The 57,671-nt window shown below is 36.0% G+C and carries 53 protein-coding genes, 3 tRNA genes, 1 pseudogene and 1 other annotated feature (1 of these 58 running past the window's edge); of the genes and pseudogenes, 32 read left to right on the top strand and 25 right to left on the bottom strand.

Annotated features, from left to right (window positions below; translation table 11 throughout):
• The 3 genes in view from B4D49_RS07395 to B4D49_RS07385 are tightly spaced (each overlapping or abutting the next) and all read left to right on the top strand, a layout consistent with a single transcriptional unit that may run on beyond the window.
• On the top strand, positions 1-79 hold the 3' end of the coding sequence (locus B4D49_RS07395; protein ID WP_132869467.1) for a PadR family transcriptional regulator. It extends 248 nt beyond the left edge of the window; the window shows 79 of its 327 coding nt (coding positions 249-327); its start codon lies beyond the left edge, outside the window; the stop codon is at positions 77-79.
• Positions 66-650: a DUF1700 domain-containing protein gene (locus B4D49_RS07390; RefSeq protein WP_132869466.1), complete on the top strand. Its 585-nt coding sequence runs from the start codon at positions 66-68 to the stop codon at positions 648-650. Before B4D49_RS07395 ends, B4D49_RS07390 begins: the two co-directional genes overlap by 14 nt.
• Positions 647-1,552: a DUF4097 family beta strand repeat-containing protein gene (locus B4D49_RS07385; RefSeq protein ID WP_286783656.1), complete on the top strand. Its 906-nt coding sequence runs from the start codon at positions 647-649 to the stop codon at positions 1,550-1,552. The genes B4D49_RS07390 and B4D49_RS07385 overlap by 4 nt, the downstream gene beginning before the upstream one ends.
• A gap of 35 nt (positions 1,553-1,587) precedes the next feature.
• Here B4D49_RS07385 and B4D49_RS07380 read toward each other — a convergent pair whose 3' ends face one another.
• Complete coding sequence (locus tag B4D49_RS07380; protein WP_074965511.1) at positions 1,588-1,941, bottom strand: DUF1304 domain-containing protein; 354 nt, start codon at positions 1,939-1,941, stop codon at positions 1,588-1,590.
• A 151-nt stretch (positions 1,942-2,092) separates the two neighbouring features.
• A complete protein-coding gene (locus B4D49_RS07375) occupies positions 2,093-4,807 on the bottom strand; it encodes a YhgE/Pip domain-containing protein (protein ID WP_286783655.1) in 2,715 nt (904 codons plus the stop codon).
• A gap of 131 nt (positions 4,808-4,938) precedes the next feature.
• Between B4D49_RS07375 and B4D49_RS07370 the strand changes: the two genes are divergently transcribed.
• Positions 4,939-5,475 (top strand): TetR/AcrR family transcriptional regulator, encoded by a 537-nt coding sequence (locus B4D49_RS07370; protein WP_199544944.1) that lies wholly within the window; start codon positions 4,939-4,941, stop codon positions 5,473-5,475.
• 98 nt (positions 5,476-5,573) lie between these two features.
• On the opposite strand, the gene rpsD is transcribed toward B4D49_RS07370, so the two are convergent.
• From rpsD to mnmA, 8 genes are all read right to left on the bottom strand, one after another.
• Entirely contained in the window at positions 5,574-6,185 is a 612-nt protein-coding gene (rpsD, locus tag B4D49_RS07365; protein WP_014295480.1) for a 30S ribosomal protein S4, read from the bottom strand.
• A gap of 256 nt (positions 6,186-6,441) precedes the next feature.
• Complete coding sequence (locus tag B4D49_RS07360) at positions 6,442-6,714, bottom strand: Veg family protein (protein ID WP_004233634.1); 273 nt, start codon at positions 6,712-6,714, stop codon at positions 6,442-6,444.
• A 24-nt stretch (positions 6,715-6,738) separates the two neighbouring features.
• Complete coding sequence (dnaB, locus tag B4D49_RS07355; RefSeq protein WP_074482289.1) at positions 6,739-8,100, bottom strand: replicative DNA helicase; 1,362 nt, start codon at positions 8,098-8,100, stop codon at positions 6,739-6,741.
• Positions 8,101-8,134: 34 nt separating this feature from the next.
• The gene (rplI, locus tag B4D49_RS07350) at positions 8,135-8,587 is read right to left on the bottom strand and encodes a 50S ribosomal protein L9 (protein WP_199544873.1); all 453 of its coding nucleotides are present in this window, start codon (positions 8,585-8,587) and stop codon (positions 8,135-8,137) included.
• Positions 8,584-10,563, bottom strand: a complete 1,980-nt coding sequence (locus B4D49_RS07345; protein ID WP_199544874.1) for a DHH family phosphoesterase — start codon at positions 10,561-10,563, stop codon at positions 8,584-8,586. The genes rplI and B4D49_RS07345 overlap by 4 nt, the downstream gene beginning before the upstream one ends.
• Positions 10,564-10,672: 109 nt before the next feature.
• A complete protein-coding gene (mnmG, locus tag B4D49_RS07340; RefSeq protein WP_132868805.1) occupies positions 10,673-12,577 on the bottom strand; it encodes a tRNA uridine-5-carboxymethylaminomethyl(34) synthesis enzyme MnmG in 1,905 nt (634 codons plus the stop codon).
• 220 nt (positions 12,578-12,797) lie between these two features.
• Entirely contained in the window at positions 12,798-13,436 is a 639-nt protein-coding gene (locus tag B4D49_RS07335) for an RpiB/LacA/LacB family sugar-phosphate isomerase (RefSeq protein WP_286783654.1), read from the bottom strand.
• A 64-nt stretch (positions 13,437-13,500) separates the two neighbouring features.
• Positions 13,501-14,622, bottom strand: coding sequence for a tRNA 2-thiouridine(34) synthase MnmA (mnmA, locus tag B4D49_RS07330; protein ID WP_286783653.1), 1,122 nt, complete (start codon positions 14,620-14,622; stop codon positions 13,501-13,503).
• Positions 14,623-14,879: 257 nt separating this feature from the next.
• Between mnmA and sdaAB the strand changes: the two genes are divergently transcribed.
• From sdaAB to B4D49_RS07315, 3 genes are all read left to right on the top strand, one after another.
• Positions 14,880-15,551, top strand: coding sequence for an L-serine ammonia-lyase, iron-sulfur-dependent subunit beta (gene sdaAB, locus B4D49_RS07325; protein WP_286783652.1), 672 nt, complete (start codon positions 14,880-14,882; stop codon positions 15,549-15,551).
• Between the two features lie 11 nt (positions 15,552-15,562).
• The gene (gene sdaAA, locus B4D49_RS07320) at positions 15,563-16,435 is read left to right on the top strand and encodes an L-serine ammonia-lyase, iron-sulfur-dependent, subunit alpha (protein WP_199544876.1); all 873 of its coding nucleotides are present in this window, start codon (positions 15,563-15,565) and stop codon (positions 16,433-16,435) included.
• A 90-nt stretch (positions 16,436-16,525) separates the two neighbouring features.
• The gene (locus B4D49_RS07315) at positions 16,526-17,161 is read left to right on the top strand and encodes an HAD hydrolase-like protein (RefSeq protein ID WP_132868809.1); all 636 of its coding nucleotides are present in this window, start codon (positions 16,526-16,528) and stop codon (positions 17,159-17,161) included.
• Between the two features lie 28 nt (positions 17,162-17,189).
• Here B4D49_RS07315 and B4D49_RS07310 read toward each other — a convergent pair whose 3' ends face one another.
• The 9 genes from B4D49_RS07310 to yfmF form a co-directional block, all read right to left on the bottom strand.
• The gene (locus B4D49_RS07310; RefSeq protein ID WP_132868810.1) at positions 17,190-17,864 is read right to left on the bottom strand and encodes a transglycosylase SLT domain-containing protein; all 675 of its coding nucleotides are present in this window, start codon (positions 17,862-17,864) and stop codon (positions 17,190-17,192) included.
• 215 nt (positions 17,865-18,079) lie between these two features.
• The gene (locus B4D49_RS07305; RefSeq protein ID WP_199544882.1) at positions 18,080-18,676 is read right to left on the bottom strand and encodes a LysM peptidoglycan-binding domain-containing protein; all 597 of its coding nucleotides are present in this window, start codon (positions 18,674-18,676) and stop codon (positions 18,080-18,082) included.
• Positions 18,677-18,814: 138 nt separating this feature from the next.
• A complete protein-coding gene (locus tag B4D49_RS07300; RefSeq protein ID WP_286783651.1) occupies positions 18,815-19,612 on the bottom strand; it encodes an energy-coupling factor transporter transmembrane component T family protein in 798 nt (265 codons plus the stop codon).
• Positions 19,605-20,447 (bottom strand): energy-coupling factor ABC transporter ATP-binding protein, encoded by an 843-nt coding sequence (locus tag B4D49_RS07295; protein ID WP_132868988.1) that lies wholly within the window; start codon positions 20,445-20,447, stop codon positions 19,605-19,607. Before B4D49_RS07295 ends, B4D49_RS07300 begins: the two co-directional genes overlap by 8 nt.
• On the bottom strand, positions 20,423-21,265 hold the full coding sequence (locus tag B4D49_RS07290; protein ID WP_132868989.1) for an energy-coupling factor ABC transporter ATP-binding protein: 843 nt from the start codon (positions 21,263-21,265) through the stop codon (positions 20,423-20,425). The genes B4D49_RS07295 and B4D49_RS07290 overlap by 25 nt, the downstream gene beginning before the upstream one ends.
• Positions 21,262-21,816, bottom strand: a complete 555-nt coding sequence (pgsA, locus tag B4D49_RS07285; RefSeq protein ID WP_286783650.1) for a CDP-diacylglycerol--glycerol-3-phosphate 3-phosphatidyltransferase — start codon at positions 21,814-21,816, stop codon at positions 21,262-21,264. The genes B4D49_RS07290 and pgsA overlap by 4 nt, the downstream gene beginning before the upstream one ends.
• 9 nt (positions 21,817-21,825) lie before the next feature.
• Positions 21,826-22,779 carry a helix-turn-helix domain-containing protein gene (locus tag B4D49_RS07280; RefSeq protein ID WP_199544888.1) on the bottom strand — a complete coding sequence of 318 codons (954 nt, stop codon included), beginning with the start codon at positions 22,777-22,779 and terminating at the stop codon, positions 21,826-21,828.
• 65 nt (positions 22,780-22,844) lie between these two features.
• Entirely contained in the window at positions 22,845-24,134 is a 1,290-nt protein-coding gene (gene yfmH, locus B4D49_RS07275) for an EF-P 5-aminopentanol modification-associated protein YfmH (RefSeq protein WP_286783649.1), read from the bottom strand.
• Complete coding sequence (gene yfmF, locus B4D49_RS07270; RefSeq protein ID WP_286783648.1) at positions 24,135-25,379, bottom strand: EF-P 5-aminopentanol modification-associated protein YfmF; 1,245 nt, start codon at positions 25,377-25,379, stop codon at positions 24,135-24,137.
• An 87-nt stretch (positions 25,380-25,466) separates the two neighbouring features.
• Between yfmF and yaaA the strand changes: the two genes are divergently transcribed.
• Together yaaA and recF are read left to right on the top strand one after the other, a co-directional pair.
• Positions 25,467-25,850, top strand: coding sequence for a S4 domain-containing protein YaaA (gene yaaA / locus B4D49_RS07265; RefSeq protein WP_286783647.1), 384 nt, complete (start codon positions 25,467-25,469; stop codon positions 25,848-25,850).
• Positions 25,851-25,852: 2 nt separating this feature from the next.
• Entirely contained in the window at positions 25,853-26,947 is a 1,095-nt protein-coding gene (gene recF, locus B4D49_RS07260; protein ID WP_286783646.1) for a DNA replication/repair protein RecF, read from the top strand.
• Positions 26,948-27,011: 64 nt separating this feature from the next.
• Here recF and B4D49_RS07255 read toward each other — a convergent pair whose 3' ends face one another.
• The 3 genes from B4D49_RS07255 to trpS form a co-directional block, all read right to left on the bottom strand.
• Complete coding sequence (locus B4D49_RS07255; RefSeq protein ID WP_286783645.1) at positions 27,012-27,878, bottom strand: GRP family sugar transporter; 867 nt, start codon at positions 27,876-27,878, stop codon at positions 27,012-27,014.
• 244 nt (positions 27,879-28,122) lie between these two features.
• The gene (gene guaB, locus B4D49_RS07250; protein ID WP_074482270.1) at positions 28,123-29,604 is read right to left on the bottom strand and encodes an IMP dehydrogenase; all 1,482 of its coding nucleotides are present in this window, start codon (positions 29,602-29,604) and stop codon (positions 28,123-28,125) included.
• 226 nt (positions 29,605-29,830) lie between these two features.
• Positions 29,831-30,853 (bottom strand): tryptophan--tRNA ligase, encoded by a 1,023-nt coding sequence (gene trpS, locus B4D49_RS07245; RefSeq protein ID WP_074482269.1) that lies wholly within the window; start codon positions 30,851-30,853, stop codon positions 29,831-29,833.
• 54 nt (positions 30,854-30,907) lie between these two features.
• Positions 30,908-31,116: a binding site (T-box leader), on the bottom strand.
• A 197-nt stretch (positions 31,117-31,313) separates the two neighbouring features.
• On the opposite strand from trpS, the gene B4D49_RS07240 reads away from it, so the two are divergent.
• From B4D49_RS07240 to B4D49_RS07230, 3 genes are all read left to right on the top strand, one after another.
• The gene (locus tag B4D49_RS07240) at positions 31,314-32,186 is read left to right on the top strand and encodes a YitT family protein (RefSeq protein ID WP_074482268.1); all 873 of its coding nucleotides are present in this window, start codon (positions 31,314-31,316) and stop codon (positions 32,184-32,186) included.
• 93 nt (positions 32,187-32,279) lie between these two features.
• Complete coding sequence (locus tag B4D49_RS07235; protein ID WP_132869559.1) at positions 32,280-33,902, top strand: ATP-binding cassette domain-containing protein; 1,623 nt, start codon at positions 32,280-32,282, stop codon at positions 33,900-33,902.
• A gap of 95 nt (positions 33,903-33,997) precedes the next feature.
• Positions 33,998-36,589, top strand: a complete 2,592-nt coding sequence (locus tag B4D49_RS07230) for a YfhO family protein (protein WP_286783644.1) — start codon at positions 33,998-34,000, stop codon at positions 36,587-36,589.
• Positions 36,590-36,826: 237 nt separating this feature from the next.
• Here B4D49_RS07230 and B4D49_RS07225 read toward each other — a convergent pair.
• Positions 36,827-36,900, bottom strand: a tRNA-Asn gene (locus tag B4D49_RS07225).
• Between the two features lie 31 nt (positions 36,901-36,931).
• A tRNA-Glu gene (locus B4D49_RS07220) sits at positions 36,932-37,003 on the bottom strand.
• Positions 37,004-37,333: 330 nt separating this feature from the next.
• On the opposite strand from B4D49_RS07220, the gene B4D49_RS07215 reads away from it, so the two are divergent.
• Positions 37,334-37,407: transfer RNA gene (locus B4D49_RS07215), tRNA-Arg, on the top strand.
• A gap of 83 nt (positions 37,408-37,490) precedes the next feature.
• Here B4D49_RS07215 and rlmH read toward each other — a convergent pair.
• Positions 37,491-37,970: a 23S rRNA (pseudouridine(1915)-N(3))-methyltransferase RlmH gene (rlmH, locus tag B4D49_RS07210; protein WP_132870041.1), complete on the bottom strand. Its 480-nt coding sequence runs from the start codon at positions 37,968-37,970 to the stop codon at positions 37,491-37,493.
• Positions 37,971-38,223: 253 nt separating this feature from the next.
• Here rlmH and B4D49_RS07205 point away from each other — a divergent pair, with 253 nt between their 5' ends.
• The 19 genes and pseudogenes from B4D49_RS07205 (at position 38,224) to ftsH (ending at position 57,510) form a co-directional block, all read left to right on the top strand.
• Entirely contained in the window at positions 38,224-39,438 is a 1,215-nt protein-coding gene (locus B4D49_RS07205; RefSeq protein WP_286783658.1) for a S1C family serine protease, read from the top strand.
• A gap of 58 nt (positions 39,439-39,496) precedes the next feature.
• Complete coding sequence (locus B4D49_RS07200) at positions 39,497-40,279, top strand: ParB/RepB/Spo0J family partition protein (protein ID WP_199544916.1); 783 nt, start codon at positions 39,497-39,499, stop codon at positions 40,277-40,279.
• Positions 40,280-40,482: 203 nt separating this feature from the next.
• On the top strand, positions 40,483-41,838 hold the full coding sequence (dnaA, locus tag B4D49_RS07195) for a chromosomal replication initiator protein DnaA (protein WP_132869995.1): 1,356 nt from the start codon (positions 40,483-40,485) through the stop codon (positions 41,836-41,838).
• Between the two features lie 157 nt (positions 41,839-41,995).
• Entirely contained in the window at positions 41,996-43,132 is a 1,137-nt protein-coding gene (gene dnaN, locus B4D49_RS07190) for a DNA polymerase III subunit beta (protein WP_199544919.1), read from the top strand.
• A gap of 130 nt (positions 43,133-43,262) precedes the next feature.
• Entirely contained in the window at positions 43,263-44,147 is an 885-nt protein-coding gene (locus tag B4D49_RS07185) for a diacylglycerol/lipid kinase family protein (RefSeq protein ID WP_286783643.1), read from the top strand.
• A 10-nt stretch (positions 44,148-44,157) separates the two neighbouring features.
• Positions 44,158-44,349 (top strand): DUF951 domain-containing protein, encoded by a 192-nt coding sequence (locus B4D49_RS07180; RefSeq protein ID WP_132869920.1) that lies wholly within the window; start codon positions 44,158-44,160, stop codon positions 44,347-44,349.
• 175 nt (positions 44,350-44,524) lie between these two features.
• Positions 44,525-45,298, top strand: coding sequence for a CPBP family intramembrane glutamic endopeptidase (locus tag B4D49_RS07175; protein ID WP_286783642.1), 774 nt, complete (start codon positions 44,525-44,527; stop codon positions 45,296-45,298).
• A gap of 16 nt (positions 45,299-45,314) precedes the next feature.
• The gene (locus tag B4D49_RS07170; RefSeq protein WP_286783641.1) at positions 45,315-45,647 is read left to right on the top strand and encodes a helix-turn-helix domain-containing protein; all 333 of its coding nucleotides are present in this window, start codon (positions 45,315-45,317) and stop codon (positions 45,645-45,647) included.
• Positions 45,648-45,753: 106 nt separating this feature from the next.
• Positions 45,754-46,869, top strand: a complete 1,116-nt coding sequence (gene ychF, locus B4D49_RS07165) for a redox-regulated ATPase YchF (RefSeq protein ID WP_024344481.1) — start codon at positions 45,754-45,756, stop codon at positions 46,867-46,869.
• Between the two features lie 78 nt (positions 46,870-46,947).
• Positions 46,948-47,517 carry an aminoacyl-tRNA hydrolase gene (gene pth / locus B4D49_RS07160; protein ID WP_132869490.1) on the top strand — a complete coding sequence of 190 codons (570 nt, stop codon included), beginning with the start codon at positions 46,948-46,950 and terminating at the stop codon, positions 47,515-47,517.
• Positions 47,518-47,521: 4 nt separating this feature from the next.
• Positions 47,522-51,019 carry a transcription-repair coupling factor gene (gene mfd / locus B4D49_RS07155; protein WP_286783640.1) on the top strand — a complete coding sequence of 1,166 codons (3,498 nt, stop codon included), beginning with the start codon at positions 47,522-47,524 and terminating at the stop codon, positions 51,017-51,019.
• 98 nt (positions 51,020-51,117) lie between these two features.
• Positions 51,118-51,294: pseudogene (locus tag B4D49_RS07150) on the top strand (helix-turn-helix transcriptional regulator); the annotation flags it as partial.
• A 326-nt stretch (positions 51,295-51,620) separates the two neighbouring features.
• Positions 51,621-51,893: an RNA-binding S4 domain-containing protein gene (locus B4D49_RS07145; RefSeq protein ID WP_006531199.1), complete on the top strand. Its 273-nt coding sequence runs from the start codon at positions 51,621-51,623 to the stop codon at positions 51,891-51,893.
• A complete protein-coding gene (locus tag B4D49_RS07140; RefSeq protein ID WP_074482257.1) occupies positions 51,880-52,251 on the top strand; it encodes an FtsB family cell division protein in 372 nt (123 codons plus the stop codon). The genes B4D49_RS07145 and B4D49_RS07140 overlap by 14 nt, the downstream gene beginning before the upstream one ends.
• A gap of 1 nt (position 52,252) precedes the next feature.
• A complete protein-coding gene (locus tag B4D49_RS07135; protein ID WP_199544922.1) occupies positions 52,253-52,375 on the top strand; it encodes an SP_0009 family protein in 123 nt (40 codons plus the stop codon).
• Positions 52,376-52,387: 12 nt separating this feature from the next.
• A complete protein-coding gene (locus B4D49_RS07130; protein ID WP_286783638.1) occupies positions 52,388-53,674 on the top strand; it encodes a serine hydrolase in 1,287 nt (428 codons plus the stop codon).
• A 10-nt stretch (positions 53,675-53,684) separates the two neighbouring features.
• The gene (tilS, locus tag B4D49_RS07125) at positions 53,685-54,950 is read left to right on the top strand and encodes a tRNA lysidine(34) synthetase TilS (protein WP_286783637.1); all 1,266 of its coding nucleotides are present in this window, start codon (positions 53,685-53,687) and stop codon (positions 54,948-54,950) included.
• A gap of 4 nt (positions 54,951-54,954) precedes the next feature.
• The gene (gene hpt / locus B4D49_RS07120; protein ID WP_074482435.1) at positions 54,955-55,497 is read left to right on the top strand and encodes a hypoxanthine phosphoribosyltransferase; all 543 of its coding nucleotides are present in this window, start codon (positions 54,955-54,957) and stop codon (positions 55,495-55,497) included.
• Between the two features lie 21 nt (positions 55,498-55,518).
• Entirely contained in the window at positions 55,519-57,510 is a 1,992-nt protein-coding gene (gene ftsH, locus B4D49_RS07115; RefSeq protein WP_286783636.1) for an ATP-dependent zinc metalloprotease FtsH, read from the top strand.
• Positions 57,511-57,671: the final 161 nt, after the last annotated feature.

Here is a 57,671-nt window from a genome sequence, read left to right as displayed (position 1 = left end):
TCTAAAAGACGAATGGCAATTATACACCACTAAAATTGAGGAGATTGTCGAAGGGAGATTAGAGGATGACGAGAAGTGACTACTTGGCAAAACTAGATAAATACCTAAAAAAATTGCCAAAAGATGACTATCAAGAAGCCATGGACTACTTCAGAGAATATTTCGATGAAGCTGGTCCCGAAAATGAAGAAGCAGTTATTGCTGAACTAGGATCACCTAAAGATGCAGCGCACGACATTATTAGCCGATTACTCGATGAGAAGATTGTTGAAGATGAAAAATCACCTAAAAACAAGGCTATCATTATCTGGATTGCTATCCTTGCTATTCTAGCTAGCCCAGTTGCCCTACCACTTATTTTGGCGCTACTTATGGTTATTATTACCATTTTGGCGTTCGGAATTGCCATTATAGCCATGGTACTAGCTCTAGGAGTTGCCCTTTTAACATCTGGTGTTTACATGCTGATTGACAGTTGGTCTTATCTTAGTATCGCGCCATCAACAACAGCCTTGGGATTAGGATTGGGACTTTTATCACTCGGCTTAGCACTACTAGCTCTTTTAGCTGCTGGTGCTGTTGGGAAATTCGCAGTAAAAAGTATCGGCAAATTAATTCAAAAAGCGGCAAGTAAAAGGAGAAAATCATGAAAAAGTGGACAAAAATTGTTTTAGGTATCGGGATTGGAGCTAGTTTAGCAGGAGCTGGGCTAGCTGGAATTGGTCTGGCTACTGGAGGTTTAACAAAACTCAACCAAAAATACGAAGTTAAATCACACATCAAGCAAAGCAAAGTAACTCTTGACCAATTTAATAAAATTGATATTAATGCCTCAACCTTTGATGTTGTGGTTTCAAAAGTCGATATTGATAAACCTTTTATCTCATATTCAGACACAAAAAAACTCCCAGTCTCTTATCAGGTTACAAGCGATGGGACGCTTACCGTTAAACAAACTGGTGGCTGGCAAGATCACTCAACATCATTTAATTTCTTTAGCTTAAAAGACCTCATCAACCTTGCTAAAACCGGTACGATTACCAATAAGCACACCATTATTATTTCTATCCCTAAAAATATGGATATTCACTCCATAAAAACCAATTTAAAAACCGGTGATTTGCAATTCAGTGATGTGACTGCCGATTACGCCAACATCGAACTCAGTGCAGGGGTTTTAGATATTACCAACTGTAACTTTAATTCTGGTAAATTGACTATCGCTGTCGGAGAGGGAAATTTCCAAAACTGCAATCTAAACAAGTTCAGCCTAACAACAAGCACAGGTGATATTGATTTTGAAAATGGCAAAATCATTGACTCAAACATTGACATTTCACTCGGTGATTTTTCTGCAAATGGTATTAATTTGGAAGGTCTCAATACATTATCTAGCTCAACTGGAGACGTCGACATTACCCTTGCCAATAAAGAACTTACAGTTCAAGCTAGCAACAATATCGGAGATAGCGATATCTCTAGCTCCCTAATTCCTTCAACCAAAAACATCCTAAAAGTTGACGGTAATACCGGTGACATTACTATTAATTAAACTAAAAAGGTGCCGACACGGCACCTTTTTATATCTTAAAATAAAAATGTTAACAAAGCTAAAATAGCTAAACCACCTTGTTTAATAATAATTTTTCGATCAGCAGTCACACTACCATAAAGAGCTGCCAGAACAACATTCAAAAGGAAAATGACCACAACAGTTGCATTTCCTGTAAAGATACCGTAAAGCAAAAAGACAGCAATCAAACCATTATAAATTCCTTGGTTTTTAAATAGATTGGTTACAGATTCACGTTGCAGCTCTTCTTCTGACATGTTAAAGACACGCGCTGTTGCTTTAGACTGTGTCGCAAATGTCTCTAAATACATAATGTAAAAATGTTCCAAAGCTACTAAAGCAGCTAAAATCAGTGTAATAATTGACATATTTTCTCCTCTTTCTCATAATCTACAGATTTTACACACCTGTAAACTCATCGTAAACGTTTCTAAATTAATCGACTTTTGTTAAGTATACTAAAGCTTAAGACATTCTTCAAATGATTTGCCTACAAAAAAACAGAGGATAGGAAATCTATCACTCTGCATCTTGTTTTCTATAAATGATGACACCCAATACCATGAAAGCGATAAGGAATCCAGTTAAAACACCAACTTCTTTACCGATTGAGCATGTCATAGAAATGGTTTGACGTAAACCACTAACGATATATGACATTGGCATGTATGGATGTACGACTTGGAAGAATTTCGGACTAAGTTCGATTGGATATGAACCACCCGCAGAACCAACTTGTAATAACAACATGATCAATGATGCGAATGAACCATAACGATTATCCCATCCAACCAAAGCTGTTACAAGAGCCATCAATGTCCAACCACTCAAGATAATAAAGAGAAGGGTTTGCCAACCATAGTTAGCTTCAAATCCGAGGAATTGAATAGCACCGTATAGAATCAATGAACCTGCTGTTGAAATCAAACCATTAATGAATAGTTTTTGTTTTGCCCATTCAAAACGGTTCTTAACAGGACGTCCAGATAATGAATCTGCAAAGATAACATTTGTTGAAAGAGCGACAACCATAAGTGATACAGCAATCATATAAGGCGCCATACCGATACCATTTGTTTTCACGCTATCTTTATCTTTAGCAGTTGTAGTTACTGGCTCAGAAACTAGTTTTGCGTTTTTACTATCTACAGAAACCAATGATAATTGATGACTTGCATCAGATAATGAGCTTGTCAAGGTTGTCAATCCATCTGTCAAACTTGTCAATCCATTTGTCAATGTACCACTACCTGCAGCCAATTGACTTGAACCAGAAGCCAATTCTTGTGCCCCTGATTGCAATTTCTTAGCACCACTATTTAGCTTATCATTGTTTGCAGCTAACTTGTTAGCACCTGATGCAGCTTCACTTGCACCGCTTCTTAACTCATCACTTTTAGAATCGAGTTGATTAGCGCCATCTGTTGCTTTTTTAACACCGCCAGCTACTGCCTTACCACCGCTCACTAATTCTTCATTTTTCGCAGCTAAAGCTGAAGTTGCAAATTGAACTTGAGCAAGACCATTACTTAATTCAGGACTATTTAAAACAAGTTGATTGCTACCTGAGCTCAATTGAGAGGCTGCGGATAGTAACGCTTCATTATTACCAGTTATTTGGTTAGCTCCTGTAGTTAATTGTCCAACAGCTGATGTATAGCTAGAAATACCTGAAGCCAAAGCTGGAATACCTTGATCTGATGTCAAACCTGCTTTAAATTGCGTTAAACCATCTACTAATTGTTGACTTCCTGCACTAGCAGTTGAAGCATTAGCTTTTAAGGTAGCTACTTTATCAAGAAGAGCTGATAAATTCGTTAATTGTGCTGATAAATCTTGAAGTGAGGCAAGCTTTGTTTGAATACCTGAAATTTGACTTGTTAAATTATTTGCAGTTGTTGCACCATTATTAGTGATAGCAGCATCAATTTCAGCTTGTTGTTCTGGGCTAAGACCTTGGTAAGCAGACGTTGACTGTACTGCTGCCAAGTCTGAACTATTAATAGATGAAATCACTGAACTCATCGCAGACAAATCTTGTCCAAGTTGATTTAGATTATTAAGATTTTCTTGTAATCGTGAAGTGTCTGGCAAGCTTGTATTATTTAGTTCATTTTGAGTGGCTTGTAAGCCGTTATTTAGGCTAGTCGCACCTGCAATCAATTGTTCTAGATTATTACTACTTTCTGTTTGTAATTGATTAATACCATCAGTTAAATCTTTAGATTTGACATTTAATTGAGTCAAACCTGCTGAAAGCTGACTTACGCCGTTAGTATATGAAATTACTGCTGTTTCAAAGGCAGATTGACCTGCTGAGATTTTTGAAACACCATTAGCATACGCATTAAACCCTTGCGTTAATTGAGGCATTCCATTAGCGACTTGACCTTCAACAGTGGTATACTCTGACACACCTGCTGATAATTTATTAGCACCAGCTAGTAACTCTGGTAAACCAGCTGATAATTGTCCGACACCATTGGTATATGCTGAAACACCTCCAGAGAGTTTGTCAAGACCAGGTGCTAGTTTTCCAGCACCAGCTGTATATTCACCGAGACCATTAACAAGTGTTGTTGAACCATCAGCAAGTTGTTGGCTTCCTGAGGCAGCTTTATTCAAGTTATCAGTAATAGTTTGGCTACCTGATTCAAGTTTTTGGCTACCATCTACTAATTGATTACCACCATCACTAGCCTTTTTCAAACCATCTTGCAAGTCTGTCATGCTCTTGAAGACAGCTTTTGTATAAGTCTTCGTGATATTTTCTGAGACAGTATCCTTGAGCTTAGTCATTGCTGATTCACTCATTTTTGAAGCGACAACACTACGACCTGCTGTTGTTTGGTATTTAATGTTTAATTTCTCAGGATTATCTGTTAGCAAGCTTGATGCTTTTTCTGATAAATCTTCTGGTAAAGTGATAACCATATAATAGTCACCATCTTTTAACCCTTTATCAGCTTTTTTCTGACTAACAAAATGATAATCAAGAGCTTTATTTTTAGACATGCTGTCTACCATGTCATCGCCGATTTTTAAAGTTTTATCATTTAGCGTTGCTGACTTATCCTCATTGACAACTGCCACTGGCAAATTCTCTACATTCCCATAAGGATCCCACATAGAGCCTAAGAATGACAAGTTATAAAGAGCTGGAACAAGCGCAACCCCAATCATTGTCACCCAAAGTTTGGGACTTTTAATAAGTGCTTTTAATTCTTCTAACATATTTTCTCCTAATTTAGACACACTGTTCAAAAATTATGATAAAATATATTATACAAGGATATGAAATAATTTCAAGTCGAAAGGAGGAGTTTTTGGACACTCTGTCTAAAGCTGTTCAAAAGATTATCATTATGGCACATGACAACCGTAAAGCAAACACTAAAAAAGCTATTCAAGAAGCTATGGTTAGCCTTTTGAAATCAGAGAGTTTCGATGATATCACAACCATAAAATTAGCCAAAGAAGCCGGTATTAGCCGCTCTAGCTTCTACACACACTATAAAGATAAATTCGAGCTAATCGATTCTTGCCAACAAACTCTCTTCAATCAAGTCGAGTATATCTTCGAAAAGCATGAAGGAAATAAAGCACAAGCCTTTTTAGAAATCTTCGAATTTCTAAAACGTGAACAACTATTATCAGCTTTAATTTCAGCTAACGGAACTCGTGAATTTCAGGCCTTCATTGTCAATAAGGTACGCATCTTCATTAATACTGATTTACAAGACAGATTTGGCCGCGATGAGCTAACTCCAACTGAGAGAGAATACAGTAGTATTTATTTCGCTTACGCCTTTTTCGGACTTTGCCAATCATGGATTGCAAAAGGAAAAAAAGAATCACCTCGACAAATGACTAACCTTATCTTAAAGCTATTACCTTTGTAAAAACTCCTCTCACTATGATCACCTATCGGTGATCTTTTTTGAAAAAGAAAAAAACCACGGTAAAAGCCGTGGTTTTAAATACTTCAATAAACTGAGAATTAAAGCATTTTGTTGTAGTATTCAACGATAAGTGCTTCGTTGATTTCTGGGTTGATTTCGTCGCGTTCTGGAAGACGAGTCAATGAACCTTCAAGTTTTTCAGCGTCGAATGATACGAATGCTGGACGTCCAAGAGTAGCTTCAACAGCTTCAAGGATAGCAGGTACTTTAGCTGATTTTTCACGAACTGAGATAACTTGACCTGGAGTTACGCGGTATGAAGGGATATCAACACGTTTACCGTCAACAAGGATGTGACCGTGGTTAACGAATTGACGAGCTTGACGACGAGTAGTTGCAAGACCTAAACGGTAAACAACGTTGTCAAGACGACGTTCCAAAAGAACCATAAAGTTGAAACCAAGAGTTCCACCTTTAATCTTAGTAGCTTGTACGAACAAGTTACGGAATTGTTTTTCACCTACACCGTAAGTGAAACGAAGTTTTTGTTTTTCAGCCAATTGCAAACCGTATTCAGAAAGTTTACTACGGTTGTTAGGACCGTGTTGACCAGGCACGTAGTTACGACGTGCCAATTCTTTACCTGTACCTGTAAGAGACAAGCCAAGGCGACGTGATTGTTTCCATGATGGACCTGTATAACGTGACATTTAAAATGTCCTCCTATAAAATAAAAATTTTGTAGGAAATAACAATTTAGAGAATCCTGATTCGTGCAGTTGACTTTCATCTAAACAGCCAAGATTACTTTTCCGACTTCTAGGAGCTTTTCTATAGAAAGAAAAACTGTAGAAGAGCCAACTGTTGACGAGCTTCATACTCTCCTGCTATTATTTCACACAAAGCATAGTTTAACATAAAAAAAAGGCTCTGTAAAGCCTTTTGTATGTTAATTCTTAGATAAAATTAATCAAAATAACGAATCAATGTTTTTTCAGTTAAAATATCTGAATAAGTGTATGATTCTACATAAGAATTATTAATGGCACCAGGTACATCAGAATTTTCGTTGTATTCAACGATAAACAATGATGGGTATACTTCTGTCAAACGGCCAATTTTGTTTTTTTCACGTTTACGACCATTTTCAAGCGTCAATTCAACTAATTGACCTTCGTGGGCTTTAATATCTTCTTTGATTTTCTTCATTTTAGCAACGTCTGCAAATGCATCACTCATCTTTTATCTTACTCCTTATCTTTATTAACGCTCTTCGAATTGCGCAATACTAGAAAATTTATTATATTCTTTTTGGAAAATTAATTTCACGGTTCCACGCGCACCAGAACGGTTTTTCTCCAAGATAACTTCAATCGTATTATCTTCAACGGCATCTTCGTTATCTTCACCTTCACGGCGATAATAATCATCACGATATAAGAAAGCTACAATATCGGCATCTTGCTCGATAGAACCAGATTCACGAATATCTGACAAAACTGGTCGTTTATCTTGACGCTGTTCAACACCACGAGACAACTGACTCAAGGCAATAACAGGAACCTTCAATTCCTTAGCCAAAATCTTCAATTGACGTGAAATATCAGAAACCTCTTGTTGACGGTTTTCAGGACGTGTCCCTGTAATCAACTGAAGGTAGTCAATAACAATCAGACCAAGACCGCCTTCAACTTCTTGCGATAGCTTACGTGCACGCGCGCGAATCTCAGTAATTTTAATCCCTGGTGTATCATCAATATAAATTGGTGCGTCCGCCAAGGCTCCTTGAGCAATGGTGATATTATTCCATTCCTGATCTGTTAACTGACCTGTTCTAAGATTATGGGAATCAACCATTCCCTCTGCAGCTAACATACGGTCAACCAAGCTTTCAGCTCCCATTTCCAGAGAAAAGATGGCTACTGGTCTATTTTGCTTAGTTCCAACATTCTGCGCAATATTTAAAGCAAAAGCTGTTTTCCCGACGGCTGGACGCGCCGCTAGAATGACTAACTGATCAGGGTGTAAACCTGTTGTAATCTTATCCAAATCACGAAAACCTGTCGGCAAACCAGTAACATCACTCGTTTGACGTGAACGAATTTCTAAGTTTTCATAGTTAACCTTCAAGACGTCTGAAATCTTGCGAAAACCACTACGATTGCTGTGTTCATTAATCTCAATAAGAGCTTTTTCTGCTCCAGCAATCACGTCTTCTGAATCTGTAGCTCCTTCATAAGCCAGGTTTACAGTTTCTGTCAACCTAGAGATAATATTACGCAGCATTGCCTTCTCAGCAACAATCTTAGCATAATACTCTGCATTGGCACTTGTTGGCACACTGTTGACCAATTCAACAATATATGACAAGCCACCAATATTTTGCAAATCACCTTGGTCATCAAGAATTGTTCTCACTGTTGTAGCATCGATAGCCTCATTACGATCACTCAAAGTAATCATTGCTTTAAAAATAACTCGGTGAGAGTATTTATAAAAATCATCTGGGCTAACAAATTCACGAACAGTGATGAGTTTATCTGGCGAGATAAAAATAGAACCTAAGACAGATTGCTCTGCTAATAAATCCTGTGGCTGAACTCTCAATTCTGGCTCTTCTGCCAATCTTTTCACCTCCCCTAGTAAGCTCAAATCTTAATTATGCTTCTTTAATGTTTAATTTAATTTCAGCAGTTACTTCTTTATGTAATTTCACAGGTACTTCAACAGAGCCAATTGCGCGAATCGGGTGATCTAAAGCAATTGAACGTTTGTTGATTTTTAAACCGAATTGTTTCGACAATTCTTCTACAATTTTTTTAGCTGTAATTGAACCAAATGTACGTCCATCAGGACCAACTTTTTCAGTGAATTTAACAACAGTTTCTTCTTTTTCAAGTTCAGCTTTAAGAGCTTTAGCTTCAGCTAACACTTCAGCTTGTGCTTTTTCTTCTGATTTTTGTTTACCTTTTAATTCACCAATGGCTTGGTTAGTAGCTTCTTTAGCAAGATTTTTCTTAATCAAGAAGTTTTGAGCATAACCTGTTGGAACTTCTTTGATTTCACCTTTTTTACCTTTTCCTTTGACATCTGCTAGAAAAATTACTTTCATCTCTCTGCCTCCATATTTTCTCTTAAATCATTTTCAATCACATCAAGTAAAACACCCTCGGCTTGGCTCACTGACATATTTTCTAACTGACAAGCAGCTAGAGTAAAGTGACCACCGCCACCAAGTTCTTCCATCATGCGCTGAACATTAATCTTACTACGGCTACGTGCTGAAACAGCAACTTTATTAGGAGCCACTTGCACCAAAACAAATGTCGCCTCGATACCTGCTAAAGATAACATGGTATCAGCTGCTTTACTAGCAACTACTTTACTATAATTAACACCATCACGACCACTGGCAACGATGATGTTATCATAAATTTTTCGGCCTCTAAGAATTAATTCATTAACCAATCGATATTCCTCAAAATCAGTTTGAGAAATGTTTTGAATTTCGATACTATCACTACCATGTGCTCGTAGATAGCTTGCAACATCAAACGTTCTGCTCGTTACACTTGCTGAGAAGTTCTTCGTATCAAGCATAATACCAGCCATTAAGACGCTCGCTTGAATTTTACTTAGATGCTTCCTAGCATTCTGGAATTGAATTAGCTCTGTAACCAACTCACTTGCGCTACTTGCTCCGCTTTCAATGAAAGTCAAGATAGCATTTTCTGGGAAATTATCATCACGACGATGATGATCCACGACAATCACATCTGTAAATTTATTGTAAAGCTTTTGCGATAAGGTTAAGTCAATCTTAGAATGATCAACCATAATCAACAATGAGCGTTCTGTCAGCATTGACAAGGCTTGCTTGATAGTAATTAATTTAGTTTTTGCATCGTCTTGCAGTCTTTGTACAGCACGCGTAATATCTGGACTCATTTCGTCTGGATTATAGACAACATAAGACTCTTCGTTAATATTACTTGCAAAGAATTGCATCCCTACAGCTGATCCAAGAGCATCCATATCAATATTGCGGTGACCAACAACAAACACACGGTCAACACCTTTAATGTGATCTGAAATAGCTGTCATCATGGCACGTGTACGTGTACGTGTACGCTTAACAGTAGATACTGAACCACCACCAAAATACAACGGCTTCTTATGCTCATCATTTTCACAAATAACAACCTGATCTCCACCACGTACAAGCGCAGTATTTAAATTCTGCAAGGCTACTTGTCCAATTTGTTGATGGTTATCATCTCCGTAAGAAACACCCATACTAAGTGTTAACGGTAAGTTGTGCTCTTCTTTAGCCTGTTTTCGAAAAGCTTCTAAAACATCAAATTTATCATCAATCAAACTACTCAAAACAGCATAATCTGTGAAGAAGTAGAATCGGTCCATATTGACACGACGATAAAAAATATTTTTTGACTTCGTGAAATTCGAAATAAAGTTTGCAATAAAGCTATTGATTTGTGAAATCTCAGCATCTGATAAATCATCTGTCACATCATCGTAATTATCGATGGAAATAATTCCAATAACTGGACGCAAAAGGGCTGCATCTCCCAACTGACGATTCCCCATAGATGTATCAAAGAAATAGAAAATCCCCGTTGAAGAATCGATGTAAGATGAGTACTTATTGCCATTTAACTCAAATGTCTGAGTGGCGTCCCCTTCTCGCTTAGCCCCAATAATTCTACGAATGACGTCATCCTCAAACTCTCCTTCTTCACTAGTGAAAATGAGCTCTGCATATGGATTAAACCACTCTACCTCGTTTGTTTCTTGATCAAACTGAACAACACCAACTGGCATTTGTTCTAGAAGATGTTTTAGACCAACTTCCGTTTGGTTGTTTAATAATTCAATTTGTTCAAGTTCCGATAACTCATAATTTTCTTTCTGATAGTAGAGCAAAGCTACAAGTAAAGAAAGCGCCAAAAAGATTGCAGCTAAGATAGCTGACTCCGTCTGAAAAAGTCTGACACAAATAGCCAAGATGCCAAATAAAATAAGGCCAATCATGACTAAGTGGATAGTTGCAAATCGAAATCTTTTCATTGGTTAACCTCTTAGCTTACAATTATACCATAAAACAGCCTTAATTTATAGTAGGAAAGCAGAAAAGCAACCCCAGTTAATAAGGGTTGCTTTCTTGTTTTAATGATACTTAATCTTCTTGGTTACGATGGTGTTTTTGTTTACCTTCCAAGTAAACCATCAAGATAGAAATATCAGCTGGGTTAACCCCTGAAATACGGCTTGCTTGTCCGATAGTTTCAGGATTAATTTTCTTGAATTTTTGACGAGCTTCTGTCGCAATAGAATCGATATCATCCCAGTCAATATTAGCAGGGATGCGTTTTTCTTCCATGCGTTTCATCTTGGCTACTTGATCTAGAGCTTTATTGATGTAACCTTCGTATTTAATTTCTGTTTCCAAAAGTTCAATTACTTTGCTATCAAGTTTTTCTTCAGCTGGACCAACAAAACTTGTCGCAATTTCATAATTGATTTCAGGACGACGCATGAATTCTTTTGCTGTCAATGCATCTGTCAACGGTTTGAAACCTAGTGCTTCAATACGTGCGTTAGTTTCCTTAACAGGTTTAATTTTAAGAGTTGACAATCTTGTCAACTCGTTGTCAAATTGACGTTTACGGTTCAAGAAACGTTCATAACGTTCTTCATCAACCAAACCAACACGGTGACCAATTTCAGTCAAACGCATATCTGCATTATCATGACGCAAAATCAATCGATATTCAGCACGACTTGTTAGCAAACGGTAAGGTTCCAAAGTTCCTTTTGTTACCAAATCATCAATCATAACACCGATATAAGCATCACTACGTTTAAGAATCATTTCTGGCTTACCTTGAACCTTCAACGCAGCATTGATACCAGCAACAATCCCTTGACCTGCAGCTTCTTCGTAACCTGATGTACCATTGGTTTGACCAGCTGTAAAGAGACCTGAAATTTTCTTAGTTTCAAGCGTTGCGCGCAATTGGTGTGGCAAAACGATATCGTACTCAATCGCATATCCTGTACGCATCATTTCGGCATTTTCAAGTCCTTTGATAGAATGAACTAATTCTTTTTGAACATCTTCAGGAAGACTTGTTGACAAACCTTGAATGTAAACTTCTTCAGTTTCACGCCCTTCTGGTTCCAAGAAGAGTTGGTGACGTTCCTTGTCTGCAAAACGAACAATTTTATCTTCAATAGATGGACAATAACGAGGACCTACCCCTTTAACAATACCTGAGAACATTGGAGCACGATAAAGGTTTTTGTTAATAATATCGTGACTAGTTTGGTTAGTATAGGTCAACCAGCAAGGAATTTGGTCTTTGAGGTAATCTTCATCATTAGACATGAATGAGAAATGATTTGGTTTTTCATCACCTGGTTGAATTTCTGTTTCATCATAATTAATAGAACTTGCTTTGACACGTGGAGGTGTCCCTGTTTTGAAACGTCCAATTTCAAGTCCAAGTTCTTTCAAATTATCTGCAAGTCCAATTGAAGCTAGGCTGTTATTTGGACCAGATGAATATTTGAGTTCACCCAAAATAATTTCACCGCGAAGAGCTGTACCAGTTGTGATAACGACAGCTTTAGCTGAAAATTTTTGATTAGTAGCTGTGCGAACACCAACAACTTTTCCATCTTCAACTAAAACTTCTTCAATCATTGACTGACGTAATGTCAAATTATCTTGCTGTTCAACAGTATGCTTCATTGTACGAGAGTAAAGCGCCTTATCAGCTTGTGCACGAAGAGCACGTACAGCAGGACCTTTACCAGTATTAAGCATTTTCATTTGGATGTAAGTCTTGTCAATGTTCTTACCCATTTCTCCACCAAGAGCATCGATTTCACGAACGACGATACCTTTGGCAGAACCTCCAATAGCAGGGTTACATGGCATAAAGGATAACATTTCCAAATTGATTGTTGCGAGCATTGTTTTACAACCCATACGAGCTGCAGCCAAACTAGCTTCTACACCAGCATGCCCAGCACCAACAACAATTACATCATAATTTTCAGCAAATTCATGTGTCATGATTCAATTACAATATCAAGTAAACCTTTGCCAATCTTTTTATCAAATTAAAGTAATCAAAAGATTAGCTAAGCTACTCAAAGCATTCCTTTCCAAATATAAAATACGATTAGTAAAACAAAAAACGGTCAAAACCCTCGAAAATTGTGCGGCAAAAACGCACAATTCTCATGAGCTTTGACCATCATGATTATTGTTATGATTATTGTATCAAATTAAGTTAAAATGTCAATTTAATTGCCGATAATTTTTCGAGCAATAGTTGATTTTTCCCATTAGTCATAAGATAGTTATAAAAACTTTCTCGGCATAAGATTTTTCGAAGAAGGTTTTGATCGAGTTGATCTAGGATATCACTAAAAGAGCGTTTGGTGATAGTCGCTAACTTAACCAAGTTGTCAGCATCTTGCCGTTTACGTTCAGCGTCTTCTTTTGGATATCCACAACCGAACTCATCTTCAAATAACTTATCTAGAGTGTACTGTAAATTTAGCTCACCTGACCACCCAAAATTTAAGCCTAATAGCAAAGAAACAACATTGCCATTATTAATACGACCAAAAAGATAAGCATCTTGTGGTGTTTGAATAAAGCCACAACGCAAGCCAGGTAAACTATTACAAGCAAGCATCATCCCTTGACCAGATGAACAACCAGTCACCACAAAATCTAGACTTTGTGTTTCAATCAACAAGCTTACCATAACAGCCACTTCAACATATGAAAAGTTTGCTGTTTCATTTGGGAACATTCCAAAGTTAACAACTTCGTGTAGTCCCTTTACAGCTTTCTGCACTGATTGAAATAAGAGGTCATTTATATCTGACCTTGTACTCGCTTGAATAACTCCCACTCTCATAAGATAATCTCCTAGCATCATTCCCAAAAGTAAATCTGTCAACTTATCTTTACACCTTTGTCAACTAGATATATTGACAAGCGACTCCATTTTTATAAGCCATATCAATGATTCCACCACCTAGGCATTCTTCGCCATCATAGAAAACAACAGCTTGACCTGGTGTAATGGCACGTTGTGGTTCATCAAAGACAACTTCTGCTTTGTCACCTTTAACATGTACTGTAACTTTAGAGTCTGGTTGACGGTAACGGAATTTTGCTGTAACTTCTATTGTAAATTCTTCAGGCATATCACGTGTAAAGTGAATACTTGAAGCGTCAAGGCTAGTTGACATTAATGATTCATGGTAGAATCCTTGACCAACGTAAAGAATGTTTTTTGAAAGGTCTTTTCCGACAACAAACCATGGTTGATTATCGCCACCTTGTTGTCCACCAATACCAAGACCTCCACGTTGACCGATTGTATAATACATCAATCCAGCGTGTTCACCCATATCACGACCATCAATAGTCATCATACGACCTTTTTGCGCTGGTAAATATTGACTAAGGAATTCTTTAAAGTTCTTTTCACCAATAAAGCAAATTCCTGTTGAATCTTTTTTCTTAGCTGTAGCAAGACCTGCACGTTCTGCAATTTTACGTACTTCTGGTTTTTCCAAATGACCAAGTGGGAACATTACTTTTTGCAATTGTTCTTGTGACAATTGGCTCAAGAAATAAGTTTGGTCTTTGTTATTGTCTGCTCCGCGAAGCATGTGAACTGTACCATCTTCATCACGAGAAACTTGTGCGTAGTGTCCAGTCGCCACGTAATCAGCACCAAGTGTCATAGCGTAATCAAGGAAAGCTTTAAATTTGATTTCTTTGTTACACATAACATCTGGATTTGGTGTACGTCCTGCACGATATTCCGCTAGGAAATATTCGAAAACGCGATCCCAATATTCCTTTTCAAAGTTAACAGAGTAGTAAGGAATACCAACTTGGTCAGCTACAGCTGCTACATCTTTATAATCTTCTGTTGCTGTACACACACCGAATTCATCTGTGTCATCCCAGTTTTTCATGAAAACACCGATAACATCGTAACCTTGTTCTTTCAAAAGAAGAGCTGTTACAGACGAATCAACGCCTCCACTCATACCGACAACAACACGTGTTTTTGAATTATCTGTCATGATAATCCTCCCATCAAGATATTTTTCGAACATAGGCTTGAAGGGCCTAGTTTTTCAAAAATCGATTTGAAGGTCGATTTTGAATGCGTGAAACCACGCGAAGTCTATTATAACATGAAATCTCTATTATGTAAGTCTTTTATGCTTTCCTTTTACATTTTTTTCTCATTTTTAATCAAGTTAAGCGGTTTATTATCGTTTACCCAAGTCATATCCTTTGTTATAATAAGTAAGCATAGATTCTTAAAGGAGCAGATATGAAAAACCTTAAATTCCAATCCGTATTTGACATTATCGGACCTGTTATGATTGGCCCATCAAGCAGCCACACTGCTGGAGCTGTTCGTATTGGAAAAATTGTTAACTCTATTTTCGGAGAAATCCCTGATTCCGTAACATTTCACTTATATAATTCATTTGCTAAAACTTACCGTGGACACGGAACTGATAAAGCACTCGTTGCTGGTATCCTAGGAATGGATACCGATAACCCAGATATTAAAAATTCATTAGAAATTGCTCACCAAAAAGGCGTTCGTATTTATTGGGATATCCTAAAAGATAGCAATGCCCCTCACCCAAACACTGCTAAAATCACCGTAGAAAAAGGGGATAAAACAATGAGCATCACTGGTGTCTCAATTGGTGGTGGAAATATCGAAGTGACTGAGCTTAATGGATTTTCTGTCTCTTTAAAAATGAATACGCCAACCTTAATTATCGTTCACCAAGATATCCCTGGTATGATTGCCAAAGTAACAGATATTCTTTCTGAACACAACATCAATATCGCTCAAATGAACGTTACTCGTGAACGTGCTGGTGAAAAAGCAATCATGATTATTGAAGTTGACTCACGTGATTGTCATAAGGCTGTTGAACAAATCCAACATATCCCGCACTTACACAATGTGAATTTCTTTGATTAGAAAGGAAAAGAATGTTTTATTCTATTAAAGAATTAGTTGAACAAGCCGATAAAGACTTTAACGGTAATATTGCTGAACTAATGATTACCACAGAAACAGAATTAAGTGGGCGTAGCCGTGAAGAAATCATTCACATCATGAAAAAAAACCTTCAAGTCATGAAAAATTCTGTTACTGATGGACTCACTCCTAGTAAATCAATTAGCGGTTTAACCGGAGGAGATGCTGTCAAAATGGACAACTATCTAAAATCTGGCAAAACCTTATCTGATACAACTGTGCTAACAGCCGTACGAAATGCTATAGCTGTCAACGAATTAAATGCTAAAATGGGACTGGTTTGTGCCACACCGACAGCAGGCTCTGCTGGATGCCTACCTGCCGTTTTAACAACAGCTATTGATAAATTAAACCTTTCTGAAGAAGAGCAACTTGACTTCTTGTTCACTGCGGGTGCTTTTGGACTTGTTATTGGAAATAACGCATCGATTTCTGGTGCTGAAGGTGGTTGTCAAGCCGAAGTCGGCTCTGCTTCTGCAATGAGTGCAGCAGCTCTTGTAAAGGCCGCTGGAGGGTCTGCTTATCAAGCTAGCCAAGCTATCGCCTTTGTTATAAAAAACATGCTAGGTCTTATCTGTGACCCTGTTGCAGGGCTTGTTGAAGTTCCTTGCGTTAAACGTAACGCCCTTGGATCTAGTTTTGCGTTGGTCGCTGCTGATATGGCACTTGCTGGCATTGAATCACAAATTCCAGTTGATGAAGTAGTCGATGCGATGTACCAAGTTGGATCTAGTCTTCCAACGGCGTTCCGAGAAACCGCTGAAGGTGGCTTAGCAGCCACACCAACTGGACGCCGCTTACAAGCTAAAATATTTGGTGAATAATCCACCTAGTATTGAAATACTAAGCGCTAATTTTCTTGCTAATTGACGATTTTGTCAATCAACGTTGACAAAATTTACAGGAGAGTAAATATGAAATCAATCTTATTCGACCTTGATGGAACACTAGTAAATTCTAGCCCCGGTATTAAAGCAGCTTTTAATTATGCTTTTGAAAAGTTACACCTACCTTTACAAACAGATAAACAACTGTCAACATTTATCGGACCTCCATTAGAAGTAACTTTTGGGCAATATTTTGACCAAGCAGACGATGTCAATCACGCTATTAAAACCTTTAGAGACTATTATGGGGAAAAAGGTGTCCATCAAGTCTCTCTTTATAACGGTATCTCAGAAGCACTACAAGAGTTAAACAATCTAAATTACTCACTATTTGTTACCACAAGTAAACACCAACCAATGGCTAATCTCATGTTGTCAGAACTTGGTATCATTTCACATTTTAAAAAAGTCTATGGTTCTACTCCTCAACATTTCCATAAAGCTGATGTGATTAATGCCTGTCTCACAGAACAAGGTATTCAAGCACATGAAGCGGTTATCATTGGTGACACAAAATTTGATATGATTGGTGGTCAAAAAACAGGTGTCAGAAGACTCGGAGTAACATGGGGATTTGGCAGCCTAGAAAGCTTACAAGAACATGGCGCTGAAAGTATTTGCCATCACCCACATGACATTAAAAAAGCACTATCATCTTTATAAGATGATTAGTGCTTTTTCTTTTATTAAATTAGTATCCCCAAGCTGAAAGTCCTTGTGAATTATAAACATTAATAGCAGTTGTAATTTGATCTTGAACAGTAGCTGTAGAACCCCAACCTGGCATCGTTTGGAACAAACCTGACGCTCCTGATGGATTGGCAACATTTGGATCACCATTAGATTCACGAGCAATGATTGCTTCCCAAGTTGACTGAGGAACACCCGTAGCAGCAGCCATTTGTGCTGCTGCAGCTGAACCAATAGCGCCTGCTGTATTTCCGTTTGCAGCAACTACTGTAGATGCTGATGATTGAGTGGTTGAAGATGGTACTGTAGAGCTTGTAGCTACAACAGTCGTAGCATCAGTAACTGGTGCAGATTCAGAACTTGCTACTTCAGATTCCGATGTCTCCTCTACAGATGATGATTCAACTTCTTCACTTTCTTCTACAGAACTGCTAGGCTCTTCTGATTCAGCTTCTGTAGAACTAATATTTGTTGATGACATGTCAGAGCTTTCTGAACTTGACGTTGATACAGATTTAGCAGCTCCTGCTTCTGAACGAGTTGTAATAGTTTCTGCAAATGCTTCTATTTTTGGAATAAGAACAACAATCATTGCCGCAACAAAAATGACTCCAAGGATGCTGACAATAATATTTCTGATTTTTCTATGTTTTGCTTTAGTAATCCTACTATACATAATAAATAAAATATATACCTCTCTAGAACTCCTGTTTCCTATCATATAATTTATTTATTACTCGGAGATTGAAAATATGTTAAAAATATTACAGAGATATTGAAATTAACACCAAGTTCCCAATGAAAACGCTAATTTTTTAAAGTAAAACAAAAAAGATTGAAGAAATTTCTTCAATCTTTTTATTCTAATACTGGTAATTCTATCTCTAAATCTTAGTACCAACCATTTGCATTCCAGAATGCAAGGGCAGCTGACCATGAACCATAACGTCCTGCAACGTATGAATCAGCAACACGTTCTTGGTTTTCAGCTGACAAGTCACCATTTAGGTATGACATTGTCAATTGGTAACGACCATAATATTGACCATTTTGAGCTGTGTAGCTACCGCTTGATTCGCGTTGAGCAATGATTTCTTTAGCTTGAGCGTCTGAAGTACCCAAGTTTGATGTGTAAGAAGTTGTTGTTTCAGCTTGCGCAGCTGGTGCTGCTGCAGCTGAGTTATCAGTAGCTGCTGGTGCAGCTTCTACTGTAGCAGTTTCAGTTGCAACTGGTGCAGTAGCTTCTGGATCTAGTTCTAAGATTTGACCTACAGTAATGAAGTCAACATTTGCGATGCTGTTTACTGAAGCCAATTTTTCAACTGTTGTGTTGTAAGTTACAGCAATTTCAGAAAGTGTATCACCTGATTTAACTGTGTATGAATCTGCGCTAGCAACTGTTGGGATAATTAGTGCTGCTGCAGCGGCTACACCGGCAAGACCAAGTTTAATAGATTTCGATTTAGTTTTAAAAATATTTGTTTGCATTATATGCTCCTTTTTTTGTTTCAAAATTAGTACAGGCTATATAATACAGACTTAATGTTACTCTGGTTTTAGAGTTATATTAAAAATATTACAATTACATTCTTATATTATAAAGAAAACGCCTACAAATTAGGCATTTTAGCTTTCTTTAAGAAAAAATAAGAGAATTCCTAAAATTATGACAAGCAAAATGGTTACTGAATCTTTAACTGTCCACTGTAAAATTCGATATTTTGTACGTCCATCTCCACCTTGATAACCACGTGCTTCCATGGCAAGAGCTAATGCATCCGCACGTTTAAAACTTGAAGCAAAGAGTGGAATGAGGATTGGAATAATCGATTTAACCTTTTGAATAAGACTTCCTTCACCAAAATCAACTCCACGCGCTCTCTGAGCTTTCATAATACGTGTCGTATCATCCATCAATGTCGGAACAAAACGCAAACTCAAAGAAAGCATTAAACCAATTTCATGAGCAGGTACTTTAAAACAAACAAAAGGTTTCAGCAAAGATTCAACAGCATCTGCGAGACTCAACGGTGTTGTTGTCAAAGTTAGAAGCGTTGAAAAGAAGATAATCAAAACAAAACGCATGAATATCAATATCGCTTGACTAAACCCATAACTTGTTATTTTCAAAAAACCAAATTGAAAATAAGTTTCTCCCCCATGTGTGAAGAACATTTGGAACAAAGTCGTAAATAAAATAATACCAATCATGGGACGAACACCTCTTAAAAAGAAGCTGAGTTTAATCTTCGATAATAAAACAACTACTAAAGTAAAAGCAATCATCAATAGATTAGTAACAAGATTATTCGCCCAAAAAACAATGATAATATATAAAATCATCGCTAGAAGCTTACTACGCGGATCTAAACGGTGAATTAATGAATTTCCAGGTACATAACGACCAAGTATTAATTTATCCATGTTTCACCACCTCTGTAAATTCTTCTATAGTAATTGGTAAAGTATCTAAATGTAGACCACGCTTTACAAGCTGTTGAGCAAACTTGGTGATTTTTGGAACACCTAGTTGCTTACTTTCAAGAAATTCAACATCTTGAAAAACTTCTTTAGGATATCCTGAGCGAACTAATTTGCCGCCTTCAAGAACATTAACATAATCAGCATAATTAGCAACATCGTCCATTAGATGGGTTACTAACACAATTGTCATCCCATTTTGGTGTAATTCTTTAAACAATGTCATCAATTCACGGCGCCCTTTAGGGTCTAGACCTGCTGTCGGTTCATCTAGGACCAAAACTTCTGGTTCCATAGCTAGAATACCAGCAATAGCCACACGACGCATTTGACCACCAGAAAGCTCAAAAGGATTCTTTTCAAAAAACTCTTCATGAATCCCAACCATAGCCAATTTTTCACGTGCTAACTGCTCAGCTTCTTCCATAGAAACACCAAAATTTTGTGGCCCGAATGCCACATCTTTAAGGACTGTTTCTTCAAAGAGCTGACTTTCAGGAAATTGAAAGACTAGACCAACCTTTTTGCGAACAGGCTTAATTTCCTTATTCTTTGAGTTAGCTGTAATTTTAATATCATCAACAATTACAGCGCCCTCTGTAGGAACGTTAAGACCATTCAAAAGCTGCATAATTGTCGACTTACCTGATCCTGTATGTCCAATGAAAGCCGTATAAGAGCCTTCTTTTATAGTAAGATTAATGTCAAAAAGGGCACGCCCTTCAAATGGTGTCCCCGCTTGATATGTGTAATTTACGCCTTCAAGAGTAATTCCCATAACTGATCTTCTAATTCCTTTTCCGTAAGATAATTCTCTGTAAATTCAAACCCTTTATTCTTTAAAGTAGAGATAAGATTGGCTGAAAAAGGAATATCCAATCCCAAAGTCAATAATTCTTCTCCTCTAGCAAAGAGTTCTCGCGGTGTTGAACTTGATTCAACTTTTCCTTTCTTCATAACCAAGACACGATCGCTTAAGGCAACTTCATCCAAATCATGAGTAATAGACACAACCGTCATATTGTATCGGTCACGAATCTCTTTAATTGTTTGAATTAATTCTAGACGTCCTTCTGGGTCCAACATGCTAGTCGCTTCATCTAAAATAATAATGTTAGGACGCATTGCAATAGCCCCTGCAATAGCCACACGCTGTTTTTGACCACCTGAAAGACGAGCTGGTTCACGATCAGCAAAAGCTGACATGCCAACAAGTTTGAGAGCTTCTTTCACACGTGCTTGCATCTCTTCTAATGGAATTCCCTTATTTTCCAATCCAAAAGCGACATCGTCTTCAACGGTAGCGCCAACAAATTGATTATCTGGATTTTGAAAAACCATTCCAATTTTCTGACGAATGTTCCACACGTTTTCTTCGGTTAAAAGTTCTCCTTCAACAAATATTTGACCTGATTCAGCAGCCAACAGTCCATCAATTAAACGAACTGTTGTTGATTTTCCTGAACCATTATGCCCAATGATAGACAACCATTCTCCTTGTTTCACGTGAAACGATAAATTATCTAAAGTGTAATTTTCTTGATGATCAGTATATTTGAATGTTAAATTTTTGACGTCAATACTGTTAAATGTCATTTAAATGTGTCCTTAAAGAGGAAGCCTGCCCCTTTGAAATAATCATAACCAGAATAAATTGTGAAAATCAAAGCGACATAAAGTAAAATTGTTCCAATAATTGAAAAATGGAAAAGCAAGAAGATAATTGAAAACATTTGGGTAAATGTTTTGATTTTACCTGGCATAGCAGCTGCTAAAACTGTTCCACCATTTTCAACAAGTAGTAAACGAAGGCCAGTAACTGCCAATTCACGGCAAATGATAATCGCAGCAATCCAAGCAGGAATCATCCCCAATTCAACGAGCATGATAAATGCTGTCATTACTAACATTTTGTCAGCCAGTGGATCTGCGAATTTACCAAAGTTTGTAACAACTTGCCATTTTCTTGCAAGATATCCATCTAAATAATCAGTAATACTTGCCAATGCAAAAACTACTGCTGCAACCGCATGACCTGCAGTATTATTCCAGATACATAGAATTAAAATAAATACTGGAATCAAGACAATACGACCTAATGTTAACAAATTAGGAATGTTTTCTTTTTTTGTAAAATCTATTTTCATTTTCCTACCTTACTGAATGTTAATTGTAATATAGCTTAATGTTGTGCTTGTCAAAGCTGATGTATCAACCGCTTGACCATTGATTGAAACTGTAACCCCTGCAGTCACCCCAAGTGTAATCACAGATGTTTTTGTACCTGCAGGAAGTGTTGCTGAATAGCTTGAAACTCCCGTTGAAGAAAGAAGCGTTCCAGCATCACCAGCTTCTGAATTACTTACAGAAACCCAGCTGCTATCTGCACCAGACAAACTAATGTCGACAGTCAAACTGTCTGTAACATTTGATAGATTAACCGTTAAGTTGCTTCCGCCTCCCTCAGTTTCCATCTTCAGTGCCTTTTCATCAGATGAAGATGATTCACTTGTTGAAGATGAACTTTCTGTTGTTGAAGAACTGCTTGAAGCAGATGAACTGTGAACAACAGAATAAGTTGGATTTGAACGGTTACTGTCGCTTTGAAGCTGTGTCCAAGTCACAAAAGAAACAAAAGCTAAAATACCCAAAGCAACTAAACAAAGCAAAATAATTGGAAGATAAGATGCTGTTGTTTCTGAACTCTTATAACGACTTGAACGCGAACCAACACCAAAATCATCCGTTTGTTCAACTTTTGACTTAGGAGCCTGTTTCTTCACTTGTTGCTCTGCTTTTTTATGACTCGGTACAATTGTAATTCTTTCGTCATCCTTGACAGTTGGTTCTTCTTTAGCTGCTTTCTCATCTAATTCAGCCACTTGTTCTCGATAGCGCTTTAATAGTTCAGCTGCATCAACTTCAACCAACTCTGCATATTGTTGAAGATATGTTTCAACTTCATCCTTAGGAATTAATTTAAATTTTTCTAGCTCTAATGCTAAAAGATGTGGTGAAGGAATTGCTGTTTTTTCTTCGACATCTTCTAGTGTCAAATTTTTGGCATTACGACCTTTTCTTAAGATCTCACCAATTGTTTCTTCTCTCATACAAGGTTTCCTTTAATAAAATATAATCAGATTTATTATAGCAAATTTTGACAAGTATTTCGATTTTATTTTGGTAGGATTGTGAATTCTGTCGCATCTGATTGCGTTAAGAAATCAATTCCTGTTTTAAGAACTTCTTCAAAACTTAAAGTCCTTAAAATTTTAGGTACGGCTAAGTAAGTTTCGTCATCAGATAAATGGTTTATAAATTGAGTTGACATATTGTCAATTGAATCCATACTCTTGAAAAAGTCTCCATAAAGCTCTTTTTTTACAATTTCAAAATGTTCCTCTGATAAGTCATCCAAATCATCAGACATTACAACTTTATCTAAATATTGTCGAATATTAGTAGCCATAGCAATTGGTACTGAAGTGTCTAAAGAAATAACCAAAAATTGGAATTGTTGATAGACTTCAATTTCAAAATCAAATGAATCATCAATTTGACCACTTTCGTAGAGTTCTTGATAACGTTTTGATGTCCATCCTAAAATCATGGCAAAGAATATTCTCAAAGATAGTTCTTGACGTAATGTAGAAGCCCCCTCAACTAAAGCTGGACCTCTTAATCCAATAGCTAATTTTGGTTGAGTCACTTCCATTTGAACAGCTGTTTTAGGGACAACAGGTTCATAGATTAATTCTTGACGATCAAGATCATGAGATACACAACTTTTATCTTTTTGACTCTCTTTAATTTGGTTAAAGATATCATCCTTATCAAAATTACCAACAACCAATAGCGTCATTTCTCGCGGTGAATAAAAAACATCATGATTTTCTTTTAAATCTTCTACAGAAATCCTAGCAATACTTTCCTGAGTCCCAGCAATATCTCTAGCAAGAGCTGTTTTAGGGTACAAATTTTCAAGAACTCCTTGATACAGACGATAATCAGCATCATCCTGATACATATCAATCTCTTGTTCAATAATAGACTTCTCTCGTTCAATTGACTCTTCTGTAAAGGCTGTATCTGCTACAAAATGTTGCAACAAATCTAAATTTTCTTTTAAATGATCAACCGTCGAAAAATAGAAACATGTCTTATCAAAAGTTGTAAAGGCGTTACTGTTAGCGCCTGCGTTAGTAAATAATTCAGATACATCTTGTCCATTTTCCAACTCAAACAACTTATGCTCTAAGAAATGAGCAATGCCTTCTTCATATACTTTTACACTTTCATCTATTGTAAACTTGTTGTCAAGGGAACCAAAATTGACAACTAACATACCACAACTTTCTTGAAAATCGGTCTTAGGAATTAAAAAAACTTTCAAGCCGTTTTCTAATACGGCAGTATACAAATTTTCACCAATTTCAGGGAAAACTTTTTCAACTAATTTTGTCATTTACTTTCCCTCCAAAAAATATAGTGCTTGTAATTTGATTTTTCTTGTCAATTGAAGAATGTCTGCTTTACTAACTTTGTCAATGTTGTCAATCATATCATCAACGCTATAGTGATTCTTCAAATATTGGCTATTATAGCTGCGTTCAATCAATACTTTAGGAGAATCTTCAGCTAGTTTTAAATTAACCTGCAGCATTTTTTTCGTTTGTTTTAGAAGTGCTTCAGAGAAACGTCCTGACTTAATCGTTGAAAATTCTTTGTTAATTAGTTGCATCGCACGATTACGATTTTTCTTGTCAATTCCAGCGTAAACATTCAGTAAACCTGTAAAGATATCAAAGTGACTTCCAATGGTATACGCAAGACCTTCTTTCTCGCGAACCTCTGTAAATAAACGTGAATGCGCAAAACCTCCAAATAAGCCATTAAAGATAAGCAGTGTAAAGTAATCCTTGTCACCATACCGAGTTGGGAAAGAATATCCCAACTGTAAAACCGATTGATTAACTTCTCTATGCTCTAATTTTTCCTGAACAATATTATTAAAGTCTTGTTGGTAGTCAAATACTAAACCTTTGTGACGATCTTCGAAAGGAAATCGATTAAATAATTGCAGCATGCGATAATCATCAAATTCCCCTAATAAAAAGATATCTAGGCGGTCTTCTCGAAGCATCTTTTGAAATTCTTGGAAAGCAGTATAAGAATTTTCAGTAGCTGCTAACTCTGCTGTTCCATATTTTGAAGTTTGAAAAGCTGGATTCGTAAAGAAAAGTTTTTTAAGACCTAATTCACTACTGTAAAAACTATCGTCCTTATCAGCTTTTAAATAATTAATTAAGTTTGCTTGCTCAAGTTCAAATAACTTAGATTGATACTGTTCAACTGTTACAAGTGGTGAAAAAAGGACTTGATACAAAAACTCAATGACTTCTTCCAAGAGGTTTTCTTTAGTCATCACATACTGATTCTTCATGAAGGCTAATTCAATATCGACAATATGAACCAATCCTTTTGTTGATACTTTAGTTGACAAAGTTGCTCCATAAAGACTTGCCAAACGCTCTCTAAATCGTTGAGCAGTTGGATATTTCTCATTGGCAGTTGCTAAAATTTGAGCCACTAAAACACGTCGTGCTACCGTTTTTTGATTAAAATCTCCAGAAAACCGAAAAGTAATATGGTTCATTTTGAATTTTTCATTTTTGATTAGATGTAACTCAACACCATCAACTATTTTCATTACAAATTCCTTACTAAAAACACTTTATTAGCTAAAATTATACCACGTTTATGTTATAATTACTTGAATTATAAAATGGAGAAAACGATGGAATACAAATTATTTGATGACTATATTACCCTACAAGCTTTACTAAAAGAACTGGGGATTATCCAAAGCGGTGGTGCTATCAAAGCTTATTTAGCAGAAACAACCGTTCTCTTCAATGGCGAAGACGAGAAACGCCGCGGTAAAAAAATTCGTATTGGTGATGTTGTAAGCATTCCAGAGGAAAGTATCATTATTGATATTATCGCACCAACAGACAAAGAAAAAGAAGAGCACCTTGAAGCCATGGCTGAAAAAGCCCGTGTTGCTGCAATTGTTAAAGAATTAAACGCTAAAAATAAAAAAGATAAGAAACAAAGTCAGCCTAAAAAGCAAGTTAAAACAAACAAAGAACGCAAACCCGTTCGTTTCCCAGGAACTTAAATATGTGGATTCAAAAAATAGCGTTAAAAAATTATCGTAATTATTTAACTAATGAGCTTGAATTTTCCCCTGGACTTAATGTTTTTATTGGAAAAAACGCCCAAGGAAAAACTAATTTCTTAGAAGCTATTTATTTCTTATCTTTAACACGCAGCCATCGCACACGTACAGACAAAGAGCTAATTCACTTTCAAGAAAAAGAACTTCGGGTTTCAGGAATATTACAACGCTCAAGTGGTATGGTACCTTTAGAAATCGACCTATCAAGCAAAGGACGAGTCACTAAAGTTAATCACCTCAAACAGGCCAAATTATCTGATTATGTTGGTGTTATGACAGTAGTATTATTTGCACCTGAAGATTTGCAACTCATTAAAGGAGCACCTAGTCTCCGTCGAAAATTTATTGATATTGATTTAGGGCAAATCAAGCCTGTTTACCTGTCTGATTTATCTAATTATAACCATGTCCTCAAGCAACGTAACACCTACCTAAAAACAGCTGAAAAAGTTGATGTCAACTTTCTAGCAGTTCTTGATGAGCAATTAGCTGATTTTGGTAGTCGTGTAATGGAACATCGATTAGACTTTATTTCCAATTTAGAAAAGGAAGCTGACCGATATCACTATGCTATTTCTAATAAACTAGAGCATTTAAAGATTCATTATCTATCATCTATTCCCTTTCAGGACAAAGCTGAAATCAAAAAACAATTTTTAAAAGCTTTGGAAAAGAATCGCAAACGTGATATTTTCAAAAAAAATACCGGCGCAGGTCCTCATCGTGATGATTTAGAATTTTTCATCAATGACATGTCTGCTCATTTTGGTAGCCAAGGACAACACCGTAGCTTGATTTTATCTCTTAAAATGGCTGAGATTGAACTTATCAAGAATGTCACTGGTGATTACCCAATCCTTCTTCTTGATGACGTTATGAGTGAACTAGATAACTACCGACAAACAGAGTTATTAAAAATGATTATTGCTAAAAATGTTCAAACCTTTATCACAACAACAAGTCTTGAACATTTATCACAACTTCCAGAAGAGTTGAAAATTTTCACTGTTAATCAAGGAAATATTGAAGAAAACTAAAAAAGCTGGCAAAAGCCAGCTCTTTTTATGTTTACAATTAAATTGACACTACTGTCAATGATAATTAGTAAGATTTAACAATTCCTAGTAAGACTGCACCAAGAACAAAGCATGCAATACCAATTGCCAACCAGCGCATTTCTTTGCGTGTTTTTGTTTCACCCAAGAAGAGGATACCACCCATAATAGAAATAATAACACCTAATTGTGAGAAACTAAAGGCAATAGCAAGACCTGCTTTTGCAGCTGCAAGAAGCATGAAGATGTTACCAACACCCCACATCAAACCAACGATTGCGTTTTTGATAACAACTGTTTCAAATTTAACGTTAAATTTCATGAACATAGCAGCACCAAGTACCATACCTACGGCCATTGGGAAGATAACAGCTAAAGCATCGAATTTCATGATGTTGTTAAATAGAATAGTGTAAGAAAGGTAACCAACTGTTGAGTAAGTCAAAGCACGGAAACCTTTACCAAAGTCAGTAAGTTCGCTAGTTTCAACTTTTTCAGCATCTCGTTTACTTGTAAAATAGAATCCGATAACCAAAAGAAGCAAAGCAATAATACCAAGTGTGTATTGAACTGGTTTGCTCCATTCACCAAATACAATGGCACCAATCAAGCTACCAAATACAAGTTGAGCACCACTTGACAATGGGTTACCTACTGAAACACCCATGTATTGCATTGCGCGGAATTGACCGTTTTGACCCATAGACCAAAGCATACCACCAATAATCCCGACAACCCAAAGTGATACTGACATTTCTGGTTGAACAAACAACCATACAACAAAGGCAAATAAAAGCGCCCCTAAAGTCATTCCTAATGTTTGTTGATCTGGTTTACCTCCAATTTTGTTGCTGACAAACCCGATACTTCCCCATGCTACCATGGGAATTAATGCAAATAAAATACCCTGCATTTTTTCTCCTTTACGATATGTTTTACAGATTAGTAAACGTTGTTTACACTGTTGTAAATATATAATTAACTATTCGCTTTTTATGAAAACGCTTTTTCAGAAAAGTAAAAGAAAATTTCATGTTTTTTGCGAACATAGTTACATATTCTACCATACAACCCACCATTTTGTAAAGGCCTACACAAAAAAATCTCTGATAAGTTGGTAAACTTATCAGAGATTTTATATATAACATCAATTTATCTTAGTGTACTGAATAGTTTGGTGCTTCATTTGTAATTTGAACATCGTGTGGGTGACTTTCAATCAAACCAGCTCCTGACATTTCAACAAATTGAGCTTTTTCATGAAGGGCTGTAATATCTTCAGCACCAACATAACCCATACCAGCACGAATACCACCTAGAATTTGGAAGACGATATCAGCTACAGCACCTTTATATGCTACACGACCTTCAATTCCTTCTGGAACAAGTTTGTTAGCTTCATTGACTGATCCTTGGAAGTAACGATCGCTTGAACCTTTCTTCATAGCTGCAATTGATCCCATACCACGGTAAGTTTTAAATTTACGACCTTGGTAGATTTCAGTTTCACCCGGTGCTTCATCTGTACCAGCAAACATAGAACCAAGCATTACAGCATTACCTCCTGCTGCCAAAGCTTTTACGATATCACCTGAGTATTTAATACCACCATCAGCGATGATTGTTTTACCATATTCACGCGCAACAGCTGCAGCATCGTAAATAGCTGTAATTTGAGGAACACCAACACCTGCTACAACACGTGTTGTACAGATTGAACCAGGACCAATTCCGACTTTAACAACGTCTACACCTGCTTCATAAAGAGCACGAGCACCTTCCGCAGTTGCTACATTACCAGCAATCAATGTACGTTCTGGGAAGTGTTGACGAATTTCAGCAATTTTACGTAGAACACCAGCTGAGTGACCGTGTGCAGTATCGATAACAATAGCGTCTGCTCCAGCTTCAAACAAAGCTTCAGCACGCTCGAATGTATCTGAAGTAACACCGACAGCACCTGCAACCAAAAGACGACCGAATTCATCTTTAGCAGCATTAGGGAATTCAATAACTTTTTCAATATCTTTGATAGTGATAAGACCTGACAAACGTCCAGCTTCATCAACCAAAGGCAATTTTTCAATACGGTGTTCGTGAAGGATACGTTCAGCAGTTTCCAAATCAGTTCCAACAGGAGCTGTTACCAATTCTTCACTTGTCATATGTGCAGAAATTGGAGCATGGTAATCTGAGATGAAGCGCATATCACGGTTTGTGATAATCCCTACCAATTTACGATTTTCAAGAGTTTCAACAATTGGAACACCACTGATGCGGTAACGTTGCATCAATTCTTCTGCTTCAGAAACAGAATGTTTAGGTGTTAAGAAGAAAGGATCAATGATAACACCGTTTTCTGAACGTTTTACTTTACGGATTTCTTCTGCTTGTTCTTGAATTGACATATTTTTGTGAACAACACCAAGACCACCCGCACGTGCAATAGCAATTGCCATTTTACTGTCAGTAACAGTATCCATAGCCGCTGTCACGATAGGAATGTTCAATGTCAAATTTTTTGCAAGTTTTGTTTGCATGTTAACTTCGTTTGGAAGAACATGACTTTCAGCAGGAATGAGTAGTACGTCATCAAAAGTGTAACCTTTTTTCAAAAATTTAGTGTCCCAATTTGACATTAAATAACCCTCTTTTCTATGTATTTGTAGGGATTTTTTAACCCCAGCTAATTTTTTATTGTTACTATAATAACACGCTCAAATCATTTGTCAATAAATTAAATTCAATTTTTTTCCAAAAATTCTTTCCTATATTAGACTGATTATTTGTGCAATTCTCATTTAAAACAAATGTTACTAATTATCAAAAAAACTCCAAGGCTTTTGCCTTAGAGTTTTATCAATTTTAGAAGTAGTTAATACCCATAGCTGCTTTAACTTCAGCAAGAGTTTGCCCCGCAACTTCACGAGCTGCTTCACTTCCTTTTTCGAGCATACGGAATACTTCACCCATGTCTTTTGCATATTCTAAACGACGTTCACGAATTGGCGCCAATTCACGTTCAAGAATCTCAAGCAAGTAACGTTTTGTTTTTACATCACCAAGACCACCACGTTGGTAATGTTCTTTCATAGCAGCAATCTCTGCTTGATCTTCTTCACGTCCAAAAATATCAAGGTAGTGGAAAACCATGTTTCCTTCAATTTGTCCTGGATCTTCAACACGGATATGATTAGGATCTGTGTACATGCTCATTACTTTTTTACGAACAGTATCAGCATCATCAGACAAATAGATACCATTTCCAAGAGATTTAGACATTTTCGCATTACCATCTAGCCCTGGCAAACGACCAGCTGCTTCATTTTTAGGGAAAATTCCTTCTGGTTCAACCAAAACATCTGTTTTATAAGTGTGATTGAAGCTACGTACAATTTCACGTGTTTGTTCAATCATTGGTTTTTGGTCATTTCCAACTGGCACATAATTAGCTTTAAAAGCTGTAATATCTGCTGCCTGAGAAATTGGGTAAACCAAGAATCCTGTTGGAATTGAGCTACCAAAACCTTTTTGAGCAATTTCTGTTTTAACTGTAGGATTGCGTTCCAAACGTGACAATGATACCAAGTTCATGTAGTACATTGTCAACTCAGCCAACTCAGGAATCTGACTTTGAATGAAAATCGTAGATTTGGCTGGATCAAGTCCTACTGACAGGTAGTCCAATGCAACATTTCCAACTGATTCTCTGATAATTTCAGACTCTTTAGCATGGTCTGTCAAAGCTTGTTGGTCTGCTAAGAAAACAAACATATCATATTTGTCTTCATTTTGTAGAAGTACACGATTTTTTAGACTTCCAACATAGTGTCCTAGGTGCAATTTCCCTGTTGGACGGTCACCTGTTAAAATAATTGGTTTTGCCATTTTATCACCTCAAAATTAATTTCAAAAATAAAACACCCACACGTCGTAAAACGACGTGAGGGCGTTATCAATACGCGGTACCACCTCAATTGATAGGAGAATCCTACCATCTCTTTACCACTATAATAAAAATTTACACGATAAATGTAAAGATTATTCTTTTTAACCATCAGCCCATTCATGTAAGGTTACTACTGATTCCCAGCACCATCAGCTCTCTAAAAGTACGCGTTTACATTACTCTTCTGAATCTCCTTCATTTTATGAAATTATAGCCTCTTTGTCAAGCTAACACCACCTTTTCTCCTAAATCATCCCTATCAATAAAATAGAATAATTATACATTTCGTTTCTTAATTAAATTAGAAAATGAGAAATTCCTTTTTACCAGCAAAAATCTTGACGATAAAGGGCTTCTTTGCCATAATATAATCGTTTGTTATAAAAAAGAGGACTACATATGAAGAAAAAACTAATTGATTTTGGGCTCGTAACTGCTGGAGCCTTTATTGCTGCTGTTGGCTTTAACAGTTTTTTCCTTGAAAACCATATTGCTTCTGGTGGTGTTGTTGGATTAGCTGTTAGTTTGAAGGCTTTATTCGGGTGGAATCCTGGTAATTTCGTTATGATTACCAACGTTCCATTGCTATTAGCTTGTTTTCTTTTTCTAGGAAAAGAGACATTTTTTAAGACTATCTATGGCTCTTGGATTTATTCTATTTTTGTTAAATTAACAGAAGGTTTGCCAAATTTGACTCATAATCCACTTCTTGCTGCTTTATTTGGTGGCATCATTTGTGGATTTGGTTTGGGAGTTGTTTTCTGGGGAAATTCTTCAACTGGTGGTACAGGTATCATCACACAAATTCTCCATAAATACACTCCACTCCCACTAGCTGTTGCCATGACAATCGTTGATGGTTGTAGTGTAGCTATGGGATTTGTTGCTTTTGATGTTGACACAGTCATGTACTCAATTATTGGTTTGTTAGTCATCGGTTATGTTGTTAATAGTATGCAAATTGGTGTCACTTCATCGCGCAACATCATGATTATTTCACCACAAAATGCTTTAATAAAAGATTATATCTCAACACAAGCTGACCGAGGGGTAACAGAAATTCCTGTTACTGGTGGTTTTTCAGGTGACCATCAAACAATGTTGATGACAACTGTCTCACGCCAAGAGGTTCCTCGTTTAGAAAAAAATATTCAAAAAATCGACAAAACTGCATTTATCGTTGTTATGCCTGCTACACAAGTTATGGGACGTGGCTTCAGCCTCAAAAAATACTATAAACTTGATGAAAAAGATGCCATTTTACCAATGTAACCCAAACGTAACTCAAAGCCCCACTTCTCTAATTGAAAATTGGGGCTTTTTCATGTACAATGAGCTTATAGATAAATATTATGAGGTGAAAAATTGCTTACAGTTTCTGATGTATCACTACGTTTCAGCGATAGAAAACTGTTTGATGAAGTTAACATCAACTTTACAGCTGGAAATACCTATGGTTTGATCGGTGCCAACGGTGCAGGAAAATCTACATTCTTGAAAATCTTGGCTGGAGATATCGAACCAACAACAGGTCATGTTTCCCTTGGACCAGATGAACGTTTATCAGTTCTTCGTCAAAATCACTTTGACTACGAAGAAGAACGTGCCATCGACGTTGTTATCATGGGGAATGAACGCCTTTATAACATTATGAAAGAAAAAGATGCTATCTACATGAAACCTGATTTTTCAGATGAAGATGGTGTCCGCGCAGCAGAATTAGAAAGCGAATTTGCTGAGCTTGGCGGTTGGGAAGCAGAGAGTGAAGCTTCACAATTGCTTCAAAACCTTAATATTCCAGAAGACCTTCACTACCAAAATATGAGTGAACTTGCTAATGGTGATAAGGTGAAAGTCCTTCTTGCCAAAGCTCTTTTTGGTAAACCAGATGTTCTTCTTCTTGACGAACCAACCAATGGTCTTGATATCCAATCAATTTCTTGGCTTGAAGACTTCTTGATTGACTTTGAAAATACTGTTATCGTTGTATCCCATGACCGTCACTTCTTGAACAAAGTATGTACACACATGGCCGACCTTGATTTTGGTAAAATCAAACTTTACGTTGGTAACTACGATTTCTGGAAACAATCTTCTGAACTTGCTGCTCGTTTGCAAGCTGACCGCAATGCCAAAGCAGAAGAAAAAATCAAAGAATTACAAGAATTCGTTGCTCGTTTCTCTGCCAATGCTTCAAAATCAAAACAAGCTACTTCTCGTAAAAAAATGCTTGATAAAATTGAAATTGAAGAGATTGTTCCATCAAGTCGTAAATACCCATTCATCAACTTTAAAGCTGAGCGTGAGCTTGGTAAAGACCTTCTAACAGTTGAAAACCTATCTGTAAAAATCGATGGTGAAACTGTTCTTGATAATATCAGTTTTATCTTACGTCCAGGTGATAAAACAGCCTTTATCGGACAAAACGACATTCAAACAACAGCTCTTATCCGTGCTTTGATGGATGATATCGAGTACGAAGGAACAATCAAATGGGGTGTCACAACAAGTCGCTCTTATCTTCCTAAAGATAATTCACGTGATTTTGCATCTGGTGAATCAATCCTTGAATGGCTTCGTCAATTTGCTGCTAAAGAAGAAGACGATAACACATTCCTTCGAGGATTCCTTGGTCGTATGCTCTTCTCTGGAGATGAAGTTAACAAATCTGTTAGCGTCCTTTCAGGGGGAGAAAAAGTGCGCGTGATGCTTTCTAAACTGATGCTTCTCAAATCAAATGTTCTTATCCTTGATGATCCAACAAATCACTTAGATTTGGAATCAATCTCAAGCTTGAACGATGGATTGAAAGATTTCAAAGAATCTATCATCTTTGCTAGTCACGACCACGAATTCATCCAAACTTTAGCTAATCACATCGTTGTTATTTCTAAAAATGGGGTCATTGACCGTATTGACGAAACATACGATGAATTTCTTGAAAATGAAGAAGTTCAAGCAAAAGTTAAAGAACTTTGGAAAGACTAATCATTCTGTCATAGTTTACTGTGACGTTTACAATACTTTACATTATAGAAAAGAAACAGGTTGGGATTTTTATCTCAACCTGTCTTACTAACATTATGAAATTAAAATCTTTTAAACTAACAAATAATATCATTTACTACCTAACAGCATTCTGTTTGCCTTTTGTCATCTTATTTTTAGCTCTTTTAGCTGAAGATATTACCCTTAACGGTGAAACGACTATTTTAGCTAGTGATGGTTTTCATCAATATGTTATTTTTGCTGAAAATTTACGAAACATCTTACATGGTTCAGATAGTCTATTTTATACTTTTACAAGTGGACTCGGTTTAAATTTTTATGCTCTAATTAGTTATTATCTTGGAAGTTTCTTCTCACCTTTGGTCTACTTCTTTAGCTTAAAGAGCATGCCAGATGCTATTTATCTCTTTACTTTATTAAAAGTTGCCTGCATGGGGTTATCTAGTTTCTATAGTCTTCGTCAACTTTATCCAAAGGTATTAAAACCATTTACCGTTATTCTGTCAACCTCATATGCTCTAATGAGCTTTGCCATTAGTCAGATTGAAATCAACATGTGGTTAGACGTTTTTATCCTCTTACCTCTAATCATTCTTGGACTTCATCGACTACTAAATCAGAAAAAATTTGTCCTATATTACATTACCTTAACCATTCTCTTTATCCAAAATTACTACTTTGGTTTTATGGTTGCCATTTTCCTTGTCCTTTATTTTCACGTTCAAGTAAGCAAAGAAAAGCACTGGAAAACGATTGGACGTCAATTTATAGACTTTACAATTGTGTCAATCTTAGCTGGACTATCTAGCTGTGTAATGCTCTTGCCAACTTACCTAGACCTATCAACACATGGGGAGAAATTTTCTACCTTTACAGAATGGTTTACAGAAAATTCATGGTTTCTTGATTTATTTGCCAAAAACTTTGTTGGCTCTTATGACACAACTAAATTTGGCTCAATTCCTATGATTTATGTGGGAATTTTCCCTCTAATTTTGGCCATTATCTTCTTTACAATCAAGTCAATCAAATGGCAGACACGTTTAGCCTGCAGTGTTGTTTTGCTGCTAATTATCGCAAGTTTTTACCTTGAACCTTTAGACTTAATGTGGCAAGGGATGCATTCACCAAATATGTTCCTTCACCGTTACTCTTGGACATTTTCAATAATCATTATTCTTCTAGCAGCAGAAACTTTATCACATCTCAAAGAACTAATTGTTAAACACTATCTTATTGGAATTATTCCTCTAGTAGTTGGATTTTTAGCTACAACACTACTGAAAAGTCACTATCAATTTTTAGAAGCACCACAAATCATTATTACTTTTTCTTTCTTGATGGCTTATGCCATTATATTGACTAGCTACGCTAAGCAGTACTTAACCTTTAATCTATTTGTTAGCTTTACACTTCTCTTTACACTATTTGAAATATCACTGAACACTTATTATCAGATTAACGCACTAAATAATGAATGGGTATTTCCATCACGTCAAAGTTATGAACTTCATTTAACAGATACTGAACAACTCATCCAAAAAGCCAATAAACTTAAAACCACTTTCTATCGTACAGAAGAATTACTTCCTCAAACAGGTAACGATAGCATGAAGTATAATTACCATGGTATTTCCCAATTTTCATCTATTCGAAACACCACTTCTAGCAGTACACTAGATCGCCTAGGATTTAAATCAACAGGAACCAATCTCAATCTTCGTTATCAAAACAATACCTTGTTGATGGATAGTTTATTTGCTGTAAAATATAATCTTTCTGAAACAGATGTCAACAAATTCGGATTTCACTATGTAAGTGACTCTGGCGATACGTCATTATACGAAAATCAATATGCTAGCCAACTCGCTATTTTAACAAATGGCCTTTACAAAGATGTTGACTTCAGTGTCAACACACTTGACAACCAAACCAACTTAATTAACAATTTAACTGGTCTTTCTGAAAGATACTTTACTCGTGTAGCTTCTCAATTAACAGGTGGAGCTAATCTTCTAAACGGCCGTGTAACATCAAGTAATGACGATGAATTAAATGCACATGCCAATTACGATTTAACCGTAGCTCCTAATACTCAACTTTATGTTAGTGTTCCCAATATCACATTTTCTAATGAAAACAGCCAAAAGGTACAAATCACTGTCAACGGTAGAACAGTAGACTATACGACTGATAATGCCTATACTTTCTTTGATCTCGGTTATTTTGAAGATAGTCAAGTTTTACGTGTAACACTTACATTTCCTGAAAACAATCAAGTGTCATTTAATCAACCCAATTTCTATGCACTTGATATAGCAAATTACCAAAAAGCTATGACTATTATTGATAACCAAAATGTTAAAGTAACAACCCATAAAAATACCGTAACAGCTACCTACAAAACTAATAAAACTTCATCACTCTTCTTTACTATTCCATATGATAAAGGGTGGACAGCCACTCAAAATGGACAAAAAATCACCTTATCAAAAGCACAAGACGGCTTTATGAAGGTTGATGTGAAACCAGGAAAAGGAAAAGTTATCCTAACTTATGTTCCAACAGGATTTAAAGAAGGTGTCGTTTTATCACTAATTGGTATCACATTATTTGCAAGCTATAATACCGTCAGAAAACGAAAAAAACAAAAGGAAGTGAGATAAAAAGGGTATAAAAGTTAATTAACGTGTGAACCTACTCAGCAGTGATTGATTGACACTAAAGTCAGTAATCACTGTTTTTTATATTTCCTGACAGAGACCTTTAACAATCCAGATTGTTAAAGTACAAAACCACTGCGTAATACTTATTAAAACTACAGAAAAAGAGGCTAGAACAAATGTTCTAGCCTCTCTGAGTAATAAAAAATCCTAAGTAAAACTTAGGAAGGTGTCTTATCACTCCGGCAGTAGGACTCGAACCTACGACATCATGATTAACAGTCATGCGCTACTACCAACTGAGCTATGCCGGATAAACAAAAAAACTGCTAAGCAGTAGTTTTATAGTCCGTACGGGATTCGAACCCGTGTTACCGCCGTGAAAAGGCGGTGTCTTAACCCCTTGACCAACGGACCAGAAGTTTTAGGATTTTCCCTCAACACTCTTATTATTATACCAGATATTTTTTCTTTGTCTATAGTTTTTTTCAATTTTTTTTACTTTTTTTGAAGTTTTTTGCACTAAATTATCGCCAAAAAATTCAAACAATTTTAACGTGCTAAAAAGCCTTTAACATCAAGCATTTACAGGTGAACTTTCGGTAAAGAAGAAAATTGTTTACTAGTAAAAAAGCAATTTTTTCTTTTACTTATTCTTTACTTTTTAAAAACCAAGCAGGCCAGTGTAAAGTTCGATTTTTAGTTGACAGAAAAGCTGTTATTTTGATAGAATGATTAAGTTGATATGGTCTCATAGCTCAGCTGGATAGAGCATTCGCCTTCTAAGCGAACGGTCGCAGGTTCGAATCCTGCTGGGATCAAATCTTAAACCGGCTTTAGCCGGTTTTTTTTATGTATTAATGTTTCACATGGAACAAAAAAACAGCTCACAAGAACTGCTTTTTTACTTATGATAAGGACTTCCTTGTTGAATCATAAAAGCTCGATAAATTTGTTCTGCTAAAACTAAACGCATCAACTGGTGGGGAAGCGTTAATAAGCCAAAGCTTAACTTAAGATTTGCGCGCTTTTTGACCTTATCAGCTAATCCAAGACTTCCTCCAATAACAAATACAATATCTGAATAGCCCCTCAAAGTAGCATCAGCAATCACCTTGCTAAATTCTTCTGATGGTAGTTGCTTGCCTTCAATCGCTAAAACAATGACATAATCACGATCAGATATCTTGGCTAAAATACGGTCGCCCTCTTTTTCCATAATTTGGTGATTTTGCGCATCACTAGCATTATCTGGTGTTTTTTCATCAGGCAGCTCAACAATTTCAAATTTGGCAAAACGGCTCATACGTTTGCCGTACTCAGCAATACCATCTTTTAGGTATTTTTCCTTTAATTTTCCAACAGCAATAATTTTTACTTTCATGCTTTCTATTCTACCACATATTCACAAGCTTTTCACACATTATCCACATGTTAACAATCTATAAACAGGCTTAATATCGCCATAATTTAGGGATTTTCAATCAAACTTCAAAAGTTTTCCACAACCTGTGGATTACTTTCTTTTTTTGCTCTTTTAAGGTATAATTAAGTCGTTTTTTATATTCTATCTGTAAATTAAAAAGGGAGGTAGAGACGTGAAAAAATTAAAATTTCAAAAAGTCAATTACAAAAAAATGCTTAAACCATTATCGGTTATTTTAATCGGTTTTATTGGAGGGGTCGCCGGAACCTTGCTCATTTTAAATATGGCTGGCATCTCAATCAATAATGTAAGTGGATCAAATACCAAAACCACAACAAGTAAGGTAAGCTATTCAAACTCAAATGATACAACAAAAGCTGTCGAAAAAGTGGGAGAATCAGTTGTATCAGTCATTAATTATCAGTCAAATACAGCATCAAATGATTTATATACTCAAATGTTTGGTGGCAATTTAGATAATAACACTAATAATAATGGCTCAGATAGTGATTTAAGCATCGCTAGTGAAGGTTCTGGGGTGATTTACAAAAAAGATGGCAATTCTGCTTACGTCGTTACTAATAACCACGTTGTCGATGGTGCTAGTCAAATCGAAATCATGCTTTCTGACGGTACAAAAGTAGTCGGTGAATTAGTCGGTGCCGATACATACTCAGATATCGCCGTTGTCAAAATTGCTTCTGATAAAGTCACAACGGTAGCTGAATTTGCTGATTCAGATAAAATTACTGTTGGTGAAACAGCCATTGCTATTGGTAGCCCTCTAGGTACTGATTATGCAAACTCTGTTACGCAAGGTATTGTATCAAGCCTAAGCCGTACGGTAACAATGACAAACGATGATGGAGAAACTATTTCAACTAATGCCATCCAAACAGATGCCGCTATTAACCCTGGTAACTCTGGTGGTGCTTTGATTAACATTGAAGGACAAGTGATTGGTATTAATTCAAGTAAAATTTCTTCTACCTCAGATTCTGGATCAGGTAATTCTGTAGAAGGTATGGGATTTGCTATTCCAGCTAATGATGTGGTTAAAATTATTAATCAATTAGAAGCAAACGGAAAAGTTATCCGTCCAGCACTTGGTATCACAATGGCTAACCTAAGTGATTTGTCAACAACAACAATCAGTCGCCTAAATATTCCAACTAGCGTCACAGCTGGTATCGTCGTTGCTTCAGTTCAATCAGGTATGCCTGCTGAAGGAACACTTAAAAAATACGATGTGATTACAGCTATCGATGATAAAGATGTTTCTTCTATCACAGATCTTCAAAGTGTCCTTTACGGTCATTCAACTGGAGATTCTATCAAGGTAACCTTCTATCGTGGTACTGAAAAGAAAACAGAAACTATTAAACTAACGAAAACAACACAAGACCTCTCTTCATCAAATCAATAATTTAACTAAAAACTAATGAGGCTGAGCTTCTCAGCTTCATTTTTTAAAGGAAAAAACTATGATTGAAACACTTAATCTCATACCTATTGACGATATTGCTCCAAATCCTTACCAACCTCGCTTGAAATTTAAGCAAGAAGAATTAGAAGAACTTTCTCGCTCAATAAAAGCAAACGGCCTCATACAGCCGATAATCGTCCGTAAATCAGATATTTTTGGTTACGAGCTCATTGCAGGAGAAAGACGTCTTAAAGCATCAAAAATGGCTGGTTTAAGCGAAATTCCTGCAATTATAAAAGATATTACTAATAAAGAAAGCATGCAGCTTGCCATTGTCGAAAATTTGCAGCGCTCTGACCTCAATCCTATTGAAGAAGCCAAAGCTTATCAGCAACTCTTAGACAGAAATCAAATGACACATGAAGAACTGGCTCAATTTATGGGAAAATCTCGCCCCTACATTACCAATTGCTTGCGCTTATTAAATCTGCCTCAAAGTATTTCTAAAGCCGTCGAAAAAGGTGAACTTTCCCAAGGACACGCGCGCGTGCTACTGACACTCAAAGAAGAAAAAGAGCAGGAGAAGTGGTACCAAAAAATAATAATTGAAGAAATTAGTGTTCGCAAATTAGAACAATTGGTAAAATCCAGTAAAAAGAAAAAAACTTCTCCCAAAACCAATAAAAAAAATATTTTTATTCGTCATCAGGAAGAAGAATTATCAAAATTATTAGGTCTTCCTGTCACCTTATCCCTTTCTAAAAGTGGCTTTAAAGGTGACCTACAATTACATTTTCAGTCTGAAGAAGACTTTAACAGAATTATCAACAGGCTAAAATAGCCTGTGAATTTCGATTTTACATTTTCAGAGTTTTCCACAACAAAAATAGGCTAAAATCACTGATTTTAGGCCTTTTCTTATGTTATCCACACCTTGTGGATAACTTTTATAAACAGTGTGGATTTTTTATTTTCAACATTGTGGAAAACTTTATTGTTTTATGTTAAAATAATCTATGAATTATCCACAAAAAGGAAATGACTATGACTGAAAATGAACAAATTTTTTGGAATAGGGTCCTTGAACTGGCGAAAAGTCAACTAAAACAAGCAACATATGAATTTTTTGTTTTAGACGCTCGGTTGATTCAAATTGAGCAAAATACGGCGACAATTTACCTGGATCCTATGAAAGAACTGTTTTGGGATAAAAATTTAAAACCAATCATTTTAACGGCTGGTTTTGAGGTTTATAATGCTGAAATTGTAGTCAACTATGTCTTTGAAGAAGATTTAGCAAAACAGACAGTAGCAGAACCGACATCTCAAGTTCTCCAAACACCACAAAAGAACAACTTGCCACAGGTTGATTCAGACTTGAACACAAAGTATACTTTTGACAACTTTGTCCAAGGTGATGAAAACCGTTGGGCCTTTTCTGCGTCTTATGCCGTTGCTGACGCACCCGGTACAACTTACAACCCCTTGTTTATCTGGGGTGGACCCGGACTTGGAAAAACCCATTTGCTTAATGCCATTGGTAATGCGGTATTGCAAAACAACCCTAAAGCGCGTGTGAAATACATCACTGCGGAAAATTTTATCAATGAATTTGTCATCCATATTCGTTTAGACACTATGGAAGAATTAAAAGAAAAATTCCGTAATCTTGATGTTTTGCTAATCGATGATATCCAATCATTAGCTAAAAAAACATTATCTGGTACACAAGAAGAGTTTTTCAATACCTTTAATGCACTTTACGATAATAACAAACAAATCGTACTGACCAGTGACCGCACACCAGATCATCTCGATAACCTCGAACAACGTCTGGTCACGCGCTTCAAGTGGGGCTTAACCATCAATATCACACCACCTGATTTTGAAACACGTGTGGCTATTTTGACTAATAAAACACAAGAGTACGATTATATTTTCCCTCAAGATACTATCGAATATCTCGCTGGGCAATTTGACTCTAACGTACGTGATCTAGAAGGAGCTTTAAAAGACATTAGCCTTGTAGCAAGTATTAAAAAAGTTCAAACGATTACCGTAGATATTGCAGCAGAAGCCATTCGTGCACGTAAGCAAGATGGTCCAAAAATGACTGTTATCCCAATTGACGAAATTCAAAGTCAAGTTGGTAAATTTTACGGTGTTACTGTCAAAGAAATCAAGGCAACTAAACGTACCCAAGATATCGTTTTGGCACGTCAGGTAGCTATGTATTTGGCACGTGAAATGACAGATAACTCACTTCCAAAAATCGGAAAAGAATTTGGTGGACGTGATCACTCAACCGTTCTACATGCCTACAACAAAATCAAAAATATGTTGGCTCAAGACGATAGTTTGCGAATCGAAATTGAAACCATCAAAAACAAGATTAAGTAGGACTTGTGGATAAGTGATAGAAAACAATGCAATTTATCCACAAGTTGTTAACAACTCTTGCTCTGTGATTTTTCAGGCGTTTTGAGAGTTATCAACAGTTTAAACAAGACCTACTACTACTACTAACTTAATACTTATAAAATAAAGGAGTTATCTCATGATAAAGTTCTCAATTAATAAATCCTTCTTTCTTCAAGCATTGAATGCAACCAAGAGAGCAATCTCTTCAAAGAATGCTATTCCAGTTTTATCTACTATCAAAATTGAAGTTCAAAATAGTAACATTACCTTAACAGGTTCTAATGGACAAATTTCAATCGAAAATACTATTCCAACTTCTAATGAAAATGCAGGTCTTTTGATTACTTCACCCGGTGCAGTACTATTAGAAGCAAATTTCTTTATTAATATTGTCTCAAGTCTTCCAGATGTTACTTTAGATTTTGAAGAAATTGAGCATCATCAAATCGTATTGACAAGTGGTAAATCAGAAATTACCTTAAAAGGTAAAGACGTAGATCTTTACCCACGTCTTCAAGAAATGGAAACTGAAAATCCATTAGTTTTGGAAACAAAATTATTGAAATCTATTATCACTGAAACTGCCTTTGCAGCCAGTCTTCAAGAAAGTCGTCCAATTTTGACTGGTGTTCATATGGTACTTAGTGATCATAAAGATTTTAAAGCAGTCGCAACTGACTCACACCGTATGAGTCAACGTAGATTGACTTTAGAAAATACGTCAAATGACTTTAATGTTGTTATTCCAAGTAAATCATTACGTGAATTTGCAGCAGTCTTTACAGATGATATTGAAACTGTTGAAGTATTCTTTTCAGACAGCCAAATGCTTTTCCGCAGTGATTACATTAGTTTCTATACACGTCTTCTAGAAGGAAATTATCCTGATACAGATCGTCTATTGACAAACTCATTTGAAACAGAAGTAACGTTCAATACAGTTGCTCTTCGTTCAGCAATGGAACGTGCTCACTTGATTTCAAATGCTACTCAAAACGGAACTGTAAAACTTGAAATTGTTAATAATAATGTATCAGCTCACGTTAACTCTCCTGAAGTTGGTAAAGTAAACGAAGAGTTGGATATTATTGACCAATCAGGAAGTGACTTAACCATTAGTTTTAACCCAACTTACTTGATTGAAGCTCTTAAAGCTTTGAAGAGCGAAACAGTTGTTATCCGTTTCATTTCTCCAGTACGTCCATTTACATTAATGCCAGGTGATGATGCTGAAAACTTTATCCAATTGATTACACCTGTTCGTACAAACTAAAAATCTTTAAGGAAACTTTAAGGATGAATTCGTATACTATAATCATCCTAAAACTTTTCTTTTTCATAATCTCCAGCAAGGGCACCGTCTATACAGTGCTCTTGCTTTTTATGTTATAATATCTTTTGATATGACACTTTATATTATTGCTAATCCTCATTCAGGAAATCGTAGTGCCAAAGATGTTATTACAACGTTGAAACATAAGCTAAATCAAGAGATAGCTGTTTTTCTAACGCGATATCCAGATGATGAAGAAAATCAAGTTAAACACGTTTTAGAAACATTTCAGTGTAATCAAGATAGGTTATTAGTTCTAGGTGGTGATGGCACCTTATCAAAGGTCTTATATTATTGGCCAGCTGACTTTCCTTTTGCTTATTACCCAATTGGTTCTGGAAATGATTTTGCGCGTGCTCTTGGGTTGAAAAAAGATTTTACACGTCTTATTGAGTCTACTAAGCAAGAACCAAAAGAAATTACGGTTTATACTTATCAGAATGGATTGGTCTTAAACAGTTTGGATCTTGGTTTTGCTTCTTGGGTTATTAACCATGTTGAACAGTCACAACTAAAAGCTAGACTTAATAAATATCATTTGGGAAAATTGACTTATATCATAACAGCCATTCAATGTTTGATTAAAAAGCCTGCTTTGGCTTCGCTTTGTTTGGAGACTGAGTCAGGAGAATTGGTTGAGGTCAATAATCATTTTTTCTTTTCACTTGCCAATAATACTTATTTTGGTGGTGGTGTGATGATTTGGCCACATGCGACAGCTTATTCAGAACAATTAGATTGTGTTTATGCTAAGGGTGAGACTTTATGGGAACGCGTGTTAGTTTTATTAAGTCTTGTTTTTAAAATTCATGAATACTCACCTTATCTGCAGCATCAGTCGTATAAAGAGGTGACCATTAGGACACCTGAAAAAAGTTTAGTAGAGATTGATGGTGAAATCGTGTCATTGGATGAAGTGACACTAACACCTCAAAAGCGTTATATTTATCTGTAAAGGAGAAATCATGTACGAAATTGGAAGTCTTGTTGAAATGAAGAAACCTCATGCTTGTACCGTTAAGGCAACTGGTAAAAAGGCAAATGAGTGGGAAGTGATTCGCATTGGAGCTGATATTAAAATTCGTTGCACTAACTGTGATCACGTTGTCATGATGAGTCGTCATGATTTTGAACGTAAGTTGAAGAAAGTATTATAATATTTAATTACAATTAATTAATTTTGAAAAAATATTATATTCAGTGCAACCTTAGAAAGCTTAATTTATTAAGCTTTCTTTATTTTTAGCAACTACTAATTGCAGCTTAAAGTGCTAGTCTTTAAAATAAAAAATGCCTATACTAACATAAAAAAAGCATGGGTGGTTATTTATTATGTTTATTAATCTAATTAAGTTGTCTCCTTTATTCAACTCAATTCTTGTTACTGCATTATTTTTAATTTTAGGGGAAATAGTATCGTTTTTTAATCTTCCTACCCCAATATATGAATTTATTCTTCTTGTGGTTTATCTAAGTTTTGCTTACTTTTTTACTAAAAAAATTAATAGACAATCTTTAAAAGGATGGGAATTAAAGATTTCTAAGCAATCATTTAAGGGGTTTAGTATAAGCTTGGTGGTAACCTCATTTATTATTATTTTCGCAACAATTCTTTCTCAGTCTTTATTTCATGATGAAATTATTAAGTTAAGAGGAACGGTTAATTTTATTACGATAACAGTAACGTTACTATTATTTTTTATTGAATCTTTTATTAAGCAAGGATTTCCAGAGGAATTAATTTTTAGAGGGTATATGGTCCAAAGTTTGCGAAAAAAATATAACATTTTCCAAACAATGTTACTTTCTGTTGGATTATTTTCTTTAATGCATGCTATTCATATATTTATGGATGGATTATTTTATGGTATATTAACAATGTTTTATGCCTTTAGTTTTGCATGCTTAGCTTATTTATTGAAGTCTGTGTTTAATACAACATGGGCTGCTGTTGCAGTACATGGAGGTGTTCATATGACGAGAATGATACTAATGTTGTTTGGTTTTTCAGAAAATAATCACGCTATATTTTTTCAAAGTTTGCTATTATTTGTAGTATCATTATTAGTATTTTTTAAAGTTAGAAACAAGGTATTTATGTATTGAGTAACGGAGGGATAAAATGGAATTTTCTACTCAATTAAAAAAATTACGTACTGAAAAGAAGTTATCTCAAGATGCTTTAGCGGAACAATTATTCATATCACGACAATCAATTTCAAAATATGAAACGGGAGAATCAACACCTGATTTAGAAAATTTAATTAAAATTGCTGATATTTTGGAAGTAAGTTTAGATGAATTAGTTTTGGCCAAAAAAACTGATAAGATTGTTGAGCGAGTTATTGAAAGAGAAAGAAGTACTTCTATGAATATTTGGGAGTTCTTAGATAAAAAATGGTGGTTGGTATTTCCAATTGGTACATTTTTATGGTTAATAGCGCTTGCTTTATAATGATAAGGTTTGATTAATTTTAAGTCTGCGCATATAGCAGGCTTTTTTGAGTAATTTTATGCTATAATAGTTGTGATTGAATAAATTTAACGGAGACTACTAAAATATGGCTTTAACAGCAGGTATTGTTGGTTTACCAAACGTCGGAAAATCAACTCTTTTTAATGCGATTACAAAGGCAGGTGCGGAAGCTGCTAACTATCCTTTCGCGACAATTGATCCTAACGTTGGTATGGTAGAAGTTCCAGATGAACGTCTACAAAAATTGACTGAACTTATCACACCTAAAAAGACAGTTCCAACAACTTTTGAATTTACTGATATTGCGGGTATTGTAAAAGGAGCATCTCGTGGTGAAGGTCTTGGTAATAAATTCCTTGCTAACATTCGTGAAGTAGATGCTATTGTTCACGTTGTTCGTGCATTTGATGATGAAAATGTTATGCGTGAACAAGGGCGTGAAGATGCTTTTGTTGATCCACTTGCTGATATTGATACAATTAACTTGGAATTGATTCTTGCTGACTTAGAATCAGTTAACAAACGCTATGCGCGTGTTGAAAAAGTGGCACGTACACAAAAAGATAAAGATTCTGTTGCAGAATTTAACGTTCTTCAAAAAATCAAGCCAGTGCTTGAAGATGGAAAATCGGCTCGTACAATTGAATTCACAGAAGATGAACAAAAAATTGTTAAACAATTGTTCCTTTTGACAACAAAACCAGTTCTTTACGTAGCAAATGTTGATGAAGATAAAGTTGCTAACCCAGACGACATCGAATATGTAAAACAAATTCGTGAATTTGCAGCAACTGAAAATGCTGAAGTTGTCGTTATCTCAGCGCGTGCGGAGGAAGAAATTTCAGAACTTGATGATGAAGATAAAGAATTCTTCCTTGAAGATCTTGGATTGAAAGAATCTGGTGTCGATCGTTTGACTCGCGCAGCTTACCATTTGCTTGGTCTCGGAACTTACTTTACTGCGGGTGAAAAAGAAGTTCGTGCATGGACATTTAAACGCGGTATTAAAGCTCCTCAAGCAGCTGGTATCATTCACTCTGACTTCGAACGTGGATTCATCCGTGCGATTACAATGTCTTACGATGATTTAATTAAATATGGTTCAGAAAAAGCTGTCAAAGAAGCAGGTCGTCTTCGTGAAGAAGGGAAAGATTATGTGGTTCAAGATGGTGATATCATGGAATTCCGCTTTAACGTCTAAGCAAAAATCATAATAAAACATCAAATGAGGTTGGAAAAAAGTTTTTCCAGCCCTTTTGGCATTTGAAAGGAAAAAATAATGGTAAAAATGATTGTTGGTCTGGGAAACCCAGGCAGTAAATATCACGAAACAAGACACAATATTGGCTTTATGGCAATTGACCGTTTAGCCAAAGATTTGAATGTGACTTTTTCAGAAGAAAAGAATTTTAAAGCTGAAGTAGGTTCTTGCTTTTTAAACGGAGAAAAAGTTTATTTAGTTAAACCAACAACTTTTATGAATAATTCAGGAATTGCAGTTCATGCTTTGCTGACTTATTATAATATTGCTATCGAAGATTTCATGGTGATTTATGATGATTTAGACATGGAAGTTGGACGTATTCGTCTTCGACAAAAAGGCTCAGCCGGTGGTCATAATGGTATTAAGTCTATTATTGCTCACACAGGAACACAGGCATTTGATCGTATTAAAGTGGGGATTGGACGTCCTAAGCAAGGTCGTTCAGTTGTTGATCATGTTCTTGGAAAATTTGACAAAGACGACTATATCACTGTTACTAACACACTTGAAAAAGTTACTGATGCTGTTCAATTTTACTTACAGGAAGCTGATTTTGTAAAAACAATGCAAAAATTTAATGGGTAAGTCTATGAATATTATTGATTTATTTAGTCAAAATAAGCTAATTCAGTCATGGCATGGGGGTGTATCTAATCTTGGCAGACAACTTGTCATGGGTTTGTCAGGAGCAAGTAAAGCTCTTGCTATCGCCTCAGCTTATCAGGCTAATGAAGAAAAAATAGTAGTTGTCACATCAAGTCAAAACGAGGTTGAAAAACTAGCTAGTGATTTATCTGGTTTGATTGGTGAGGATAATGTTTACACGTTTTTTGCGGATGATGTCGCTGCTGCAGAATTTATTTTTGCATCAATGGATAAAGCTCATTCGCGCCTAGAAGCTTTAAATTTTTTACAGGATAATAATCAATCTGGTATCTTGATTACAAGTCTAGTAGGGGCACGTGTTTTACTACCAAATCCTAAGGCATATTCTAAAAGTCAACTACATTTTGTTGTCGGTGATGATTACAACCTTGACAAGGTTGTAAAGGTGTTGTCAAATGTTGGGTATCAAAAAGTCTCTCAAGTTTTGAACCCTGGTGAGTTTAGTCGACGTGGTGATATCATCGATATTTATGAAATAACAGCAGATTATCCTTACCGTTTAGAGTTCTTTGGTGATGAAGTTGATGGCATTCGTCAATTTGATGCACAGACTCAAAAATCTCTTACTAATGTTGAACAAGTAACGATTTATCCAGCAGATGAATTAATCTTATCAGAAGAAGATTTTACTAGAGCTAATCATGCATTTGAGAAACTTTTAGAAACTGCAAAAGAGGAGCAACAAGCTTATTTGAGTGAGCTTTATGCAACAACCCAAGAGCAATATAGGCACCAAGATATTAGACGTTTTCTATCACTGTTTTATGCTAAGCAGTGGACACTTATAGATTACATTCCTAAAGGAATTCCTGTCTTCTTTGATGACTATCAAAAAATTGTTGATCGTAATGCTAAGTTTGATTTAGAGGTTGCAAACTTATTGACAGAAGATTTACAACGCGGTAAAGCAGTGTCAAGTTTGGTTTACTTTGCTGATATTTATAAAGATTTGCGACAGTATCAGCCTGCAACCTTCTTTTCAAACTTCCATAAGGGTTTGGGAAATCTAAAATTTGATAAACTTCACAATTTTACCCAATACCCAATGCAAGAGTTCTTCAATCAGTTCCCTCTATTAATTGATGAGATTAATCGTTACCAGAAGTCTAAAGCAACGATTTTAATTCAATCAGATACTCAGCATGGTCTAGAACGCCTTCAGGAAAATTTGCAAGAGTATGGTTTAGATTTGCCGGTAGCGGATGCGGGTGATTTACAAGAACATCAAGCGCAGTTAGTGGTTGGTAATTTATCAAACGGTTTTTACTTTGCTGATGAAAAGCTTGTTTTAATTACGGAACATGAAATTTACCATAAAAAGATAAAACGTCGTATTCGTCGTTCAAATATCAGTAATGCAGAGCGTTTGAAAGACTACAATGAACTTTCTAAGGGTGATTATGTGGTTCATCACGTTCATGGTATTGGTAAATTTTTAGGTATTGAAACCATTGAAATTCATGGTGTGCACCGTGATTATTTAACGATTCAATATCAAGGTTCTTCAACGATTTCATTACCCGTAGAACAAATTGAAAGTCTATCGAAATACGTTTCGGCAGATGGTAAAGAGCCTAAGATTAATAAATTAAATGACGGCCGTTTCCAAAAAACAAAACAAAAAGTCTCTAAGCAAGTCGAAGACATTGCAGATGATTTGTTGAAACTCTATGCTGAACGCAGTCAACTAAAAGGTTTTGCCTTTTCACCAGATGATGATTTACAAAAAGAATTTGATAACGATTTTGCTTATGTAGAGACAGAAGATCAGCTTCGTTCTATCAAAGAAATCAAGCATGATATGGAAGAAGCTAAGCCAATGGATCGTTTATTGGTAGGGGATGTTGGTTTTGGTAAAACCGAAGTTGCTATGCGTGCTGCTTTTAAAGCTGTTAAGGACCACAAGCAGGTAGCTGTTTTGGTACCAACGACCGTTCTTGCTCAACAGCACTATACGAACTTTTCAGAGCGTTTTGATAATTACCCTGTAGCAGTTGATGTGCTTAGCCGTTTCCAAAGTAAAAAAGAGCAAACAGCTACTTTAGAAAAATTGAAAACAGGTCAAGTTGACATTATTATCGGAACACATCGTCTATTATCAAAAGATGTTGAGTTTGCTGATTTAGGTCTGATTATCATCGATGAAGAACAACGTTTTGGTGTGAAACACAAGGAAAAACTGAAAGAACTTAAGACTAAAGTTGATGTTTTAACCTTAACAGCAACGCCAATTCCACGAACACTTCACATGTCAATGTTGGGAATTCGTGATTTATCAGTTATTGAAACCCCACCAACTAACCGTTATCCTGTTCAAACTTATGTTTTGGAAACTAACCCTGGTTTAATCCGTGAAGCTATTATTCGTGAGATTGATCGTGGAGGTCAAGTTTTCTATGTTTACAATAGAGTTGACACCATTGACCAAAAAGTCTCAGAACTGCAAGAGTTAGTACCTGAAGCAAGTATTGGCTTTGTTCATGGTCAGATGAGTGAAATCCAACTTGAGAATACTCTGATGGATTTTATTGAAGGAGTTTACGATGTTCTTGTTGCGACAACAATCATTGAGACTGGTGTCGATATTTCTAATGTGAACACTTTATTTATTGAAAATGCTGATCATATGGGATTGTCAACCTTGTATCAACTTCGAGGTCGTGTTGGGCGCTCGAACCGCATTGCTTATGCCTATCTCATGTACCGCCCAGACAAGATTTTGACAGAGGTTTCTGAAAAACGTCTGGATGCCATTAAAGGGTTTACAGAGTTGGGGTCTGGATTTAAGATTGCTATGCGTGACTTATCCATTCGTGGTGCGGGAAATATTCTCGGTGCTTCACAAAGTGGTTTTATCGATTCAGTTGGTTTTGAGATGTACTCACAGTTGCTTGAGGAAGCTATTGCCAAGAAACAAGGAAAATCCCAAGCGCGTCGTAAGAGTAATGCTGAGATGAATCTTCAAATTGACGCCTATCTACCAAGCGATTATATTGATGATGAACGTCAAAAAATTGAAATTTACAAACGCATTCGTGAAATTGAAAGCCAGAAAGATTATCAAAGTTTACAAGATGAATTGATTGATCGTTTTGGCGAATACCCTGACCAAGTCGCCTACTTACTTGAGATTGGTTTGGTCAAGTCTTATATGGATAATGCTTTTACAGAACTTGTAGAGCGTAAAGATAACAACTTATTGGTACGTTTTGAGAAAGTTTCGTTACAACATTACTTGACACAAGATTATTTTGAAGCTCTTTCTAAAACAGACTTGAAAGCCCGTATTGGTGAAAATCAAGGTAAGATTGAAATTACCTTTAATGTTCGCGGAAAGAAAGATTACGAAATCCTAGAAGAACTTCAAAAATTTGGTAGCATGTTAGGTGAAATCAAAGCTAGAAAAATACAACAAGACTAGCTGTCAAAGACTTTTGTCAGTAGAAAGCTAGTATATCAAAGAGATTTTATGGTAAACTTTTTGATAAAGCTTAGACTGGCATTATCAAGGAGGTCAAAATGAAACTTGAACGCAGATTAGTTGAATTGAGAAAGGAAAAAAATCTCTCCCAAGAAGAATTGGCAGAAAAGCTCTATGTTTCACGTCAAACAATTTCTAATTGGGAACGAGGTAAAACTTACCCAGATATTAATTCACTTTTGTTGATAGCGACCTATTTTGATGTTTCTTCAGATTGTGTGCAAAAATGCACAGCTTCTATGTAATTATAAATAATTATGACGCAGTGGCTTGGAGGAACTAGTCAACTTAGAGTTTTCCATGTACAATTGTTAGGAACTTTAGTGCCAATCAATCACTGCTGGGTGGGTTCTAAGGCGCTGATAAATCAGCTTTTACAACCCTACTCAACTTTGCTGGGGTGAGACGAAAAATCAAATTTCTTCGAAATTACCGATTTTTGTCTCATTCCTTTTTATTACATTATCTTAACAAACATATTGAAAACAGTTATTTTCTGAAAAAAAGTGATAAAATAGAAAAGATTGCGAGGTAAAATATTATGAGATTAGATAAATATTTAAAAGTATCCCGTATTATAAAACGTCGTCCAGTTGCTAAAGAAGTAGCTGACAAAGGACGTATCAAAGTAAATGGTATCTTAGCTAAATCATCAACTGATTTAAAAATTAACGACGAAGTTGAAATTCGTTTTGGAAATAAATTGTTGACTGTACGTGTCTTAGAAATGAAAGACAGTACTAAAAAAGAAGATGCAACTAAAATGTACGAAATCATTAATGAAACAAGGATAGAAGCGGATGGAGAAGCCTAATATCGTTCAATTAAATAATCAATACATCAATGATGAAAATACCAAAAAACGTTACATAGAAGAAGAAAATCGCAAACGCAATCGTTTTATGGGATGGATTTTAATTGTTGTCATGTTATTGTTTATTTTGCCAACTTACAACCTTGTCAAAAGTTATCAAACTTTGCAAGAACGTAAGGATAAAGTTGTTTCACTTCAGAAAACATATAACAATCTGGTCGTTGAAACGGATGCTGAAAAAGTTTTGGCTAATCGTTTGAAAGATGAAAATTATGTTGAGAAGTATGCTCGTGCTAAGTATTACTTATCACGTTCAGGCGAAACGGTTTATCCATTGCCAAATCTATTACCAAAATAATATGGAAAATTTAATCGAAACTATTGAAAAATTTCTAGCTTATTCTGATGAAAAGTTAGAAGAATTGGCTGAAAAAAATCAAAAATTACGAGAAGAAAATCACCAATCAACTAAAAAAGAATGAAAGGAGGAGCCAATGAAAAGACTATTCGCAGTGATGCTAATACCATTTTTCTTGACTTCTCTTTCTGCTGTTAGTACTGAAAAAAACGTAGATTTAAGTAATACCGATAAATATCGATTGACAGCTGGTATAGCGGCATCGACTACTTATTTTGATGCTATACCAGCAAATCCTGCCCTTATCCAAACTAGCGACATTTATAAAGATAGTAATTTAACGGTTGTTTCAAGAACAATCACAGCTGATAGTCAATTGGATATTGTTAGCATTCTGATTAACGATAACTCTCAACCTGTTTTTGAGTTATCAGATGGTAACTATATTGAAGCTAGCCGCCAGTTGATTTACGATGATGTTATTCTTAGCCAAGAGTCACTGTCAGAAAACTACTGGCTAAAGGATGGTTTTCAAGTTTATCAATCACCATATGTAGTTGGAACACAAGAAGTGAAGACAGATTTAAACGCTTATTCAGCAGTTACTGTTTCACAAAAAGCGACAACTCATCATGGAACTTATTATAAAGTTGATGGTAAAGGATGGATTAGCGAAGAAGCTTTGTCTGATACTGATAACCGCATGGAAAAAGTTCAGCAGGTTCTTAATCAGAAATACAATAAGAATAATTACTCAATTTACGTTAAACAACTGTCAACCCAAGAAACAGCAGGGATTAATCCTGATACAACAATGTATGCAGCTAGTGTTGCCAAATTAGCGACACTGTATTACGTTGAAGAAAAAATTCAGGATGGCAGTGTTAAGATGGATGATAAACTAAAATACACTGCTGATGTGAATACCTTTGCTAAAGCTTATAACCCAAGCGGTAGCGGAAAAATTAGCAAAACAGCTGATAATAAGGATTACAGCGTTGAAGATTTATTAAAAGCTGTTTGTCAGAACTCTGATAACGTTGCGACAAATATTTTAGGTTATTATGTTGCTAAACAATATGGTGAACATTTCACCTCAGACATTAGTGCTGTAACCAATACTAATTTTGATATGAAGACACGTGAAATGTCTTCTAAAACAGCTGCTGATTTAATGGAAGCTATTTATCAGCAAAATGGCGAAATCATTTCGTATTTGTCATCAACTGCTTTTGACAATGCACGTATCTCTAAAGATATTAATGTTCAGGTAGCTCACAAAATCGGTGATGCTTATGATTACAGACACGATGTTGCTATCGTTTATGCTAATCAACCTTTTATTTTGTCAATTTTTACAGATAAAGCTTCTTATGACGATATTTCAAATATCGCTAATGACGTTTACAACATTTTGAAATAAGTGAAGTCTTATGTATGATAAATTAGTAAAAGAAATTCAAAAACAGGCATATTTCGCCAAACATAAAAAAATTTTAATAGCTGTCTCAGGTGGAGTAGATTCTATGAATCTGCTACACTTTTTGTATATATACCGAAAAAAATTAGACATAGAGATTGCTATTGCTCACGTTAATCATAAACAGCGTATTGAGTCAGATACTGAGGAAGCTTATCTACGAGAGTGGGCGAGAAAACACCAAGTACTAATTCATGTGGCTTATTTTTCAGGGATTTTTTCTGAAAAAGCTGCGCGTGATTTTCGTTACAGTTTTTTTAAAGAGATGATGAATGAGCACCATTATACAGCTCTTGTAACGGCTCACCATGCAGATGATCAAGCTGAAACTATTTTTATGCGTCTTTTACGTGGTAGTCGCTTGCGTCATTTATCTGGAATGCAGCCAGTTAATGCATTTGGTAACGGTGAGTTGATTCGTCCTTTCTTGACATATTCGAAGAGGGATTTACCTGACATTTTTCACTTTGAAGATGATACCAATCGCTCTTTAGATTTTTTGAGAAATCGTATTAGAAATCGTTATTTTCCAATTTTAGAGGAAGAAAATCCTAAATTTAAACAAGCCCTTCGTCATCTTGGAAATGAAAGTCAGCAACTTTTCCAAGCTTTTCAGGATTTAACAAAGGATATTGATCCAACAAATTGTTCTCAATTTCTAGCTCAGACTCCTGCAGTTCAAGCCCTTCTTTTTCAAAATTACCTTGAAAACTTTCCTGAATTGCAAGTGTCTCATGGACAGTTTGAGGAAATGTTGCATCTTTTAAGAAATAAATCTAATGCTAACTATCATGTGAAATCAGATTACTGGCTAGTTAAAGATTATGAAACATTTCAAGTGAAAAAAATCAGCCCTAAGACCGATGGGGAACTAGCTCAAAAGATGCTAGAATATAACAGTATAGTCAATTATGGTCAGTTTCAATTTCAATTTGTTAGCAAAGATAAGGAAGGCATAGCCATTTACAGTTTAAATCCTATTCTTTTGAGAAAAAGACAGGAAGGTGACCGCATTGATTTTGGAGATTTTTCGAAAAAATTGCGTAGGCTTTTTATCGATGAGAAAATTCCAAGTCAAGAACGTGCTAATGCTATTATCGGCGAGCAGGATGGAAAAATTATTTTTGTCCAGGTTGCTGATAAAACTTATTTGAGAAAACCCTCTAAACATGATATAATGGAGGGCAAATTGTATATTGAAAAAATTAGAAATAGGTGATGTCATGCTTGAACAAGATATTGAAAAAGTGTTGTATTCTGAAGAGGAGATTATTGCCAAAACCAAAGAATTAGGCGCACAACTTACAAAAGACTATGAAGGTAAAAATCCTCTATTAATTGGTGTTTTGAAAGGTTCTGTACCTTTTATGGCAGAATTGATTAAACATATCGACACACATGTCGAAATTGATTTTATGGTTGTCTCTAGCTACCACGGCGGAGTAAAAAGCAGTGGTGAAGTAAAAATCCTTAAAGACGTTGATACGAACATTGAAGGTCGTGATGTCGTATTTATCGAAGATATCATCGACACTGGACGTACTCTAAAATATCTTCGTGATATGTTTAAATACCGTAAAGCAAGTTCAGTAAAAATCGCAACTCTTTTTGACAAACCAGAAGGTCGTGTCGTTGACATCGAAGCTGATTATGTCTGCTATGATGTTCCAAATGAATTTATCGTAGGGTTTGGTCTTGACTATGCTGAACGTTACCGTAATTTACCATATGTTGGCGTTTTGAAAGAAGAAATCTATTCAAAATAGTAGAAAGTCGTTAGTTAATATATGAAAAATAACAAAAATAATGGCTTTGTTAAAAATTCCTTTATTTATATTCTTGTCATTATTGCGGCGATTACCGCATTTCAATATTATTTGAGAGGAACAAGTACACAAAGTCAACAAATTAATTACTCGACTTTAGTTAAGCAACTTAAAGCGGGTGATATTAAATCGATTACTTACCAACCAAACGGTAGCATTATTGAAGTAAGTGGTAAGTATTCGAAACCTAAAAAAACAAAATCAAGTGCTTCTCTTCCTTTCCTAGAAGGAAGTAACTCAACATCAGTTACTGAGTTTACATCAATTATTTTACCAAGTGATTCTTCTATTGATACACTTACTAAAGCGGCAGATGATGCAGATGTTGATGTAAATATCAAACAAGAAAGTTCAAGCGGTGCTTGGCTATCTTTGGCATTAACTTATCTTCCACTTATCCTAGTAATTGTCTTCTTCTTCATGATGATGAATCAAGGCGGAAATGGTGCTCGTGGAGCGATGAGTTTTGGTAAAAATCGAGCTAAGTCACAAAATAAAGGTGACGTTAAAGTGAGATTTTCTGATGTTGCTGGAGCTGAAGAAGAAAAACAAGAACTTGTTGAAGTTGTTGATTTCTTAAAAAATCCGAAAAAATATAAAGCACTTGGTGCTCGTATTCCAGCTGGTGTTCTTTTAGAAGGCCCTCCAGGAACAGGTAAAACTTTACTTGCAAAAGCCGTTGCCGGTGAAGCTGGCGTCCCATTTTTCTCAATTTCAGGTTCTGATTTTGTTGAAATGTTTGTGGGTGTGGGTGCGAGTCGTGTTAGATCACTATTTGAAGATGCTAAGAAGGCAGAGCGTGCAATTATTTTCATCGATGAAATCGATGCTGTCGGAAGACAGAGAGGTTCTGGTATCGGTGGTGGACACGACGAACGTGAACAGACACTTAACCAGTTATTAGTTGAAATGGATGGTTTTGAAGGTAGTGAAGGTGTTATCATCTTAGCCGCTACAAACCGTGCTGACGTTCTTGATCCAGCCTTATTAAGACCAGGTCGTTTTGACCGTCAGATTATGGTATCAAATCCTGATAAGCGTGCAAGAGCAGCTATCCTTAAGGTGCATGCACGTAATAAGAAGTTTGCACCTGATGTAAACTTTGAAAACATTGCGATGAGAACTCCAGGTTTCTCTGGTGCAGAATTAGCAAACGTATTAAATGAAGCTGCATTATTAGCAGTAAGACAGGGTCATTCGGTTATCACATTGGATGATGTGGATGAATCAATTGATCGTGTTATCGGTGGTCCAGCTAAGCATTCAAGAAAATATACTGAAAAAGAAAGAAAACTTGTCGCTTATCATGAATCTGGACATGCGATTATCGGGTTAACATTGGAAGATGCTAACCAGGTACAGAAAGTTACTATTGTTCCTCGTGGAGAAGCTGGTGGCTATAACTTAATGACACCAAGAGAAGAAACATACTTCCAGACAAAGACTCAGCTTTTAGCTACAATTGCTGGATTTATGGGTGGACGTGTCGCTGAAGAAATCTTCTTCGGAGATATTTCATCCGGTGCTCATAACGATATTGAACAGGCAACACGTATTGCTCGTATGATGGTTACTGAATTAGGTATGTCTGAATTAGGACCAATCAAATACGATAGTGGACAGGATGCGGTCTTCCTAGGAAGAGATTATTCTCGTTTAAGCAATACCCATTCAAGTCAGATTGCCTTTGAAATTGATCAGCAGGTAAGAAAGATTATTGAAGATGCTCATAAACAAGCAACTGATATCATCAATGCACAAAAAGATAAGCTTGAACTTATCGCTAATGCATTGCTTGAAAATGAAACATTAAATGCTGAACAGATTACAGCACTTTATGAAACAGGAAAAATGCCTGAAACATTTGATGGTGATAATACTGAAGAAGTAGAAGAACCAGTAAAAGAAACACCTGTTTCTACAGATGATGATCTACTAGATGAAATGAAATAAAGCGCTATGCGCTTTATTTTCTTATCGGGGGAAACAAATGAAAAGACGTTATATAACGCTGGTCGTAATCACTTTCTTAGTAGCATGTATGATAATTCCACTCATACAGATGATTGCGATCTAGATGAGGAGAATAACATGAAAGATTATTTAGTTAGAGG

Source organism: Streptococcus sp. UBA4344 (assembly GCF_002393675.1).
Taxonomy (GTDB): domain Bacteria; phylum Bacillota; class Bacilli; order Lactobacillales; family Streptococcaceae; genus Streptococcus; species Streptococcus vicugnae.
This window is presented reverse-complemented; position numbering and strand designations above follow the sequence as displayed.

What these genes read in the sequence shown, in the direction of transcription:
- B4D49_RS07185 (WP_286783643.1), top strand. Translation starts at nt 43,263, where the DNA reads ATGACACTTTATATTATTGCTAATCCTCATTCAGGAAATCGTAGTGCC.
- sdaAA (WP_199544876.1), top strand. Translation starts at nt 15,563, where the DNA reads ATGTTTTATTCTATTAAAGAATTAGTTGAACAAGCCGATAAAGACTTT.
- B4D49_RS07385 (WP_286783656.1), top strand. Translation starts at nt 647, where the DNA reads ATGAAAAAGTGGACAAAAATTGTTTTAGGTATCGGGATTGGAGCTAGT.
- hpt (WP_074482435.1), top strand. Translation starts at nt 54,955, where the DNA reads ATGCTTGAACAAGATATTGAAAAAGTGTTGTATTCTGAAGAGGAGATT.
- B4D49_RS07370 (WP_199544944.1), top strand. Translation starts at nt 4,939, where the DNA reads ATGGCACATGACAACCGTAAAGCAAACACTAAAAAAGCTATTCAAGAA.
- B4D49_RS07390 (WP_132869466.1), top strand. Translation starts at nt 66, where the DNA reads ATGACGAGAAGTGACTACTTGGCAAAACTAGATAAATACCTAAAAAAA.
- B4D49_RS07305 (WP_199544882.1), bottom strand. Translation starts at nt 18,676, where the DNA reads ATGCAAACAAATATTTTTAAAACTAAATCGAAATCTATTAAACTTGGT.
- rlmH (WP_132870041.1), bottom strand. Translation starts at nt 37,970, where the DNA reads ATGAAAGTAAAAATTATTGCTGTTGGAAAATTAAAGGAAAAATACCTA.
- rplI (WP_199544873.1), bottom strand. Translation starts at nt 8,587, where the DNA reads ATGAAAGTAATTTTTCTAGCAGATGTCAAAGGAAAAGGTAAAAAAGGT.
- B4D49_RS07145 (WP_006531199.1), top strand. Translation starts at nt 51,621, where the DNA reads ATGAGATTAGATAAATATTTAAAAGTATCCCGTATTATAAAACGTCGT.
- trpS (WP_074482269.1), bottom strand. Translation starts at nt 30,853, where the DNA reads ATGGCAAAACCAATTATTTTAACAGGTGACCGTCCAACAGGGAAATTG.
- B4D49_RS07300 (WP_286783651.1), bottom strand. Translation starts at nt 19,612, where the DNA reads ATGGATAAATTAATACTTGGTCGTTATGTACCTGGAAATTCATTAATT.
- B4D49_RS07230 (WP_286783644.1), top strand. Translation starts at nt 33,998, where the DNA reads ATGAAATTAAAATCTTTTAAACTAACAAATAATATCATTTACTACCTA.
- B4D49_RS07310 (WP_132868810.1), bottom strand. Translation starts at nt 17,864, where the DNA reads ATGTATAGTAGGATTACTAAAGCAAAACATAGAAAAATCAGAAATATT.
- B4D49_RS07240 (WP_074482268.1), top strand. Translation starts at nt 31,314, where the DNA reads ATGAAGAAAAAACTAATTGATTTTGGGCTCGTAACTGCTGGAGCCTTT.
- ychF (WP_024344481.1), top strand. Translation starts at nt 45,754, where the DNA reads ATGGCTTTAACAGCAGGTATTGTTGGTTTACCAAACGTCGGAAAATCA.
- rpsD (WP_014295480.1), bottom strand. Translation starts at nt 6,185, where the DNA reads ATGTCACGTTATACAGGTCCATCATGGAAACAATCACGTCGCCTTGGC.
- B4D49_RS07175 (WP_286783642.1), top strand. Translation starts at nt 44,525, where the DNA reads ATGTTTATTAATCTAATTAAGTTGTCTCCTTTATTCAACTCAATTCTT.
- B4D49_RS07170 (WP_286783641.1), top strand. Translation starts at nt 45,315, where the DNA reads ATGGAATTTTCTACTCAATTAAAAAAATTACGTACTGAAAAGAAGTTA.
- B4D49_RS07315 (WP_132868809.1), top strand. Translation starts at nt 16,526, where the DNA reads ATGAAATCAATCTTATTCGACCTTGATGGAACACTAGTAAATTCTAGC.
- yfmF (WP_286783648.1), bottom strand. Translation starts at nt 25,379, where the DNA reads ATGAAAATAGTTGATGGTGTTGAGTTACATCTAATCAAAAATGAAAAA.
- B4D49_RS07135 (WP_199544922.1), top strand. Translation starts at nt 52,253, where the DNA reads ATGGAAAATTTAATCGAAACTATTGAAAAATTTCTAGCTTATTCTGAT.
- ftsH (WP_286783636.1), top strand. Translation starts at nt 55,519, where the DNA reads ATGAAAAATAACAAAAATAATGGCTTTGTTAAAAATTCCTTTATTTAT.
- pgsA (WP_286783650.1), bottom strand. Translation starts at nt 21,816, where the DNA reads ATGAAAATAGATTTTACAAAAAAAGAAAACATTCCTAATTTGTTAACA.
- B4D49_RS07280 (WP_199544888.1), bottom strand. Translation starts at nt 22,779, where the DNA reads ATGAGAGAAGAAACAATTGGTGAGATCTTAAGAAAAGGTCGTAATGCC.
- tilS (WP_286783637.1), top strand. Translation starts at nt 53,685, where the DNA reads ATGTATGATAAATTAGTAAAAGAAATTCAAAAACAGGCATATTTCGCC.
- B4D49_RS07200 (WP_199544916.1), top strand. Translation starts at nt 39,497, where the DNA reads ATGATTGAAACACTTAATCTCATACCTATTGACGATATTGCTCCAAAT.
- B4D49_RS07375 (WP_286783655.1), bottom strand. Translation starts at nt 4,807, where the DNA reads ATGTTAGAAGAATTAAAAGCACTTATTAAAAGTCCCAAACTTTGGGTG.
- yfmH (WP_286783649.1), bottom strand. Translation starts at nt 24,134, where the DNA reads ATGACAAAATTAGTTGAAAAAGTTTTCCCTGAAATTGGTGAAAATTTG.
- guaB (WP_074482270.1), bottom strand. Translation starts at nt 29,604, where the DNA reads ATGTCAAATTGGGACACTAAATTTTTGAAAAAAGGTTACACTTTTGAT.
- mnmA (WP_286783653.1), bottom strand. Translation starts at nt 14,622, where the DNA reads ATGACAGATAATTCAAAAACACGTGTTGTTGTCGGTATGAGTGGAGGC.
- yaaA (WP_286783647.1), top strand. Translation starts at nt 25,467, where the DNA reads ATGGAATACAAATTATTTGATGACTATATTACCCTACAAGCTTTACTA.
- recF (WP_286783646.1), top strand. Translation starts at nt 25,853, where the DNA reads ATGTGGATTCAAAAAATAGCGTTAAAAAATTATCGTAATTATTTAACT.
- B4D49_RS07380 (WP_074965511.1), bottom strand. Translation starts at nt 1,941, where the DNA reads ATGTCAATTATTACACTGATTTTAGCTGCTTTAGTAGCTTTGGAACAT.
- B4D49_RS07290 (WP_132868989.1), bottom strand. Translation starts at nt 21,265, where the DNA reads ATGACATTTAACAGTATTGACGTCAAAAATTTAACATTCAAATATACT.
- B4D49_RS07335 (WP_286783654.1), bottom strand. Translation starts at nt 13,436, where the DNA reads ATGAGAGTGGGAGTTATTCAAGCGAGTACAAGGTCAGATATAAATGAC.
- B4D49_RS07140 (WP_074482257.1), top strand. Translation starts at nt 51,880, where the DNA reads ATGGAGAAGCCTAATATCGTTCAATTAAATAATCAATACATCAATGAT.
- B4D49_RS07180 (WP_132869920.1), top strand. Translation starts at nt 44,158, where the DNA reads ATGTACGAAATTGGAAGTCTTGTTGAAATGAAGAAACCTCATGCTTGT.
- mnmG (WP_132868805.1), bottom strand. Translation starts at nt 12,577, where the DNA reads ATGACACATGAATTTGCTGAAAATTATGATGTAATTGTTGTTGGTGCT.
- dnaN (WP_199544919.1), top strand. Translation starts at nt 41,996, where the DNA reads ATGATAAAGTTCTCAATTAATAAATCCTTCTTTCTTCAAGCATTGAAT.
- B4D49_RS07255 (WP_286783645.1), bottom strand. Translation starts at nt 27,878, where the DNA reads ATGCAGGGTATTTTATTTGCATTAATTCCCATGGTAGCATGGGGAAGT.
- pth (WP_132869490.1), top strand. Translation starts at nt 46,948, where the DNA reads ATGGTAAAAATGATTGTTGGTCTGGGAAACCCAGGCAGTAAATATCAC.
- B4D49_RS07295 (WP_132868988.1), bottom strand. Translation starts at nt 20,447, where the DNA reads ATGGGAATTACTCTTGAAGGCGTAAATTACACATATCAAGCGGGGACA.
- sdaAB (WP_286783652.1), top strand. Translation starts at nt 14,880, where the DNA reads ATGAAAAACCTTAAATTCCAATCCGTATTTGACATTATCGGACCTGTT.
- B4D49_RS07130 (WP_286783638.1), top strand. Translation starts at nt 52,388, where the DNA reads ATGAAAAGACTATTCGCAGTGATGCTAATACCATTTTTCTTGACTTCT.
- B4D49_RS07205 (WP_286783658.1), top strand. Translation starts at nt 38,224, where the DNA reads ATGCTTAAACCATTATCGGTTATTTTAATCGGTTTTATTGGAGGGGTC.
- B4D49_RS07345 (WP_199544874.1), bottom strand. Translation starts at nt 10,563, where the DNA reads ATGAAAAGATTTCGATTTGCAACTATCCACTTAGTCATGATTGGCCTT.
- mfd (WP_286783640.1), top strand. Translation starts at nt 47,522, where the DNA reads ATGAATATTATTGATTTATTTAGTCAAAATAAGCTAATTCAGTCATGG.
- B4D49_RS07360 (WP_004233634.1), bottom strand. Translation starts at nt 6,714, where the DNA reads ATGAGTGATGCATTTGCAGACGTTGCTAAAATGAAGAAAATCAAAGAA.
- dnaA (WP_132869995.1), top strand. Translation starts at nt 40,483, where the DNA reads ATGACTGAAAATGAACAAATTTTTTGGAATAGGGTCCTTGAACTGGCG.